General features: G+C 71.1%; 47 protein-coding genes (1 of these 47 only partly in view). 30 read left to right on the top strand and 17 right to left on the bottom strand.

The annotated features are described in order from the left end of the window. On the bottom strand, positions 1–755 hold the 5' portion of the coding sequence (locus tag ACIGQF_RS32965) for a PIG-L deacetylase family protein (RefSeq protein ID WP_399718006.1). Its footprint begins 1 nt before the window's first position; only the first 755 of its 756 coding nucleotides appear in the window; it begins with the start codon at positions 753–755; its stop codon straddles the left edge of the window (only 2 of its three bases are visible, at positions 1–2). Positions 756–1,201: 446 nt separating this feature from the next. On the opposite strand from ACIGQF_RS32965, the gene ACIGQF_RS32960 reads away from it, so the two are divergent. From ACIGQF_RS32960 to ACIGQF_RS32935, 6 genes are all read left to right on the top strand, one after another. Further along, on the top strand, positions 1,202–1,954 hold the full coding sequence (locus tag ACIGQF_RS32960) for a GntR family transcriptional regulator (protein WP_361563660.1): 753 nt from the start codon (positions 1,202–1,204) through the stop codon (positions 1,952–1,954). Between the two features lie 261 nt (positions 1,955–2,215). Beyond that, positions 2,216–3,913, top strand: coding sequence for an APC family permease (locus ACIGQF_RS32955; protein WP_399718002.1), 1,698 nt, complete (start codon positions 2,216–2,218; stop codon positions 3,911–3,913). A 269-nt stretch (positions 3,914–4,182) separates the two neighbouring features. Continuing rightward, on the top strand, positions 4,183–4,362 hold the full coding sequence (locus ACIGQF_RS32950; protein ID WP_361563665.1) for an SPOR domain-containing protein: 180 nt from the start codon (positions 4,183–4,185) through the stop codon (positions 4,360–4,362). Positions 4,363–4,413: 51 nt separating this feature from the next. Further along, the gene (locus ACIGQF_RS32945; RefSeq protein WP_399717998.1) at positions 4,414–4,824 is read left to right on the top strand and encodes a (deoxy)nucleoside triphosphate pyrophosphohydrolase; all 411 of its coding nucleotides are present in this window, start codon (positions 4,414–4,416) and stop codon (positions 4,822–4,824) included. A 224-nt stretch (positions 4,825–5,048) separates the two neighbouring features. Further along, entirely contained in the window at positions 5,049–5,420 is a 372-nt protein-coding gene (locus tag ACIGQF_RS32940; protein ID WP_361564074.1) for an ATP-binding protein, read from the top strand. Positions 5,421–5,710: 290 nt separating this feature from the next. Next, the gene (locus ACIGQF_RS32935) at positions 5,711–8,398 is read left to right on the top strand and encodes a SpoIIE family protein phosphatase (protein ID WP_399717996.1); all 2,688 of its coding nucleotides are present in this window, start codon (positions 5,711–5,713) and stop codon (positions 8,396–8,398) included. 24 nt (positions 8,399–8,422) lie between these two features. Here ACIGQF_RS32935 and ACIGQF_RS32930 read toward each other — a convergent pair whose 3' ends face one another. The 4 genes from ACIGQF_RS32930 to ACIGQF_RS32915 all read right to left on the bottom strand — a co-directional run bounded on the left by ACIGQF_RS32930 (position 8,423) and on the right by ACIGQF_RS32915 (position 12,370). Then, complete coding sequence (locus tag ACIGQF_RS32930) at positions 8,423–9,196, bottom strand: succinate dehydrogenase/fumarate reductase iron-sulfur subunit (protein ID WP_399717993.1); 774 nt, start codon at positions 9,194–9,196, stop codon at positions 8,423–8,425. Then, entirely contained in the window at positions 9,193–11,139 is a 1,947-nt protein-coding gene (locus ACIGQF_RS32925) for a fumarate reductase/succinate dehydrogenase flavoprotein subunit (RefSeq protein WP_399717990.1), read from the bottom strand. The genes ACIGQF_RS32930 and ACIGQF_RS32925 overlap by 4 nt, the downstream gene beginning before the upstream one ends. 27 nt (positions 11,140–11,166) lie before the next feature. Next, complete coding sequence (locus ACIGQF_RS32920) at positions 11,167–11,994, bottom strand: hypothetical protein (protein WP_399717988.1); 828 nt, start codon at positions 11,992–11,994, stop codon at positions 11,167–11,169. 64 nt (positions 11,995–12,058) lie between these two features. Beyond that, positions 12,059–12,370 carry a hypothetical protein gene (locus ACIGQF_RS32915; RefSeq protein WP_399717985.1) on the bottom strand — a complete coding sequence of 104 codons (312 nt, stop codon included), beginning with the start codon at positions 12,368–12,370 and terminating at the stop codon, positions 12,059–12,061. Positions 12,371–12,678: 308 nt separating this feature from the next. Between ACIGQF_RS32915 and ACIGQF_RS32910 the strand changes: the two genes are divergently transcribed. The 7 genes from ACIGQF_RS32910 (at position 12,679) to ACIGQF_RS32880 (ending at position 23,578) form a co-directional block, all read left to right on the top strand. Continuing rightward, positions 12,679–15,348 carry an ABC transporter substrate-binding protein gene (locus ACIGQF_RS32910; protein ID WP_399717983.1) on the top strand — a complete coding sequence of 890 codons (2,670 nt, stop codon included), beginning with the start codon at positions 12,679–12,681 and terminating at the stop codon, positions 15,346–15,348. A gap of 149 nt (positions 15,349–15,497) precedes the next feature. Then, positions 15,498–17,405: a translational GTPase TypA gene (gene typA / locus ACIGQF_RS32905; RefSeq protein WP_399717980.1), complete on the top strand. Its 1,908-nt coding sequence runs from the start codon at positions 15,498–15,500 to the stop codon at positions 17,403–17,405. 457 nt (positions 17,406–17,862) lie between these two features. Further along, positions 17,863–19,491, top strand: a complete 1,629-nt coding sequence (locus ACIGQF_RS32900; protein ID WP_399717977.1) for an ABC transporter substrate-binding protein — start codon at positions 17,863–17,865, stop codon at positions 19,489–19,491. 141 nt (positions 19,492–19,632) lie between these two features. Next, positions 19,633–20,556, top strand: coding sequence for an ABC transporter permease (locus ACIGQF_RS32895; RefSeq protein WP_399717973.1), 924 nt, complete (start codon positions 19,633–19,635; stop codon positions 20,554–20,556). Then, positions 20,549–21,475: an ABC transporter permease gene (locus ACIGQF_RS32890; RefSeq protein WP_399717970.1), complete on the top strand. Its 927-nt coding sequence runs from the start codon at positions 20,549–20,551 to the stop codon at positions 21,473–21,475. Before ACIGQF_RS32895 ends, ACIGQF_RS32890 begins: the two co-directional genes overlap by 8 nt. A gap of 11 nt (positions 21,476–21,486) precedes the next feature. Continuing rightward, positions 21,487–22,524: an ABC transporter ATP-binding protein gene (locus tag ACIGQF_RS32885; protein ID WP_399717968.1), complete on the top strand. Its 1,038-nt coding sequence runs from the start codon at positions 21,487–21,489 to the stop codon at positions 22,522–22,524. Next, a complete protein-coding gene (locus ACIGQF_RS32880; RefSeq protein WP_399717965.1) occupies positions 22,517–23,578 on the top strand; it encodes an ABC transporter ATP-binding protein in 1,062 nt (353 codons plus the stop codon). Before ACIGQF_RS32885 ends, ACIGQF_RS32880 begins: the two co-directional genes overlap by 8 nt. 57 nt (positions 23,579–23,635) lie before the next feature. Here the strand turns inward: ACIGQF_RS32880 and ACIGQF_RS32875 are convergent, their stop codons facing one another. After that, complete coding sequence (locus ACIGQF_RS32875; protein WP_399717962.1) at positions 23,636–25,840, bottom strand: hypothetical protein; 2,205 nt, start codon at positions 25,838–25,840, stop codon at positions 23,636–23,638. 514 nt (positions 25,841–26,354) lie between these two features. Here ACIGQF_RS32875 and ACIGQF_RS32870 point away from each other — a divergent pair. The 6 genes from ACIGQF_RS32870 (at position 26,355) to ACIGQF_RS32845 (ending at position 32,789) form a co-directional block, all read left to right on the top strand. Then, the gene (locus ACIGQF_RS32870; protein ID WP_399717960.1) at positions 26,355–26,909 is read left to right on the top strand and encodes a hypothetical protein; all 555 of its coding nucleotides are present in this window, start codon (positions 26,355–26,357) and stop codon (positions 26,907–26,909) included. A 212-nt stretch (positions 26,910–27,121) separates the two neighbouring features. After that, entirely contained in the window at positions 27,122–28,750 is a 1,629-nt protein-coding gene (locus ACIGQF_RS32865; protein ID WP_399717957.1) for an ABC transporter substrate-binding protein, read from the top strand. A 4-nt stretch (positions 28,751–28,754) separates the two neighbouring features. Next, positions 28,755–29,678, top strand: coding sequence for an ABC transporter permease (locus tag ACIGQF_RS32860; protein WP_399717954.1), 924 nt, complete (start codon positions 28,755–28,757; stop codon positions 29,676–29,678). Beyond that, entirely contained in the window at positions 29,671–30,645 is a 975-nt protein-coding gene (locus ACIGQF_RS32855) for an ABC transporter permease (RefSeq protein ID WP_399717952.1), read from the top strand. The genes ACIGQF_RS32860 and ACIGQF_RS32855 overlap by 8 nt, the downstream gene beginning before the upstream one ends. A gap of 49 nt (positions 30,646–30,694) precedes the next feature. After that, positions 30,695–31,744 (top strand): ABC transporter ATP-binding protein, encoded by a 1,050-nt coding sequence (locus tag ACIGQF_RS32850; protein WP_399717948.1) that lies wholly within the window; start codon positions 30,695–30,697, stop codon positions 31,742–31,744. Further along, the gene (locus ACIGQF_RS32845) at positions 31,734–32,789 is read left to right on the top strand and encodes an ABC transporter ATP-binding protein (protein ID WP_399717946.1); all 1,056 of its coding nucleotides are present in this window, start codon (positions 31,734–31,736) and stop codon (positions 32,787–32,789) included. Before ACIGQF_RS32850 ends, ACIGQF_RS32845 begins: the two co-directional genes overlap by 11 nt. Before the next feature lie 211 nt (positions 32,790–33,000). Here ACIGQF_RS32845 and ACIGQF_RS32840 read toward each other — a convergent pair whose 3' ends face one another. From ACIGQF_RS32840 to ACIGQF_RS32815, 6 genes are all read right to left on the bottom strand, one after another. Continuing rightward, positions 33,001–34,134 (bottom strand): ABC transporter ATP-binding protein, encoded by a 1,134-nt coding sequence (locus ACIGQF_RS32840; protein ID WP_399717943.1) that lies wholly within the window; start codon positions 34,132–34,134, stop codon positions 33,001–33,003. 15 nt (positions 34,135–34,149) lie between these two features. Beyond that, positions 34,150–35,211, bottom strand: a complete 1,062-nt coding sequence (locus tag ACIGQF_RS32835) for an ABC transporter ATP-binding protein (RefSeq protein WP_399717940.1) — start codon at positions 35,209–35,211, stop codon at positions 34,150–34,152. An 11-nt stretch (positions 35,212–35,222) separates the two neighbouring features. After that, positions 35,223–36,200, bottom strand: coding sequence for an ABC transporter permease (locus ACIGQF_RS32830; RefSeq protein WP_399717937.1), 978 nt, complete (start codon positions 36,198–36,200; stop codon positions 35,223–35,225). Positions 36,201–36,314: 114 nt separating this feature from the next. Beyond that, positions 36,315–38,114 (bottom strand): ABC transporter substrate-binding protein, encoded by a 1,800-nt coding sequence (locus ACIGQF_RS32825; RefSeq protein WP_399717935.1) that lies wholly within the window; start codon positions 38,112–38,114, stop codon positions 36,315–36,317. A gap of 89 nt (positions 38,115–38,203) precedes the next feature. Further along, positions 38,204–39,235, bottom strand: a complete 1,032-nt coding sequence (locus tag ACIGQF_RS32820; RefSeq protein WP_399717932.1) for an ABC transporter permease — start codon at positions 39,233–39,235, stop codon at positions 38,204–38,206. Between the two features lie 415 nt (positions 39,236–39,650). Further along, positions 39,651–41,822, bottom strand: coding sequence for a prolyl oligopeptidase family serine peptidase (locus ACIGQF_RS32815; RefSeq protein ID WP_399717930.1), 2,172 nt, complete (start codon positions 41,820–41,822; stop codon positions 39,651–39,653). A gap of 207 nt (positions 41,823–42,029) precedes the next feature. Between ACIGQF_RS32815 and ACIGQF_RS32810 the strand changes: the two genes are divergently transcribed. The 5 genes from ACIGQF_RS32810 (at position 42,030) to ACIGQF_RS32790 (ending at position 47,660) form a co-directional block, all read left to right on the top strand. Further along, positions 42,030–42,224: a hypothetical protein gene (locus tag ACIGQF_RS32810; RefSeq protein ID WP_052867828.1), complete on the top strand. Its 195-nt coding sequence runs from the start codon at positions 42,030–42,032 to the stop codon at positions 42,222–42,224. 147 nt (positions 42,225–42,371) lie between these two features. Continuing rightward, a complete protein-coding gene (gene mshB, locus ACIGQF_RS32805) occupies positions 42,372–43,307 on the top strand; it encodes an N-acetyl-1-D-myo-inositol-2-amino-2-deoxy-alpha-D-glucopyranoside deacetylase (RefSeq protein ID WP_399717927.1) in 936 nt (311 codons plus the stop codon). Beyond that, entirely contained in the window at positions 43,304–43,768 is a 465-nt protein-coding gene (locus tag ACIGQF_RS32800) for a DUF6113 family protein (protein WP_399717924.1), read from the top strand. Before mshB ends, ACIGQF_RS32800 begins: the two co-directional genes overlap by 4 nt. A 165-nt stretch (positions 43,769–43,933) precedes the next feature. After that, entirely contained in the window at positions 43,934–46,027 is a 2,094-nt protein-coding gene (locus ACIGQF_RS32795) for a hypothetical protein (protein WP_399717921.1), read from the top strand. A gap of 448 nt (positions 46,028–46,475) precedes the next feature. Next, positions 46,476–47,660 (top strand): PP2C family protein-serine/threonine phosphatase, encoded by a 1,185-nt coding sequence (locus tag ACIGQF_RS32790; RefSeq protein ID WP_399717919.1) that lies wholly within the window; start codon positions 46,476–46,478, stop codon positions 47,658–47,660. Here ACIGQF_RS32790 and ACIGQF_RS32785 read toward each other — a convergent pair. Then, positions 47,653–48,519 (bottom strand): transglutaminase-like domain-containing protein, encoded by an 867-nt coding sequence (locus ACIGQF_RS32785; protein WP_399717917.1) that lies wholly within the window; start codon positions 48,517–48,519, stop codon positions 47,653–47,655. The two genes, ACIGQF_RS32790 and ACIGQF_RS32785, sit on opposite strands and share 8 nt — an antisense overlap. Positions 48,520–48,536: 17 nt before the next feature. Then, complete coding sequence (locus ACIGQF_RS32780) at positions 48,537–49,592, bottom strand: GNAT family N-acetyltransferase (protein ID WP_399717915.1); 1,056 nt, start codon at positions 49,590–49,592, stop codon at positions 48,537–48,539. 143 nt (positions 49,593–49,735) lie between these two features. On the opposite strand from ACIGQF_RS32780, the gene fdxA reads away from it, so the two are divergent. Then, entirely contained in the window at positions 49,736–50,056 is a 321-nt protein-coding gene (fdxA, locus tag ACIGQF_RS32775; RefSeq protein WP_030264070.1) for a ferredoxin, read from the top strand. Between the two features lie 86 nt (positions 50,057–50,142). Continuing rightward, positions 50,143–51,240: a succinyldiaminopimelate transaminase gene (gene dapC / locus ACIGQF_RS32770; protein ID WP_399717911.1), complete on the top strand. Its 1,098-nt coding sequence runs from the start codon at positions 50,143–50,145 to the stop codon at positions 51,238–51,240. Positions 51,241–51,309: 69 nt separating this feature from the next. Here the strand turns inward: dapC and ACIGQF_RS32765 are convergent, their stop codons facing one another. Both ACIGQF_RS32765 and ACIGQF_RS32760 read right to left on the bottom strand, forming a co-directional pair. Next, positions 51,310–51,807 carry an ATP-binding protein gene (locus tag ACIGQF_RS32765; RefSeq protein WP_399717909.1) on the bottom strand — a complete coding sequence of 166 codons (498 nt, stop codon included), beginning with the start codon at positions 51,805–51,807 and terminating at the stop codon, positions 51,310–51,312. 324 nt (positions 51,808–52,131) lie between these two features. Then, positions 52,132–53,049 carry a heavy metal transporter gene (locus ACIGQF_RS32760; RefSeq protein ID WP_399717906.1) on the bottom strand — a complete coding sequence of 306 codons (918 nt, stop codon included), beginning with the start codon at positions 53,047–53,049 and terminating at the stop codon, positions 52,132–52,134. Positions 53,050–53,152: 103 nt separating this feature from the next. Here ACIGQF_RS32760 and dapE point away from each other — a divergent pair, with 103 nt between their 5' ends. After that, entirely contained in the window at positions 53,153–54,244 is a 1,092-nt protein-coding gene (gene dapE / locus ACIGQF_RS32755; protein WP_399717903.1) for a succinyl-diaminopimelate desuccinylase, read from the top strand. A gap of 209 nt (positions 54,245–54,453) precedes the next feature. Continuing rightward, a complete protein-coding gene (locus ACIGQF_RS32750) occupies positions 54,454–55,233 on the top strand; it encodes a TIGR00730 family Rossman fold protein (protein WP_399717899.1) in 780 nt (259 codons plus the stop codon). A gap of 44 nt (positions 55,234–55,277) precedes the next feature. On the opposite strand, the gene folP is transcribed toward ACIGQF_RS32750, so the two are convergent. Then, on the bottom strand, positions 55,278–56,138 hold the full coding sequence (gene folP, locus ACIGQF_RS32745; RefSeq protein WP_399717897.1) for a dihydropteroate synthase: 861 nt from the start codon (positions 56,136–56,138) through the stop codon (positions 55,278–55,280). 362 nt (positions 56,139–56,500) lie between these two features. On the opposite strand from folP, the gene ACIGQF_RS32740 reads away from it, so the two are divergent. Beyond that, the gene (locus ACIGQF_RS32740) at positions 56,501–56,953 is read left to right on the top strand and encodes a DivIVA domain-containing protein (RefSeq protein WP_399717894.1); all 453 of its coding nucleotides are present in this window, start codon (positions 56,501–56,503) and stop codon (positions 56,951–56,953) included. Continuing rightward, positions 56,950–57,558, top strand: a complete 609-nt coding sequence (locus ACIGQF_RS32735; protein ID WP_399717891.1) for a DNA-3-methyladenine glycosylase I — start codon at positions 56,950–56,952, stop codon at positions 57,556–57,558. The genes ACIGQF_RS32740 and ACIGQF_RS32735 overlap by 4 nt, the downstream gene beginning before the upstream one ends. The last annotated feature ends 113 nt before the right edge of the window (positions 57,559–57,671 follow it).

Here is a 57,671-nt window from a genome sequence, read left to right as displayed (position 1 = left end):
CAGCGGGGGAAGACCTCGAAGGTGACGGCCGGGCGGTCGCCCGCCGCCCCGAGCATCTGCTCGATGAAGTCACGGGCGTAGGACTCCGGGTCCTCGGCGCCGCTGCTGAGGCCTTCGATGTACGCGCGGTGCTCGGCGAGCGAGGCGATGGCGCGCTCGATGCCGGGGCCGACCTCGACGGCGTGCGTGGGGTGCGGCGAGCCCGCTACCGCCACCCGGCGCACGCCGTTCCAGGGCGCGAGCCCGTGCTCCTCGAACAGTTCGGGGAAGATCCAGCGGTTGCCCGCGTCGCCCGGCGCGTCCAGGACGGCACGCCCGACCACCCGGTGGTCGGGCGTGTTCCAGTGCACCCCGCCCCAGGTGTCGTGGTGGTTGATGGTGAGCAGCAGCTCCGGGCGGTGCCGGCGGATCGCCGCCGCCAGGTCGCGGCGGAGCGGCAGCCCGGCCTCGATGACGCCGTCGGGGTGGTGCAGGAACTCCACGTTCTGTACGCCGACCGCCGCCGCGCTCGCCCGCTGCTCGGCCTCGCGTACCACCGCGCACTCGTCCGGGCCGATCCCGTCGATGCCCGCCTCACCATGGGTGACCAGCAGGTACGTGACCTCGCGGCCGGCATCCGTCCACTCGGCGACCGCAGCGGCCGCGCCGTATTCGAGGTCGTCGGGGTGGGCGACGATCGCCAGGGCACGCTCCCAGTCGTCGGGCAGCGGGGTGAGGCCGACCGGTCCGGAGGAGGTGGGCTCGGGTGCGGGCACGGGGGGCTCCTTTCCCGGACGGCGCACGCGTGCGCCGACTCCCTGAACGGCGTGCCGACGGCGGCGTACGCCTCCGCCGATCCTCCCACGGGCCCCGGAGAGATGGCCGGAAACCGACCCGTGCGGCACGGCCGGTCCTCGCCGGTCGGGAGACGGGCACAGGAGGGCCGGATGGTGCGGATGCGGCTGCACTTGCGAGGGGATGTGCGGATGCATATGCCTATGTGAGGCGAGGGGCGACGTCGGTGACGCGAGGGACGCGCCGGTTTCGCGGGCTCATGAAGGGTTCGGCGCTCGGCAGAGGCGCGTGCCGGGGTGTGTGGGAGCCCGCTCGTATGCCTGCTGAGCTGCGTTTCATCACATCGGGTGAATAAGTGGCCCAGGCTTGCGGGTGGCAACGGTGGGTTGCCACGCTGTTGCTGACTGTCAAGCCCTTGGGAGGGCATGTGCCTTTCGGTGAGCAGCCCGCGTACCTTCGCGTCGCCGGTGACCTGCGTCAGAAGATCGTCGACGGCGTGCTGCCGCCGCACACCCGCCTCCCCTCACAGGCCCGCATCCGCGAGGAGTACGGCGTTTCGGACACCGTCGCGCTGGAAGCACGCAAGGTGCTGATGGCCGAAGGGCTGGTGGAGGGCCGCTCGGGATCGGGCACCTACGTCCGGGAGCGCCCCGCCCAGCGCCGCGTCGCCCGCGCCGGCTACCGCACCGGGGCCGGCGCGACGCCGTTCCGCCAGGAGCAGTCGGACGAGAAGGTCAAGGGCACCTGGGAGTCCAGCAGCGAGCAGGACGAGGCGAGCGAGGCCGTCGCTGACCGGCTGCGCATCAGGCCGGGCGAGCGGGTCATGCGCACCCACTACCTCTTCCGCACCGAGGGCGAGCCGGCGATGCTCTCCACCTCCTGGGAGCCGCTGGAGGTGACCGGGCGCACCCCCGTGATGCTGCCCGAGGAGGGGCCGCTGGCCGGGCGCGGCGTGGTCGAACGGATGGCCGCCATCGATCTGATCGTTGACAACGTCGTCGAGGAGGTCGGGGCGCGCCCGGGGCTGGCCGAGGAGGCCATGGCGCTGGGCGGGGTTCCCGGACACACGGTCCTGGTCGTCTCGCGGACGTACTACGCGGGCGGCCGCCCGGTGGAGACCGCCGACGTGGTCATGCTCGCCGACCGGCACCGGGTCGCGTACCACCTCCCGGTGAAGTGAGGGTGACGGCAGGCGTCGCAATGCGCCGCAATGCCCAACTTCCGCCGCCCACCGCCCGTACCGGCACGTAACCTCCCACTCCGACGGCCCTTTATGGGGTCATTTGTCCGTATTCGCCAGGTAGGGGGTGATGTTGAAAAACTCACACCCCCTCAGTGAGCAGGGGTATTTGACCCTTCCTTGGATTCCGATCTTCCGTTTCGCTTTTACGATGGCGAAGTTTGTGCACGGCCGTGGGGGAAGATCAGGAGACCAAGCACGTTGAGCACGCCGAAGACCTCGAGCGCGGAGCAGGGCTCCCACTCGAACTACCGCAGGTCCCTCGGGACCATCGCCCTGACGGCCACGGGACTTGGGTCGATCATCGGCTCCGGCTGGCTGTTCGGGGCCGAGCGGGCCGCCGCCATCGCCGGCCCCGCCGCCATCCTGGCCTGGGTCATCGGCGCGGTCGTCGCCCTCACCATCGCCCTCACCTACAGCGAGCTGGGCGCGATGTTCCCCAAGGCCGGCGGCATGGTCCGGTACGGCCAGTACTCGCACGGCTCGCTGGCCGGCTACCTGGCCGCCTGGGCCAACTGGATCGCGATCGTCTCCGTCATCCCCGGTGAGGCGACCGCTTCCGTCCAGTACATGAGCTCCTGGGACTTCGGCTGGGCGCAGGGCCTGTACGACGGCAAGGAGCTCACCGGCTCCGGCGTCGCGGTCGCCAGCGTGCTGCTGGTCTTCTACTTCTTCCTGAACTGGTTCGCGATCACGCTGTTTGCGAAGACCAACACCGCGATCACGGTCTTCAAGGTCGTCGTGCCGATCATGACCGCGGGCGCGCTCATGCTGGCGCACTTCGACACCAGCAACGTGAAGCAGTTCGGCGGCTTCGCCCCGAACGGCTGGAGCGCGGTCTTCACCGCCGTCGCCCTCTCCGGCATCGTCTGGGCCTACAACGGCTTCCAGTCCCCGCTGAACATGGCGGCCGAGGCGCGCAACCCGGGCAAGTCGCTGCCCAAGGCGGTCATCCTCTCCATCGTGATCGCGCTGGTCATCTACCTGGCGCTCCAGGTCGCCTTCCTGATGGGCGTACCGGCCCAGGATCTGACCAAGGCCGGCAGCTGGGCCGGGCTCGGCTTCAACTCCCCGCTCGCCGACCTCTCGCTCGCCTGGGGCCTGAACTGGCTGGCGATGCTGCTGTACGCGGACGCCTTCATCTCCCCGTCCGGCACCGGCATGATCTACGCCGCCACCACCTCGCGCATGATCCACGGCGTGCAGGAGAACGGCCACCTGCCCGGCATCTTCGGCAAGGTCGACAAGAAGACCGGTGTGCCGCGCCCGGCCCTTGTCCTCAACCTGGTCATCGCGTTCCTGTTCCTCGCGGTCTTCCGCGGCTGGGGCTCGCTCGCCGAGATCGTCTCCATCGCGACGGTCATCTCCTACGTCACCGGCCCCGTCGCCGTGATGTCGCTGCGCCGCCTCTCGCCCGGCCTGCGCCGCCCGGTGCAGCTGCGCGCCATGCCCGTCATCGCGCCGATCGCGATGGTCTTCGGCTCGCTGGTCCTGTACTGGGGCCGCTGGCCGCTCACCGGCAAGGTCATCCTGATCATGGCCGTCGGCCTGCCGGTCTGGGCCTGGTACGAGCTGCGCAAGCCGTGGGCCGAGCTGAAGCCGCACCTGAAGGCCGGCTCCTGGATGGTGGCGTACCTCCTGGTGATGGCCGCGGTGTCGTACTGCGGCGGCACGGAGTTCGGCGGCCGAGGCTTCCTCCCGCAGGGCGTGGACCTCGCTGTCGTCGTGGTGATCGCCCTGGCGTTCTACTACTGGGGCGTCCGCAGCTCCTGGCGCAACCCCTCGCTCGTCGCGGCCGAGGCCGAGGCCGAGGCGCTGGCCGCCGCCGAGCGGGAAGCGGACACCGACGGTGACGGCAAGGGCCGCGGCCCGGCCGAGAAGGTCGGCGCCGGCGCCTGATCCGCCGCCCGCACACCGCCCGGCCGCCCGGCACCTCCTCGGTGCCGGGCGGCCGTCGTTCGTGGGCCTTCCGGGCCGTCCATCCGTGGGGCGAGGGACGCCTGTTATCGCATGTGGACGGTGGCATGGCCGGTTCGGTGTCTCTTTGTGCAAAGGCGTATCCGTTGCGTGAAGGTCGGGCGTAGGCTCGGGCATATGCGGAATGGGTTTTCGGTGTTAGTGCAGGACGGGCGCGCTACCGCGCGCAGGACGGCGGACGGAGGAGCGCGATGACCGACAGTGGCGTCGTACTGCCGTGGCTGGTCATCCGCGAGGACGACAACGGCAACCGCTACCGCGTCGGCAGGTACGCCACTCGCGCGGAGGCGGAACAGGTCGCCGAGCGGCTCGACGACCGTGGACACCAGCGGCTCTACGTGGTCGAGCGGGTCGACCGCGCCACCGCCTGAGGCCGCCGGTACCGGGGAGGAAGGGGAGCGGGGCCGCATAAGCTGCGGCGCATGAGTGCGGTACGCGTAGTGGTGGGCGGAGCGGTGCTGGACCGGGGGCGGCTGCTGGCCGCGCGGCGGAGTGCGCCGACGGAGCTGGCCGGCCGCTGGGAGCTGCCCGGCGGCAAGGTCGAGGAGGGCGAGACGCCCGAGCAGGCGCTCGTGCGGGAGCTGCGCGAGGAGCTGGGCGTGGCGGTGGAGCCGCTGGCGCGCATTCCGGGGGAGTGGCCGCTGAAGCCCGGACTGGTGCTCCAGGTGTGGACCGTACGGCTGGTCTCCGGGACTCCGAGGCCCCTGCAGGACCACGATGTGCTGCGCTGGCTGGCGCCCGGTGAGGAGGGGGCGGTGGACTGGCTGGACCAGGACCGGCCGGCCGTGGCGGAGGCCGTGCGCAGGCTCACGAGCCAGGGGGCGCTCGACTGATCGGCTACGCCGTTCGCGCCACGATGCACCGCGATGACCCTCTTGGGGCGATAACCGAGCCCTGATATCGGGTATGTGCTGATTAACCCCCCTCAAAATGTACAAAACCGCCGGGGGAGCATCGGGCTGGGGAAGTGATCGGCGTGAGCGACAGCGCAGCGGCAGGGTCCCCGGGGTCGCCTGCGTCGCAGGCCCGCCGCCTCGGTACGGCCGCGGTCCCCCCGATCGCGGAGTGGAGCTTTCCCGCCGAGCCGGGCGTGGTCCGTACGGCCCGCGCCATGGTCCGCGAGACGCTGCACGACTGGGATCTGGAGCCGGCGGTGGACGTGGCCGTCCTCCTGGTCAGCGAGCTGGTGACGAACTCCCTGCGGTACGCCAGCGGGCCGATCGGCGTACGCATCGTCCGGCTGCGCGGGGGCGACCTCCTCGTGGAGGTGTCCGACCCGCTGCCCGACCCGCCCCGCGAGCGCACGGCGGCCCCCGACGACGAGGGTGGCCGGGGACTGCAGCTGGTGGCATGCAGCGCCCGTCGTTGGGGCACCCGACGGGGCAGGAGCGGTAAGACGGTGTGGTTCGAGCTCGCCGAGACCGGCTGAGGCACGCCGGACGGCCGCGCCCCCTGCGGACCGTGAGCAGAAATCACTGCTTCGTGCCTGGTGGGGAGGTTGGAGCGCACCGTGGCTGGTTATGAGTCAGGGTGGGTCACGATCGTTGCGAATTCATCGAGATCTTGTCGATGACCTGCGATCGAGACTGTGCTGTGATCGTGAAGACCGTGTTCCGGATAGCCGTGTTGCTGGATACTCGGCCTGTCCGGTCCGGGCACGATGAGCTGGAGGGGACGGGGCTCGTGAGCGAGATGTCAGCGGGTGAGGAACACCCTGCGATGAGGGATGGGTCGGGCCGTACGGCTGCACCGGACGGTCCGCCGGTCTGGCAGAGCAGCGCGCCCGGATCGATCTATGACTACATCCGTGTCGCCTCCTTCGCCCTCGGGCCCGACGGCCGCATCGAGCAGTGGAGCCGCCGCGCCGCCGACATGCTGGGTATCCCCGCCAAGGACGCCATCGGCCAGGACCCCGTGGAGGCCTTCGTCCCGCGCGAGCTGCGCGAGGCCGGCCACCGCACGGTCGGCGAGATCCTCGACGGCCGCGAGTGGACCGGCCTGGTGCCCTACCGCACGGGCCGGGACGCCCCCGTTGACGGCCTCGCCGAGATCTACGTCATGCCGTCCGAGACCGGCAGCGGCGAGCGGGCCGCGGTCTGTCTCGTCGTCGACGTGCGGGCGCTGCGCGGCATCGAGACCGACCTGGCCGCCGCGCAGGCGGTTTTCGGACAGTCCCCCATAGGCTTCATGCTCTTCGGCACGGACCTGCGGCTGCGCCGGGTCAACGAACGCTTCGCCACCGTCTTCGGCGGCACGCCGAACAGCTTCTGCGGCGCGGCGCCCGAGGACTATCTCCCCCGTCCCGAGGCCGACCGGCTCAATGCCGCGCTGCGCAGGGTCCTGGAGACCGGTGAGCCGGTCGCCGAGATGCAGCTGGTCGGCACCCCGCACGGCGAGGAGGAGCGCCGCCGCTGGTCGGTGTCGCTGTACCGGCTGCACAGCGCCAGCGGCCGCCCCATCGGCGTCGCCGCGCTCGCCTCCGACGTCACCGGGCGCCGCCGCGCCGAGCGGGAGGCCGCCAACGCCCGCCGGAACCTGGCGCTGCTGAACGAGGCCGGGGCGCGGATAGGCAACTCCCTGGACCTGGAGACCACCGCGCGCACGCTCCTGGACGTCGCGGTACCGCAGTTCTGCGACCTGGCCTCGGTCGACCTCTACCGAGGGCTGCTGGCCGGGGACGAGGCGCCGCCCGGCATGACCGACGGCAGCGCCGAGCTGCGCCGGGTCGCCTTCGCCAGCGCCGTGTCCGACGGGCCGCTGCCCCAGGGCGGCAGCGGCGGCGGCGTGCCCGGCGGGGACGCGGCGGACGACGACGGCACGGTCGCGGTCGGCGCGGTGCACCGCTTCCCCTTCAATTCCCCCTGCGCGGGCGCGCTCCGCACGGCCCAGGCACAGATCATCCCGGGCCGGGAGACCGACGAGCGGCCCGAACTGGGCAGCGCGGTCGTGCACTCCACGCTCGCCGTGCCCATGGTCGCCCGGGACACCGTCGTCGGCCTGGTGCAGTTCTCCCGCACGAAGGGCAGCGAGTCCTTCGGTGAGCGGGACACGGCCCTCGCCGTGGAGCTGGCCGCGCGCGCCGCCGTCTGCATCGACAACGCCCGGCTTTACCGGCGCGAGCACGAGCGCGCGCTGATCCTCCAGCGCAGCCTGCTGCCGCCCGGCGACCCCGAGGCGGCGGGCCTGGACATCGCCTGCCGGTATCTGCCCGGTACGACCGCCACCGAGGTCGGCGGCGACTGGTTCGACGTGATCGAGCTGCCCGGCCACCGCACGGCGCTGGTCGTCGGCGACGTCATGGGCCGCGGTCTGCGCGCCGCGGTCGCCATGGGCGAACTCCGTACGGCGGTACGTACGTTGGCCCTGCTGGACCTGGAGCCCGCCGAGGTGCTCTCGGCGCTCGACGAGATCGCGCGCGGGCTCGGCGCCACGGGCAGCGGGGCGCGCTCGGGCCCGCGGGGACGCGGAGCAGAGGGCGACGCCGGGCCGGACGCGGGCACGAAGGCCGGCGCAGGGGCCGGTGCGCAGGCGGGCGCGGGTGCCCATGTGGGCTCCCGGCGCACCGACCGCGCCGCCGACCTCTCCGAGGTCTATCTCGCCACATGCGTGTACGCCGTCTACGACCCGGTCACCCGGCGCTGTACGTTCGCCAACGCCGGCCATCTGCCGCCCGTGCTGGTGGAGGAGGGCGAGGACGCCCTGCTCCTCGACGTACCGCCCGGCATGCCGCTGGGCGTCGGCGGCGAGCCCTTCGAGGAGACCGAGGTCGAGCTGCCGGACGGGGCGCTGCTGGCCCTGTACACCGACGGCCTGGTCGAGTCCCGGGACCATCCGCTCGACGAGGGGCTGCAGGCCTTCCGCGCGGCCCTGTCGGCGGCGGGACGGCCGCTGGAGGACGCCTGCGACCACGTGCTCTCCGCGCTGGACACCCGGCACGGCGAGGACGACATCGCCCTGCTGATGGCCCGGGTGCACGGCCTGCCCAAGGACGCGGTGGGCGACTGGAGCCTCGCGCCCGAGGCCCGCTCGGTCGCCCGCGCCCGCGAACTGGCCCGCGACCAGCTCACCGACTGGGGCCTGGAAGCGCTGGTCGACACGACGGAGCTGCTGGTCAGCGAGCTGGTCACCAATGCGCTGCGGCACGGCCACGGCGACATCCGGCTCCGCCTGCTGCTGGACCGCACCCTGGTCTGCGAGGTCTGGGACGCCGATCTCGCCCAGCCGCGGCGGCGCCGCGCGCGGGACACCGACGAGGGCGGCCGCGGCCTCCAGCTGGTCGGCCTCCTCAGCCGGGGCTGGGGCAGCCGCCGCACACCCCGCGGGAAGACCGTCTGGTTCGAGCTGGACCTGCCCGACGGCGACGCGAAGCCGGTGGACCCGGCGGACGCGCTGCTCAGCCTGTTCTGAGCAGCGCGCCCCGCCCGGGGGGTGTCACCCCGAGCGGCGCCGGCGGATCGTCTTCCCCAGCCAGACCAGGGGGTCGTACTTGCGGTCCACGGCCCGCTCCTTGAGGGGGATCAGCGCGTTGTCGGTGATCCGGATGTGCTCGGGGCAGACCTCGGTGCAGCACTTGGTGATGTTGCAGTAGCCCAGGCCGTGGGTCTCCTGCGCGGCCCGTTTGCGGTCCAGGCCCTCGCCGGCCGCGGCGTCCAGCGGGTGCATGTCCAGCTCGGCGACGCGCATCAGGAAGCGGGGACCGGCGAACGCCTCCTTGTTCTCCTCGTGGTCACGGACGACATGGCAGGTGTCCTGGCAGAGGAAGCACTCGATGCACTTGCGGAACTCCTGCGCGCGTCCCACGTCCTCCTGCTGCATCCGGTACTCGCCGGGTTTGAGGTCGGCGGGCGGCACGAACGCCGGCACCTCGCGGGCCTTGGTGTAGTTGAAGGAGACGTCCGTGACCAGGTCGCGGACGACGGGGAAGGCCCGCATGGGGGTGACGGTGACGGTCTCCGCGCGGTCGAAGACCGACATCCGCGTCATGCACATCAGCCGCGGCCGGCCGTTGATCTCCGCGCTGCACGAACCGCACTTGCCGGCCTTGCAGTTCCAGCGCACCGCCAGGTCCGGGGCCTGGGTCGCCTGCAGCCGGTGGATGATGTCCAGCACCACCTCGCCCTCGTTCACCGTGACGGTGAAGTCGCCGAGGCTGCCGCCCGTGGCGTCCCCCCGCCACACCCTGAAGTGCGCGTCGTACGAACTCACGAGCTCAGCTCCTCGTCCGTCAGGTACTTCGCCAGTTCGTCCCTCTCGAACAGCTCCACGAGGTCGCCCCGGATCGCCGGCATCTCCCGCCGCTCCAGCCGGATGTGCGCGAGCGCCGGGTCCTCGGGCAGCCCGGGCCGGCCGTCGGTCGTGGCCAGCCGGCACAGCAGGTTGACCCGGCGCCAGCGGCGGTCCATCTCGGGATGGTCGTCCCGGGTGTGGCCGCCCCGGCTCTCCTTGCGCTCCAGCGCGGCCCGCGCCACGCACTCGCTGACCAGCAGCATGTTCCGCAGGTCCAGGGAGAGGTGCCAGCCCGGGTTGTACTGCCGGTGGCCCTCGACCCCGGCCCGCCGGGCCCGTACCCGCAGGTCCGCCAGCTTCTCCAGCGCCTGCTCCATCTCCGGCTCCCGCCGGATGATGCCGACCAGGTCGTTCATCGCCTGCTGGAGTTCCTGGTGCAGGGTGTACGGGTTCTCCGGCGGGCCGCCGGCGGAGGGCGTGCCCGCGCCCTCCGCGCTGAACGGCCGCAGCGCCTCGGCCTCGGCGGCCCCGGTCTCCAGCGGGTCCACGGCGGGCCGCTCGCCGGCTGCCAGCGCCGCGGCGTACTCCGCCGCGTACATCCCGGCCCGCCGCCCGAAGACGAGCAGGTCGGAGAGGGAGTTGCCGCCGAGCCGGTTGGAGCCGTGCATGCCGCCGGCCACCTCGCCCGCGGCGAAGAGGCCGGGAACGCCGGTCGCCGCCGCGGTGTCCGGGTCGACGTCCACGCCGCCCATGACGTAGTGGCAGGTCGGCCCGACCTCCATCGCCTCCGCCGTGATGTCCACGTCCGCCAGCTCCTTGAACTGGTGGTGCATGGACGGCAGCCGGCGCCGGATCACGTCGGCGGGCATGCGGGTGGAGACGTCCAGGAAGACGCCGCCGTGCGGGGAGCCGCGGCCCGCCTTGACCTCGGCGTTGATGGCTCGCGCCACCTCGTCGCGGGGCAGCAGCTCGGGCGGGCGGCGGTTGCTGTCCGGGTCCTCGTACCAGCGGTCGCCCTCGTCCTCGGACTGTGCGTACTTCTCCTTGAAGACGTCCGGTACGTAGTCGAACATGAAGCGCTTGCCGTCGCTGTTGCGCAGCACCCCGCCGTCGCCGCGGACCGACTCGGTGACGAGGATGCCCTTCACCGACGGGGGCCAGACCATGCCGGTGGGGTGGAACTGCACGAACTCCATGTTGACCAGCGGTGCCCCGGCGAGCAGCGCCAGCGCGTGCCCGTCGCCGGTGTACTCCCAGGAGTTGGAGGTCACCTTGAAGGACTTGCCGATGCCGCCGGTGGCCAGCACCACGGCGGGGGCCTCCAGGATGAAGAACCGCCCGGACTCGCGTTCGTAGCAGAACGTTCCGGCGACCCGGTCGCCGTCCTTGAGCACCCGGGTGACCGTGCACTCCTGGAAGACCTTCAGCCGGGCGTCGTACGCGCCGTGGTCCCGCTCGTCCTCCTGCTGCAGCGAGACGATCTTCTGCTGCAGGGTGCGGATCAGCTCCAGCCCCGTACGGTCGCCGACGTGGGCGAGGCGCGGATACTCGTGCCCGCCGAAGTTGCGCTGCGAGATACGGCCGTCCGGGGTGCGGTCGAAGAGCGCGCCCCAGGTCTCCAGCTCCCAGACCCGGTCCGGGGCCTCCCGCGCGTGCAGCTCGGCCATCCGCCAGTGGTTCAGGAACTTGCCGCCGCGCATGGTGTCGCGGAAGTGGACCTTCCAGTTGTCGCCCTCGTTGACGTTGCCCATGCTGGCCGCGATGCCGCCCTCGGCCATGACCGTGTGGGCCTTGCCGAACAGGGACTTGCAGATGACGGCCGTCCGCATGCCCTGCTCGCGGGCCTCGATGGCGGCCCGCAGGCCGGCGCCGCCGGCGCCCACCACGACCACGTCCCAGGCCTGCCGTTCGACTTGCGTCATGAAAATGCGCACCCTTCCCGGAAAGGTCTAGAAGAACCGCGGATCGTCGAAGGCCCCGACGGACAGCAGATAGACGTAGAAGTCGGCGGCGGCCACGCTGATCAGCGAGGCCCAGGCCAGCACCGCGTGCCGGGCGTTCAGCCGGCTCACCCAGCCCCACATCCGGTACCGCACCGGATGCTTGGAGAAGTGCTTCAGGCGCCCGCCGACGATGTGCCGGCAGGAGTGGCAGGAGAGGGTGTACGCCCAGATCAGGGCGATGTTCACGAGGAAGATCAGGGAGCCGAGGCCCATGTGGCCCCAGGCGTAGCTCTCGTCGCGGAAGGCGAGCGCGGTGTCGTACGTCAGCACGCCCGCGACCAGCAGCGCCGCGTAGAAGAAGTACCGGTGGATGTTCTGCAGGATCAGCGGGAGACGGGTCTCGCCGCTGTACTTCTTGTGCGGCTCGGCGACCGCGCACGCCGGGGGCGAGGCCCAGAAGCCGCGGTAGTAGGCCTTGCGGTAGTAGTAGCAGGTCAGCCGGAAGCCCAGCGGGAAGATCAGGATCAGCAGCGCGGGGGACAGGCCCCACCAGCCCCCGAACAGCTCCCAGTTGGGTCCGCCGCGCATGGTCTCGCAGTTCTCCGCGAGGCAGGGGGAGTAGAACGGCGAGACGTAGGGCGCGTGGTAGTAGTCGGCGTTCGCGAACGCCCGCCAGGTCGAGTACACGATGAACGCGAGCAGCCCGGCGGCGGTGCCCGCCGGATAGAGCCACCAGCGCTCGGTGCGCAGGTGGCGGGCGGGGATGGCGGCACGAGCGGGACCGTGCACCCCGCTCGTGCCGGTGGTGGATGTGGGTTCGGTGCCTGTGGCCAACGTCGGTCTCCGTGAGCGGGGGGTGAGAACGGGGCGGGGGCGTCCGGACGCGAGCGGGGTGTGCCTACGGGGCCCGGCGGTCGCGTGCGCCCAGCCCCTCGTCCTCGGCGTCGGTCCACAGGGAGGCGTCGTACGGCGCGTCGGGGATGGTGACCATGTCGGACACCGCGCGCCCCGCGGTCGGCGCCGGCCGGTCGGGGGAGTCGGGAGCGGTCTGGGCGCGCAGCAGTTCGAGGCTTTCGCGCAGGTGCTCGGTGTCGCTGCGGACCCGGCGGATCTCCAGCCCGCCGCCGACCCGCTGCTCCAGGCGCCCGACCGAGCGGACCAGGTCCTCCAGGCTGCGCTGCACAGCCGTCAGATCATCGTGCAAGGACATGACGAGCCCTCACTTCCGAGGGTGCGGTCGGCAATCTCATGCGCCTGAGAGTGTCGCGCGTCACAGTCGCGGTTGGGAAGGGATAGGGCCGTATTCCGGGTCACGATGGCGCATAGGGGAGCACCGCCGGTCGGCCCGCGCCCCATTGGGCCGACCGGGTGGCCTTGGGAAGTACGGCCGCCGTGTCGCCGCCCCACGCCCCACGCCGTCGTTTTCAGTGGACGGGCCATAGGTGTGATGAGCCGCAAAGTCGGCCGAATGTGATCAGCGGCGGCGGCGCCGCGCGGGCGAGCCCGGAGGTAACAGAGATGACCGACGACGTCGGACCGCGCGGCATCCAGGGCGGCCGGGCGGCGGGCCGCGGGCGCCGCCGGGTGGCACTCCTCACGGCGGGCGCGCTGCTCCCGCTGCCCCTGATGACCGGCTGCAGTGGGGACGACGAGCCGGCCGCGGCCGGGGCCGGCAGCCAGGACATCGCCTCCGCCGCCGCGGCCACGCTGCGTGACGGCGGGACGGTCCGCTGGGCCGTGGACGAGCTGCCCGGTACCTTCAACGCCTTCCAGGCCGACGCCGGGCAGAGCACCGACACCGTGGCGGGCGCCGTCCTCCCCGCGCTGTTCACCGTGGACGCCAACGGCGCACCGCAGCGCAACCCCGACTACCTCCGGGCCGCCGAGGTCACCCGGCGTGAGCCGAAGCAGATCGTGAAATACACGCTCAACCCCGAGGCGCGGTGGAGCGACGGGCGGCGGATCTCCGCGGCCGACTTCGCCGCCCAGTGGAAGGCGCTGCGCGGCAAGAACGCCGCCTACTGGACCGCACGCAACGCCGGCTACGACCGGATCGAGAAAGTCAGGCCCGGAAAGTCCGGCGAGGTGGAGGTGACGTTCGCCCGGCCGTACGCCGACTGGCCGTCGCTCTTCACCCCGCTGTACCCGAAGAGCGTGATGGGCAGCCCGGCGGCGTTCAACGACGGAGCGCGTGCCAAGCTCGCGCTCTCCGCCGGACCGTTCCGGGTACGGACGAAGGACGGCCGGAAGGACACCCTCTCCCTCGTACGGAACACGAAGTGGTGGGGCGGCCGGGCCCGGCTGAAGAAGATCGTGCTCACCGAGGTGCCCCCGGCGAAGCGGGCGAAGGCGCTGGCCGAGGGCCGGATCGACGTCGCGGACGTCGACCGCGGCACCGCCAAGGAGATCACCACGGCGCGCGGCACGAACCAGCAGGCCGCCGTCGGGGACGACGCCCCGCGCGGCGCCGTCTCCTCCGACGCGCTGCGCCACCAGGCACAGGCCCGCGGCAGCGAGTCCGAGCGCGCGGCGGAGCGGGAGCGCCGCAAGGAGGCGGCCGCCGCCGCTGCCCGCCGCGCTCACCTGCGCGACTACACCGTCCACCGCGCCCTCTCGCCCTCCTTCACCCAGCTCGCCCTCAACGGCAGCACGGGGCCGCTCACCGACGAGCGGGTCCGCCGCGCCGTGGCCCGCGCCATCGACCGCACGGCGCTGGCGAAGGAGGTGCTGGGCCCGCTCCGGCTGCCCGCCGCGCCGGTCGGCAGCCACCTGCTGCTCGCCGGGCAGCCCGGGTACCGCGACAACAGCGGCGCGCTGGGCGGTCAGGACACCGACGCGGCCCAGGCCCTGCTGGCCGAAGCGGGCTGGCGGATGCCGGAGGCGGGCGGCGAGGAGAAGACCGACGCGCAGCCCGGCGAGCGGGAGGCGGGCCGGGGCCGGGCCGACGCGGACACCGGCCGGTCCGACGGCGAGAACGGGCAGCCGGGCCCGCAGAACGGGGCCGGCCGGCCGCACGGCGGCCCCGGCCGCGGCCCCGACCGGTCCGCAGCGACGGCCCCCGTCACGCTCACCACGCTGACCGGCGCCGGCTCGGCGGGCGTCCAGCGGGCCGCCCTGCTGCGGCAGAGCGCGGCGCTGTACGACAAAGCGGCGCGCGCGGAGCGGCGGCGGGCCCTGGGCGACCGCGGTTCGGCCGCGTACGCCGCGTACGAGCGGGCGAGCGGCCGCGCCGCGGACGCCTGGGACGAGGCCGACGTCCTGGCGGAGGCCGCCCGGCAGCAGACCACCGCGCTCGCGGCGGGCTGGGACGACACCAAGCCCGGGGCCGGCGGGGACGTCGCCGGCACCGGCCCGGCCGGTCCCCTCAGCGCCGTCCAGGCCCGCGAGGCCGCGGCCGCCGCCGAGCGGAACCGGCTCGCGGCGGACGCGGCGCGTACGGACCGTGAGCACGCCCAGGCCGCCGAGGACGAGAAGGCGCCCGCCGAGGAGCGGGCCGTCCGGGCCGGGATGGACGTCCCCGGCGCCGCGGACGCGCCCGCAGGGGACGCCGGGGACAAGGACGGCAAGGGGGCCGGGGACAAGGACGGCAAGGCCGCCGAGCACGGCCGGCAGGCGCGCGGCCACGACGACGCGGCGGCCGGCCGGAGCAGCGTTTTCGTGAAGAAGGACGGCCGGCCGCTGATGCTGCGCTTCGTCCTGCCCGACGGCCCCGGCACGGCCCAGCTGCGGACGGTCGCCGACCGGATCTCGGAAATGCTGCTGAAGATCGGCGTACGGACGACCGTCCAGAAGGTGGCCGACAAGAGCTACTTCCAGGACCACATCGCGTCCGGCGACTACGACCTGGCGCTCTACTCCTGGCCGGGCAGCGCCTACCCGGCCACCGACGCCCGGCCCATCTACGCCAAGCCCCGGCCCGCGGCGGACGGCTCGCTGACCGTCGAGCAGAACTACACCCGGGTCGGCACCGACCGGATCGACCAGCTCTTCGACCAGGCTTCCGCCGAGCTGGACCCCGAGGCGGCGCGGGATCTCGTCGCCCAGGCGGACCAGCGGATCTGGGCCGCCGCCGGGTCGGTCCCGCTGTACCGGCAGCCGCAGCTCGTCGCGGCCAGGTCCGATCTGGCCAATGTGGGCGCCTTTGGCTTCGCGACGCCCAGATACCAGGACATCGGCTACAAGAAGTAGCAGGTCAGCGCGGGTGCGAACGGGCTGGGGCGGCTGTTGCCGCGCCAGCCCCGTACCATGGGGTGAGGCCGTGGCGTGATGATGCCCGGCGGGCGCGCGTGCCGGACCGTACGCGCCGTCATCCACAATCCGGGAGAAGCGCCGCAAGTATGCCCACGCGCCACGACATTCGTAACGTCGCCATCGTCGCCCACGTCGACCACGGCAAGACCACCCTTGTCGACGCCATGCTCAAGCAGGCGGGAGCCTTCGCCGCGCACGCCGCCGAGAACCTCGACGAGCGCATGATGGACTCCAACGACCTGGAGCGTGAGAAGGGCATCACGATCCTCGCCAAGAACACGGCGGTGAAGTATCACCCCAAGAGCGGCGGGGACCCGATCACGATCAACATCATCGACACCCCCGGCCACGCCGACTTCGGCGGCGAGGTCGAGCGCGGTCTGTCGATGGTCGACGCGGTCGTCCTCCTCGTGGACGCCTCCGAGGGCCCGCTGCCGCAGACCCGCTTCGTGCTGCGCAAGGCGCTGGCCGCGAAGATGCCGGTCATCCTGTGCATCAACAAGACCGACCGGCCCGACTCCCGGATCGCCGAGGTCGTCGACGAGACCTACGACCTCTTCCTGGACCTGGACGCGGACGAGGACCAGATCGAGTTCCCGATCGTCTACGCCTGCGCCCGTGACGGCGTCGCGTCGCTGACCAAGCCGGAGGACGGCACCGTTCCGTCCGACAGCACCAACCTGGAGCCGTTCTTCACCACGCTCCTGGACACCGTTCCGGCCCCCGAGTACGACGAGGCCGCGCCGCTGCAGGCCCACGTCACCAACCTCGACGCGGACAACTTCCTCGGCCGTATCGCGCTGCTCCGCGTCGAGCAGGGCGAGCTGCGCAAGGGCCAGACCGTCGCGTGGATGAAGCGCGACGGGTCGGTCCAGAACGTCCGCATCACCGAGCTGATGATGACCGAGGCGCTCACCCGCAAGCCGGCCGAGGTGGCGGGCCCCGGTGACATCTGCGCCGTCGCCGGTATCCCCGACATCATGATCGGCGAGACGCTGGCCGACCCGGAGAACCCGGTCGCGCTGCCGCTGATCACGGTCGACGAGCCCGCGATCTCGATGACCATCGGTACGAACACCTCGCCGCTGGTCGGCCGCGGCGGCACCGGCAAGGGCGCGGACGCCAAGGCCGCGGTCAAGGACCGCAAGGTCACCGCGCGTCAGGTGAAGGACCGGCTGGAGCGCGAGCTGATCGGTAACGTCTCGCTGCGCGTGCTGGACACCGAGCGTCCCGACGCCTGGGAGGTGCAGGGCCGCGGTGAGCTGGCGCTGGCCATCCTGGTCGAGCAGATGCGCCGCGAGGGCTTCGAGATGACCATCGGCAAGCCGCAGGTGGTCACCAAGGAGGTCGACGGCAAGACCTACGAGCCGACCGAGCGCATGACCATCGACGTGCCCGAGGAGCACATGGGCGCGGTCACGCAGCTCATGGGTGTCCGCAAGGGCCGGATGGACAACATGTCCAACCACGGCTCCGGCTGGGTCCGCATGGAGTTCATCGTGCCGTCCCGCGGTCTGATCGGCTTCCGTACGGAGTTCCTGACCAACACCCGCGGCACCGGCATCGCGCACTCCATCCACGAGGGCCACGAGCCCTGGTTCGGCCAGCTGACGACCCGTAACAACGGTTCGCTCGTCGCCGACCGCGCCGGCACGGTCACCGCGTTCGCGATGACCAACCTCCAGGAGCGCGGCGTGCTCTTCACCGAGCCCGGCACCGAGGTGTACGAGGGCATGATCGTCGGCGAGAACTCGCGCTCCGACGACATGGACGTGAACATCACCAAGGAGAAGAAGCTCACCAACATGCGCTCCTCCTCCGCCGACACCTTCGAGGCGATCGTCCCGCCGCGCAAGCTCTCCCTGGAGCAGTCGCTGGAGTTCTGCCGCGACGACGAGTGCGTCGAGGTCACCCCGGAGGCCGTGCGCATCCGCAAGGTGAACCTGGATGCCCGTGAGCGCGCCCGCGCCGCCTCGCGCGCCAAGCACAACTGACGCAACTGACGCCCGCAGGGCCCCAGTAGAGCGACGGAGCGCCCCGCCGGACTTCCTGTCCGGCGGGGCGCTTCCGTGTGCGGAGAGTGTCACTTACCGCACATGTTTGGTGACGTCAAGACGCCGCGGGTCGTCCACCACCCCGCCGAGCGTCCGGAAAATGGACACAAGGCAGCCGCCGGTCGGTGGGAGGTCCGATTTTTGCCCGTCTGGATGGATTGTTTTGTCCGGATTCCGAACGAGGGTCACCGCGATGTGACCAAAAAGTAACCAGCAACTCGTGGCTTATGGGGCGAACGTGACTGAGGATGGGGGCTATTGAGCTCGGGTCAATGGGTCACGCGCTGTGAAAGGCGCCGACTCACGAGCATCGGGGGCTGGTCGCGCGCTGTCAGGGGTGTCAGCGGACGACCGGCTCCTTTCCATGTCAAGAATGGACTCATGAGGAGGCAGTCCCATGCGCGGTGCCAGAAGCGCCACTTGGGTCGCAGGAGCGATAGCCGTGGCCCTGGGGGTTTCGGCGTGCGGCGGCAGCAGCGACAGCGCGGGCTCGGAAGCCGGCGTCGTACGGGCCGCGTGGGGCGACCCGCAGAACCCGCTGGAGCCGGCCAACACCACTGAGGTGCAGGGCGGCAAGGTCCTCGACATGATCTTCGCCAACCTGAAGAGCTACGACCCGAAGACCGGCGAGGCCAAGAACGACGCCGCCGAGTCCATCGACACCAAGGACCAGCAGACCTTCACCATCAAGGTGAAGAAGGGCCTGAAGTTCTCCAACGGCGAGGCCGTCACCGCCAAGTCCTTCGTGAACGCCTGGAATTACGGCGCGCTCGCCACCAACCAGCAGAAGAACAGCTACTTCTTCTCCGACATCGAGGGCTACGACAAGGTCGCGCCGGCCGAGGGCAAGCCGACCGCCAAGACCCTCTCCGGGCTGAAGGTCGTCGACGACCACACCTTCACCGTCAAGCTCACCCAGAAGATGTCGACCTGGCCGACGCGCCTGGGCTACAAGGCCTTCGCGCCGCTGCCCGAGAAGTTCTTCACCGACCACAAGGGCTACCTCGACAAGCCCGTCGGCAACGGCCCGTACAAGGTCGACTCGTACTCCAAGGGCTCGCAGATGAAGCTCGTGCCGAACCCGGAGTACAAGGGCGACGACAAGCCGGTGAACAAGGGCGTCCTGCTGAAGGTCTACACGGACTCCAACACCGCGTACTCCGACCTCCAGGCCGGCAACCTCGACGTGCTCGACAGCCTGCCCGCCGAGCAGATCAAGAACGCCAAGACCGACCTGCAGGGCAACTACGTCTCGCAGCCGGCCGGCATCGTGCAGACCGTCAGCTTCCCGCTCGACAAGGGCGCCTGGAGCAAGAAGGGGATGGAGAAGGTCCGCAAGGGCATCTCCATGGCGATCGACCGCAAGACGATCACCGAGAAGATCTACCACGGCACCCGCACCCCGGCGACCGACCTCACTTCCCCGGTGCTCGGCGACGCCAACGGCTACTCCAAGGACATCTGCGGCGACGCCTGCGAGTACAACCCGGCCGAGGCCAAGAAGCTCATCAAGGAGGGCGGCGGCCTCCCCGGCGGGAAGATGACCGTCAGCTACAACGCGGACAAGGACTCCCACAAGGAGTGGGTGGACGCGGTCTGCAACAGCGTCAACAAGGTGCTGGGCGACGACAAGGCGTGCGTGGGCAACCCCGTGGGCACCTTCGCCGACTTCCGTACCCAGATCACCAAGGGTGAGATGACCAGCGGCTTCCGCGCCGGCTGGCAGATGGACTACCCGCAGATCGAGAACTTCCTGACGCCGCTGTACGGCACCGGTGCCTCCTCCAACGACTCGCACTGGAGCAACAAGGAGTTCGACGGCCTCCTGAAGAAGGCCGCGGCCGAGCCCGACACCAAGAAGGCCACCAAGACCTACCAGGACGCCGAGAAGCTGGTCCTGGACGACATGGTCGCCATCCCGCTCTGGTACCAGAACGGCGTCGCCGGCTGGTCCCAGAACGTCTCCGACGTGACGCTCGACCCCTTCAGCGTGCCGGTCTTCTCCGACATCAAGGTCAAGGGCTGACCCGTCCGACGCATGAGCCCCTGAGCGGGGCCCAGTAATTCCGACCGCTCACGGCGGCAGGGGACAGCCGGCCACCCGCGGCCTCTCACACGAGGCCGCGGGCCCGGCCGTGCCCGCGTCGGCGCATATCTGGAGGACCACATGGGGCGCTACGTCGTGCGACGACTGCTCCAGATGGTGCCCGTCTTCATCGGCACCACTTTCCTGATCTTCGTCATGGTCTACGCGCTCGGCGACCCCGTCGCGGCCATGTTCGGAGACCGGACCCCCGACCCGGCCACCGCCGCCCAGATCCGGGAGTCCCTGCACCTGAACGACCCGCTGTGGAGCCAGTACCTGCAGTACATGGCGGGCATCTTCCAGGGTGACTTCGGCACCGCCTTCAACGGCCGGCCCGTCATCGAGCTGATGGGGGACGCCTTCCCCAACACCATCCAGCTCACCCTGGTCGCCTTCGCCATCGAGCTGGTGGTGGGCGTCACGCTCGGCGTCATCGCCGGCATGCGCCGCGGCCGCCTGATCGACACCGGCGTGCTGGTGCTCACGCTGATCGTGATCTCCATTCCGACCTTCGTCACCGGCTACCTGCTGCAGTACTTCGTCGGCGTGAAGTGGGGCCTCGCCTCCCCGTCGGTCTCCGCCGACGTGCGGTTCGACGAGCTGATCCTGCCCGGCATCGTCCTCGCGGGCGTCTCGCTGGCGTACGTGGCCCGGCTCACCCGTACGTCCATCGCGGAGAACATCCGCTCCGACTACATCCGCACCGCCACCGCCAAGGGCCTGCCGCGCCGCCGCGTGATCAGCGTGCACCTGCTGCGCAACTCCCTGATCCCGGTCGTCACCTTCCTCGGCACCGACATCGGCGGCCTGATGGCCGGCGCCATCGTCACCGAGCGGATCTTCAACCTCCAGGGCGTCGGCTACCAGCTCTACCAGGGCATCCTGCGGCAGAACGCGCCGACCGTGGTCGGCTTCGTGACCGTGCTCGTGGTCGTCTTCCTCGCCGCCAACCTGCTCGTCGACCTGCTCTACGCGGTCCTGGACCCGAGGATCCGGTATGCCTGACGTGATCGACCCCACCGCCCACGCCCAGGCCGCCGTCGCGGCCTCCGAGGTCGTGCGGGACCAGCAACAGGACAAGGCCCGCTCCCTCTGGGGCGACGCCTGGCGGGACCTGCGGCGCAACCCGATCTTCTACATCTCCGCCGTACTGATCCTCTTCCTGGTCGTCGTCTCGATCTGGCCGAGCATCATGACGAGCACCAGCCCGTACGCCTGCGACGTGTCCAAGTCGGCGCAGGGCGCGGCCCCCGGTCATCCCTTCGGCTTCGACAAGCAGGGCTGCGACGTCTACGCGCGTACCGTCTACGGCGCCCGCGCCTCCGTCACCGTCGGCATCTGCACCACCCTGCTCGCCGCCGTCATCGGCTGTGTCATGGGCGGCCTCGCCGGCTTCTTCGGCGGCTGGTGGGACGCGCTGCTCTCCCGGATCGGCGACATCTTCTTCGGCATCCCGATCCTGCTCGGCGGCATCGTCTTCCTGTCCGTCGTCAAGGGCGGCTCGATCTTCACCGTCGTGCTGCTGATGGCGGTGCTCGGCTGGCCGCAGATCGCCCGTATCGCGCGCGGCGCGGTGATCACCGCCAAGCAGCAGGACTACGTGCAGGCGGCCCGCGCGCTCGGCGCTTCCACCCCGCGCATGCTGCTCCGGCACATCGCCCCGAACGCCCTCGCGCCCGTCATCGTCGTGGCGACCATCGCGCTCGGTACGTACATCTCGCTGGAGGCCACCCTGTCGTTCCTCGGTGTCGGCCTGAAGCCGCCGACGGTCTCCTGGGGCATCGACATCTCCCAGGCCGCCACCCAGATCCGCAACGCACCGCACACCCTGCTGTACCCGGCAGGTGCGCTGTCGCTTACGGTGCTGGCGTTCATCATGCTCGGCGACGCGGTGCGCGACGCCCTCGACCCCAAGCTGCGCTGAGGGAGGCGTACGTGACCACCACCGAGAAGACCGCGGCCGTTCCCGAGCCGCGGACGCCGGAAGCGGCCGGAACGCCGCTGCTCCAGGTCCGTGACCTGCACGTCGAGTTCCACACCCGGGACGGCGTCGTGAAGGCCGTCAACGGCGTGAACTACAGCGTCAGCGCCGGCGAGACGCTCGCCGTGCTGGGCGAGTCCGGCTCCGGCAAGTCCGTGACCGCGCAGGCGATCATGGGCATCCTCGACATGCCGCCGGCGAAGATCCCGCAGGGCGAGATCCTCTTCCGCGGCCAGGACATGCTGACCATGTCCGGCGAGCAGCGCCGCAAGATCCGCGGCGCGAAGATCGCCATGATCTTCCAGGACGCGCTGTCGTCCCTGAACCCGGTGCTCTCCGTCGGCTACCAGCTCGGCGAGATGTTCCGCGTCCACCAGGGCCTGTCCAAGAAGGACGCGAAGGCCAAGGCCATCGAGCTGATGGACAAGGTGAAGATCCCGGCGGCGAAGAACCGCGTCGGGGACTACCCGCACCAGTTCTCCGGCGGTATGCGCCAGCGCATCATGATCGCGATGGCGCTGGCCCTGGAGCCGGACCTGATCATCGCCGACGAGCCCACCACGGCGCTCGACGTGACGGTCCAGGCCCAGGTCATGGACCTGCTCGCGGAGCTCCAGCGCGAGTACAACATGGGCCTGATCCTGATCACCCACGACCTCGGCGTGGTCGCCGACGTCGCCGACAAGATCGCGGTGATGTACGCCGGCCGGATCGTCGAGAACGCTCCCGTGCGCGAGCTGTACAAGAACCCCGCGCACCCCTACACCCGCGGTCTGCTGGACTCCATCCCGCGCCTGGACCAGAAGGGCCAGGAGCTGTACGCGATCAAGGGTCTGCCGCCCAACCTGCTGAACATCCCCGGCGGCTGCGCCTTCCACCCGCGCTGCCCGAAGGCCCAGGACGTCTGCCGTACGGAGATCCCGGCCCTGGCCACGGTCGCCGACGAGCGCGGCAGCGCGTGCCACTTCTGGAAGGAGACGCTCCATGGCTGAGCAGTCCGCCGAGCAGGCCGCGGGCGACCGCGAGCCCATCCTCCAGGTCCGCAACCTGGTCAAGCACTTCCCCCTCACGCAGGGCGTGCTGTTCAAGAAGCAGGTCGGCGCGGTCAAGGCGGTCGACGGGATCTCCTTCGACCTGTACCGGGGCGAGACGCTGGGCATCGTCGGCGAGTCCGGCTGCGGCAAGTCCACCGTCGCCAAGCTGCTGATGAACCTGGAGCGGGCCACCGCGGGCGAGGTCTTCTACAAGGGCGAGGACATCACCAAGCTGTCCGGGCGCGCCCTGAAGGCCGTCCGCCGCAACATCCAGATGGTCTTCCAGGACCCCTACACCTCGCTGAACCCTCGCATGACGGTCGGCGACATCATCGGCGAGCCCTTCGACATCCACCCCGAGGTGGCCCCGAAGGGCGACCGGCGGCGCAAGGTCCAGGAGCTGCTGGACGTGGTCGGCCTCAACCCCGAGTACGTCAACCGCTACCCGCACCAGTTCTCCGGCGGCCAGCGCCAGCGCATCGGCATCGCCCGCGGCCTCGCGCTCAACCCGGAGATCATCATCTGCGACGAGCCGGTCTCGGCCCTCGATGTCTCGGTCCAGGCCCAGGTGATCAACCTGATGGAGCGACTGCAGAACGAGTTCGACCTCTCGTACCTCTTCATCGCCCACGACCTCTCCATCGTCCGGCACATCTCCGACCGCGTCGGCGTGATGTACCTGGGACGGATGGCCGAGATCGGCACCGACGAGGAGATCTACGAGCACCCGACGCACCCCTACACCCAGGCGCTCCTCTCGGCGGTCCCGGTCCCCGACCCGGAGGTCAGCGGCGCCCGCGAGCGCATTATCCTCAGCGGCGACGTGCCCTCCCCGGCCAACCCGCCCTCCGGCTGCCGCTTCCGCACCCGCTGCTGGAAAGCCCAGGACAAGTGCGCCGAGGAAACCCCCCTCCTCGCCATCCCCACCCCCTTCAAGAACACCGACTCCCCGGCGGCCCACGACTCGGCCTGCCACTTCGCCGAAGAAAAGGACGTGGTCGGAGCGGCCTGACCGCCCTACCCCGCCCTTCGAAGGCGCCCGGAGCAGCCACGCTCCGGGCGCCTTCGCCTACCGTCGCCGACCGCCGCCCTGCTCGGGCCCGCCCGGCCGCTGCGGGGGGACCTGTGGCTGAGGGGCCCCGGGCTTGGGAGAGTTACGGGGCTGCGTGGTGAACGACCGGCCGCCACCGCCGGACCGGCTCTTGGCGGCCTCGGCGACCGAACGGTTCGGCTGCTGAGCCGGGGTGCTGCCGGCGGAGTGCTCGGCAGCGGGGGCCGGACTTTCGGCGGTCGGGGCCGGGCCCACCCAGCGTTCGGGGACCTGGGACAGCTCTGTCACCGTTCCCGCCGCCCGGGCACGGGCGTATGCCGCGCTCTGGTGAGCGACGGGCGCGAACCCGGGAGCGGCGTTCGCACTCTCGGAAGGGACCTGCCGCACCCCCATGGCGCCCAGCTTGAGCACGGTCTGCTGGTCGAAGACCTCTCGGGGCAGCTGCCAGGACGCCGCGCCGGTCACGTTCACCCGGTGTTCCCTGCCGTCCACCGGGAAGGTCAGTCCGTACCCCAGGTACTGCTGGTGTTCGTCGAAGAGCAGCGTCCCCCGGACCTCGGCACCCGCGTCCCGCACGCGCTCCGCGAGCTCGCGGGTGACCGGCGGTAACGGATTCGTACGGCCGAGGCTGGCGACGTACCCGTCGGCGACCACCGCCGTCATATTGCCGTTCTCGTCCTTGAACGGCACCCGGAAGAGCGGCTTCCCGTCGGCCCCCGGCACGGTCTCGACCGGGCCCAGCCGGGTCTGCTGGATGTCGAGCCGGCCACTCGTCAGGTACGGAGAATCCGCGTGCGTCATCTCCAGGTACTGCACCTGGTGGTGGAGCGCGGGCGGGGCCTCGCCGCCCATGATGGTGACGCGCGCGTCCGGGTTCTCACGCAGGATGATCTCGGCGTTGGCGACGCCGGTACCGCCGGAACCGGCGACGATCCAGTGCTGGGCCGCCCGCGGATCGAAGCGGTTGTCGGCGACCTCGTCACCCAGCAGGGCGCGGCCCGGGGCCGCGGCACGCGCCTCTTCCCACTTCTGCGTCGCCTCCAGCGTCTGGAAGCAGTCGCGGATGGCCCTGTCGTCCCCCAACTGCTGCCGGATACCGGCCGAGTCCAGCACCCCGAGCACATCCGCCGCCCGGCCGCCCGAACGCTCCGCGTGGAGCAGCTGTTGCCGGACGGCCGCCGCTCTCTCCGGAGCCAGTCCGCCCAGCCCCTGTATGCGCTCGTCCAGGACACGAACGGCCTCGCCGAGACTCTCCACCCCGCGCAGGCCCTCACTGGGACTGTCCCGCGCGACGCCCGGCACCACCTCGCGCGTCAGGCCGGTGGCGATGATCGGTGCCCCGTCCACCTCGACACCGATGTGCCCGCCGCCGCTCTCCGGCTGGATCCGGACCACGAGCCTGCCGTCCGCGTCCACGCTCAACCGGCCGTACCCGTCCACCACCGGGCCCCGCACGGCCAGCTCGTCCTCCCAGGCGCGGGCCGCCTCGATCGGCACCCGTCCCGTGGGAGCGGTGTACGTATGAGGGTCCTCCAGCCCCGCCCGCGCCATGTCCCGTGTCTGGTCGGCGGACTGCACGATGCCGGCGCCGGGGTCCAGATGCCACCGGCCGCGCGCGTCGATGAGCAGTGCGTCGGGATCCCGTCCCGTCAGGCTGGCCCCGCCACCGATGATCACCTTCTGCGGCGGCGCCCAGCCGCCCTGCCGCAGCGCCGCCTCCCGCAACTGTTCCTCGGTGACGGCGGCCCTCTCGGTACGCGCTGCCGCCCAGGTGGCGGCCTTCTCGTTCAACCGGCTCTGCGGCAACGGCAGCCCGTTCCCGTCGAGCCCGGGCAGCGGTACCGTCACGGACTGCCCGCCGACGAACGCCGCCACCCGCGTGGCACCCCGCGCCTCGGCCTCCGCCCGACGGTACGCGCTGAGAGCGGCGGCGTCGGCGGGGGAGAGGTGTTCGATGGGGCGGGCGAGTTCGCGCAGTAGCCGTTCAGAGTTCTCGGACAGGTACGGAGCCACGTAGTCGGCGCGAATGTCCACTGCGTCGGCATTGTTCGCGAACAGTTCCGAGTCGGTGAGGGGGACGGTGGGGCGAAGTCCGCATCGATCGACGAGGCCGGAGAGTTCCTCTCGTACGCGCGCTTGCTGATCCGCCGTGAGCGAAGAGTCGGAGAGCTGCTCCGCCAGCCAGTTCAGCTGCCCGACCTGTCCCCGGTCAGTGGCTGACAAGGCGTGCTCAAGCGGTAGCTCCGGACCACGCTGCAGCATGTCATTCATGACGGGGGCGAGCCCTGCAGCGGAGCGCTCACGGCAAGCGAGAATTTCACCGGTGCCGTGGGAGAGCACCCGTCCCAGCTCGTTGAGGGGTACGCGGTCCGACACCTGGATCATGTATTGGTCGGACGTCGTGTTGACCAGTGTGCGTGCGACCATGCCGCCCGGGAGCGGTACTGCGTCCACCCACACGGAGATCTCTTTGCCGGCTTCGTTCTGTGCGAGGAAGTACTTGCGGGGGTTCCGCTCATCGGTCGACTTGAAGTCGCCCTGATAGCCGCCGACATGCTGCAGTACCTGCGGTAACAGCTGCTCGGCGGCCGTGAGTAGCTCTCGCTGACGTTCCCATGACCCTGGCTGTTCCGGCATGCTCAACAACAGCCGGGGATCGTTCGCCCCGTCCACGCGTCTCCCCCTGGTGAACTCAAGTCCCCTACAGCCGTGTGCTGCAGCGTATAGGGTCGTGATCATGCTGATAGCGCGTTCGTCACTGGAAGCTCACTTGTACATGGATCTGCACCCGTGCGAGTGCGGTGTGGCGGATTTCGCGCGGCAGCACAGTCTTCAGCAGCAGGACGGTGCGATGGTGTCGGTGTACGAGGGTGTTTGCGCCGGGTGCGGTCGTCAGCGCCGTTTCGTCTTCAAGATGGCCGACGAGCTGCCGCCGCCCCCGCCGGCCTTCGGTGGGCCGGAACCTTCCCGGATCATCGACCCGGGCGAGTTCATGGACGTGGCCAATGGAATTGCGACTCGTGTGGGTCCGCTCCTGCTGGCGACGCCGGAGGAGGATCGCAGAAAGCACCGGCCGGCCGTGGTGTATTCGCTGGCCGCGATGGAGGAAGTGCTGAAATTCTTCCCGGTGGGCCAGGACAGGATCCCGGCGGACGTATTCACCTCGGAGCGGGGCAGGGCCCTCTACGACCGGGAGCCGGGCAAGTTCTCACGGGATCTGATCGAGTCCAATATCGCGCGCAAGCGCAGGATGGTCGCCGGCATCGACCGAGTCAGCCCGCCCCAGCCCTGACCTTTCCTCCCCCTTGGTCCATCCGGGTGCAGCGCCCGGGAGAGTGTCTGCTCTCCCGGGCGCTGTGTCGTTCTGTCGCGGCGGGTGCCGCTCTCGTGCGTTCGGGGGGAATGTGCGGCGTGGCGTGCTCGTACGGGGGAGGTACGGGTGCGAGGAGGCCTCCTATGGGCTGTTATGTGGCCTACGTACCTATTGGTCGGAGGAGGCACCGGATGCGTGGAGCCACCCGTGCGAAGTGGGCGGTGGGAACGGTGGCGGTCGCTCTCGTGGCGACGGCGTGTGGTGGCGGGGGCGGCGGTGGTGGTGACGGGAAGGGGGTGCTCAGTTCGTCGTGGGGGGATCCGCAGAATCCGCTGGAGCCGGCCAATACCAATGAGGTGCAGGGCGGCAAGGTCCTGGACATGGTTTTCCGGGGGCTGAAGAGGTACGACCCGAAGACCGGCGAGGCCAAGGACATGCTCGCCCGGAAGATCGAGACCGATGACCAGCAGAACTACACGGTCACGATCAAGAAGGGGTGGAAGTTCAGCAACGGGGAGCCGGTCACGGCGCAGTCGTTCGTGGATGCGTGGAATTACGGGGCGAATCTCGACAACAATCAGAAGAATGCTTATTTCTTCGGATATATCGAGGGGTATGAGAAGGTTCATCCCGAGAGCGGGAAGCCGAGTGCTAAGAAGCTCTCCGGGCTGAAGGTCAAGAATGACACCACGTTTACCGTGGCGCTCAATCAGAAGTTCTCCACGTGGCCGCAGACGCTGGGGTATCCGGCGTTCGCTCCGCTGCCGCGGGCGTTTTTCAAGGACCATGACGGGTGGCTGAAGAAGCCGGTCGGGAACGGGCCGTACGAGATCGAGTCGTACGACAAGGGCTCGGCCATGAAGCTCCGGAAGTGGAGCAAGTACAAGGGGCCCGACAAGGCCAGAAACGGTGGTGTGGATCTTCGGGTCTACACCGACAACAACACTGCCTATACCGATCTGCAGGCCGGCAATCTCGATCTGACGGATGACATCCCGGCCGCGCAGCTGAAGAACGCCGAGGCGGATCTCGGCGACCGGTACATCAATCAGCCCGCGGGGATCATCCAGACCCTGACCTTCCCCATGTACGACCCGAAATGGGGGACGCGGAAGATGGCCAAGGTGCGGCAGGGGCTGTCCATGGCGATCGACCGCAAGACGATCACCAAGCAGATCTTCCAGAACACCCGCACCCCGGCCACCGACTGGACCTCGCCGGTGCTCAAGGCGGACGGCGGCTACAAGGCCGGCCTGTGCGGGGAGGCGTGCCAGTACAAGCCGGCCGAGGCGCGCAAGCTCATCAAGGAGGGCGGCGGGCTGCCCGGCGGCAAGGTCACTGTCACGTACAACGCCGACACCGGCTCGCACAAGGACTGGGTCGACGCGCTCTGCAACAGCGTCAACAAGGTGCTGAAGGACGACAAGGCGTGTGTGGGCAATCCGGTGGGGACGTTCGCGGATTACCGGAATCAGATCTCGGCGAAGAAGATGAAGGGGCCGTTCCGGGCCGGGTGGCAGATGGACTATCCGCTCATCCAGAACTTCCTCCAGCCGATGTACTACACCGATGCCTCCTCCAATGACGGCAAGTACAGCAACAAGCAGTTCGACAAGCTGGTCGACGAGGCGAATGCCGAGCCCGACCAGCAGGCGGCGGTGAAGAAGTTCCAGGACGCGCAGCGGGTCCTGGTCAAGGACATGCCGGTGATCCCGCTCTGGTACCAGAACGGCAGCGGGGGATATACGGACCGGCTGAGCAACGTCCGGCTGAACCAGTTCAGCGTGCCCGTCTACGAGCAGATCAAGGTCGGCAGCTGACCCCATGGGACGCTATGTCATCCGGCGGCTGCTCCAGATGATCCCGGTGTTCATCGGCAGCACGTTCCTGATCTTCTTCATGGTGTACGCGCTCGGGGACCCGGTCGCCGCGATGTTCGGCGACCGCGCCCCCGACCCCGCCACCGCCGCGAGGATCCGCGAGGAACTCCTTCTCGACCAGCCGCTGTGGAAGCAGTACCTGCACTACATGGGCCAGATCTTCCGCGGGGACTTCGGCACCGCCTTCAACGGGCAGCCGGTCACCGAGCTGATGGGCACCGCCTTCCCCGTCACCCTGCGGCTGACCCTGGTCGCCATCGTCATCGAGATCGTCGTCGGCATCACGCTGGGGGTGCTGAGCGGGCTGCGCCGAGGGCGCGCGCTGGACACCTCGGTGCTCGTCTTCACGCTCGTCGTGGTGTCCATTCCGACGTTCGTCAGCGGCTACGTGCTGCAGTTCCTGCTCGGAGTGAAGTGGGGGTGGGTGACGCCGACCGTCTCCACCGACGCGTACCTGACCGAGCTGCTGCTGCCCGGCGTGGTGCTCGCGCTGGTCTCGCTCGCGTACGTCACCCGGCTGACCCGCACCTCGCTGGCCGAGAACGCCCGCGCCGACTACGTACGGACGGCCGTGGCCAAGGGCCTGCCGCGCCGCCGGGTCGTCACCCGCCACCTGCTGCGCAACTCCCTCATCCCGGTGATCACCTTCATCGGCACCGACATCGGCCAGCTCATGGGCGGCGCCATCGTCACCGAGCGGATCTTCAACATCCACGGCGTCGGCTTCCAGCTCTACCAGGGCATCCTGCGGCAGAACTCGCCCACCGTCGTCGGTTTCGTCACCGTCCTCGTACTGGTCTTCCTCTTCGCCAACCTCGTCGTCGACCTGCTGTACGCCGTACTCGACCCGAGGATCCGCTATGCCTGAGAGCTACGTGCCCAAGGAGGCGGTCACCCACGGGGACGGCGCCACCACCGCCCTGGCGATGGCCGAGGCCGAGACCCTGGAGGGCGGCCGGAACGGGCGGGGCGGCGGGCGCCCCGACGACAGGCCCCGCAGCCTGTGGGGCGACGCCTGGCGCGACCTGCGGCGCAACCCCGTCTTCCTGATCTCCGCACTGATCATCCTCTTTCTGATCGTCATCGCGATCTGGCCGTCGCTGATCACCGACGGGAACCCGTACCGCGCGGACCTCGCCAAGGCTCAGGAGGGCTCGGCCCCCGGCCACCCCTTCGGCTTCGACACCCAGGGCCGGGACGTCTACACCCGTACCGTCTACGGGGCGCGCGCCTCCATCACCGTCGGCGTCTGCGCCACCGCCGGTGCCGCGCTCCTCGGCAGCCTCCTCGGCGGCCTCGCGGGCTTCTTCGGCGGCTGGTGGGACGCGCTGCTCTCCCGGCTCGCCGACATCTTCTTCGGCATCCCCGTACTCCTGGGCGGCCTGGTCTTCCTCTCGGTCGTCACCAGCAAGACGGTCTGGCCGGTGGTCGGCTTCATCGTGCTGCTCGGCTGGCCGCAGATCGCCCGGATCGCCCGCGGCTCCGTCGTCACCGCCAAGCAGAACGACTACGTCCAGGCCGCGCGAGCGCTCGGCGCCTCCAACGGCCGGATGCTGCTGCGGCACATCGCGCCGAACGCGGTGGCCCCCGTCATCGTCGTCGCCACCATCGCGCTGGGCACCTACATCTCCCTGGAGGCCACGCTGTCCTACCTTGGCGCGGGCCTGAAGCCGCCCAACGTCTCCTGGGGCATCGACATCTCCACCGCCTCCACCTACATCCGCAACGCGCCGCACATGCTGCTGTATCCGGCGGGCGCGCTGTCGATCACGGTGCTGGCGTTCATCATGCTCGGCGACGCGGTGCGCGACGCCCTCGACCCCAAGCTGCGCTGACCCCGAGCTGCGCCGACCACAAACTGCGCCGAGGAGACGGAGAGAGCCGATGGCCACCGCGACGAACCCCGACGCCGCGCCCGATCCCGGCGCGGCGTCGCCCGCGCTGCTCGACGTGCGCGACCTGTACGTGGAGTTCCGTACCCGGGACGGCGTCGCCAGGGCCGTCGACGGCGTCAGTTACCGCGTCGACGCGGGCGAGACGCTGGCCGTGCTGGGCGAGTCGGGCTCCGGCAAGTCCGTCACCGCGCAGGCCGTCATGGGCATCCTCGACTCGCCGCCCGGCTTCGTCACCGGCGGCGAGATCCTCTTCCGGGGGCGGGACCTGCTCAAGGCCCCGCCCGAGGAGCGGCGCAAGGTACGCGGCGCCCGGATGGCGATGATCTTCCAGGACGCGCTGTCCGCGCTGAATCCGGTGCTCTCCGTCGGTGCCCAGCTCGGCGAGATGTACGAGGTCCACCAGGGCATGAAGCGGAAGGACGCGCGCGCCAAGGCGGTGGAGCTGATGGACCGGGTGAAGATCCCGGCGGCGCGCAGCCGCGTCGGGGACTACCCGCACCAGTTCTCCGGCGGTATGCGCCAGCGCATCATGATCGCGATGGCGCTGGCCCTGGAGCCGGACCTGATCATCGCGGACGAGCCGACGACCGCGCTGGACGTGACGGTGCAGGCGCAGGTCATGGACCTGCTGGCCGATCTCCAGCGGGAGTACGACATGGGCCTGATCCTGATCACCCATGACCTGGGGGTGGTCGCGGACGTCGCCGACCGGATCGCGGTGATGTACGCGGGCAGGATCGTGGAGCACGCGCCCGTACACGACCTCTACCGCGCGCCGGCCCACCCCTACACCCGCGGCCTGCTGGACTCCATCCCGCGCCTGGACCAGAAGGGCCAGGAGCTGTACGCGATCAAGGGCCTGCCGCCGAGCCTGACCGCGATCCCGCCCGGCTGCCCCTTCCACCCGCGCTGCCCGCGGGCCCGCGACAGGTGCACCACGGACCGGCCGCCGCAGTACGACGTGGCGGCGGGCCGGACCAGCGCCTGCCACTTCTGGGAGGAGACCCTGCGAGGCGAGGAGCCCCCGCATGACCGCTGAGGCCATTCTCGAAGTGCGCGACCTGGTCAAGCACTACCCGCTGACCCAGGGCATCGTCCTGAAGCGGCAGGTCGGCGCGGTCAAGGCGGTCGACGGGGTCTCCTTCGACCTGCGCAAGGGCGAGACGCTCGGCATCGTGGGGGAGTCCGGCTGCGGGAAGTCGACCGTGGCCAAGATGCTGGTCGGCCTGGAGCGGCCGACCGCGGGAGCCATCCGGTATCACGGGGAGGACATCACCAGGCTGTCCGGGCGGGCCCTGAAGGCGGTCCGCCGCAACATCCAGATGGTGTTCCAGGACCCGTACACCTCGCTCAACCCGCGGATGACGGTCGGCGACATCATCGGGGAGCCGTACGACATCCACCCGGAGGTGGCGCCGAAGGGCGACCGGCGGCGCCGGGTGCAGGAGCTGCTGGACGTGGTCGGGCTGAACCCGGAGTACGTCAACCGGTACCCGCACCAGTTCTCCGGCGGCCAGCGGCAGCGCATCGGCATCGCGCGGGGGCTGGCGCTGCGGCCCGAGATCATCGTCGCGGACGAGCCGGTCTCCGCGCTGGACGTCTCGGTCCAGGCGCAGGTGGTGAACCTGCTGGAGCGGCTCCAGGACGAGTTCGACCTCAGCTACGTCTTCATCGCGCACGACCTGTCGGTGGTGCGGCACATCTCGGACCGGGTGGCGGTGATGTACCTGGGCCGGATCGTGGAGACCGGCACCGAGGACGAGATCTACGGGCACCCCACGCACCCGTACACGCAGGCGCTGCTGTCCGCCGTGCCCGTACCGGATCCCGAGGCGCGGGAGCACCGGGTGGGGGCACCTCCCGGCGGTAGCCGGGGGAGGATCCTGCTCGTCGGGGACGTGCCGTCGCCGGCCGATCCGCCGTCGGGGTGCCGGTTCCGCACGCGGTGCTGGAAGGCGCAGCCGGTGTGTGCGGACGTCGTCCCTCCGCTGGCCGTACCCGAACGGTTCGCGGGGGCCGCGGGGCCGGCGCACCCCTCCGCGTGTCACTTCGCGGAGGAGCGCCAAGTCGTGCCGAGCGAGTAACCGACTGCCGACGGGGCAGGGGGTGCCCCTGCGCACCGGTGGCCGACTGCCGGGCCGTCGTGGCCGGTCGCGCAGTTCCCCGCGCCCCTGAAGGGGTGCGGGGAACTGCGCGGGCAACCGGCGCGGCGGGAAAGGCCGCCACGGCCCGGACCGCCGCGGTGGTGGGAACAGGTCTCTTCGGGAACAGGCCTCCCGAGGAACCGCGGTGGCGTCAGGCCTCCTTGGACGGACCGCCCGCGTCCTCGATGGCGGCCAGTGCCGGGTCGAGGACGATGTCCTCGCCGCGCGCGGCGAGCGTCGGCTCCTCGGGGAAGTGGCAGGCCGTCAGGTGGCCCGCGGCGTTCCCGGCGATCTGGAGCAGCGGCGGCTCCTCCGTCGCGCACTTCTCCTGCGCCTTCCAGCACCGGGTGCGGAAGCGGCAGCCGGAGGGCGGGTTGACCGGTGAGGGCACGTCGCCCGCGAGCCGGATGCGCTCGCGCTGCTCCTCGTCGTCCTCGGTGAACTTCGCCTCCGGGACGGCGGAGAGCAGCGCGTGCGTGTACGGGTGGCGCGGGCGGGTGTAGATCGATTCGCGGTCGCCGACCTCGACGATCTTGCCCAGGTACATCACCGCCACCCGCTGGCTGAAGTGCCGGACGATCGCCAGGTCGTGGGCGATGAAGAGGAACGCGATGCCCAGCTCGCGCTGGAGCTCCTGGAGGAGGTTGACGACCTGGGCCTGGATGGAGACGTCCAGCGCGGAGACCGGCTCGTCGGCGACGATCAGCTTCGGTTCCAGGGCGAGGGCGCGCGCCACGCCGATGCGCTGCCGCTGGCCGCCGGAGAACTCGTGCGGGAAGCGGTTGTAGTGCTCCGGGTTGAGGCCGACCGTCTCCAGCAGCTCGCGGACCTTCTTCTCGCGGCCGCCGGGCGGGTTGATCCCGTTGATCTCCATCGGGCCGCCGATGATGGTGCCGACGGTCTGCCGCGGGTTCAGCGAGGAGTACGGGTCCTGGAAGATCATCTGGATCTCGGACCGGACCGGCGCGAGCTCCTTGCGGTTCGCGTGGCTGATGTCGCGGCCGCGGTAGGAGATCTTGCCGCTGGTGGGCTCCAGCAGGCGGGTCAGCAGCCGGCCCGTGGTGGACTTGCCGCAGCCCGACTCGCCGACCAGGCCGAAGCTCTCGCCGGCGTGCACGGTCAGGTCGACCCCGTCGACCGCCTGCACCGCGCCGATCGTCCGCCGGATCGGGAAGCCGCCCTTGATCGGGAAGTGCTTGGTCAGGCCCTCGGTGACCAGCAGCGGTTCGCCCGCGGGGGCGGCGTCGCGGGGAGCGGGGAGGGTGACGTCTTTCGTTTCACTCATGATGGTCGTCGCTCCCTAGCCCAGCCGGGGCTTGATCTGCTCGGTGAAGAAGGTGTGTTTCTGCTCGGCCGTGAGGTGGCAGGCCGAGGCGCGCCCCGGTGCCAGCGGCGGCCGCTCGTCCGCGCAGCGGGTGCCGCCCACCTCGGAGGTGAACGCGCAGCGCGGGTGGAAGGGGCAGCCGGTCGGCGGGGTGAGCAGGCTCGGCGGGGCGCCGGGGATCGGGTGCAGCGGCTCGTCGACGCTGGCCGACAGGCGGGGCATCGAGCCGAGCAGGCCCCAGGTGTACGGGTGCTGCGGCTCGGTGAGGATGTCCCGTACCGTGCCGCGCTCGATGGCCCGGCCCGCGTACATCACCAGCAGCTCGTCGGCCATGTCGGCGACGACGCCCAGGTCGTGGGTGATCAGGATGATCGCCGACCCGAACTCCTGCTGGAGGTCCTTCAGGAGGTCCAGGATCTGCGCCTGGACGGTCACGTCCAGCGCGGTGGTCGGCTCGTCGGCGATGAGCAGGGCCGGGTTGCAGACCAGCGACATGGCGATCATGGCGCGCTGGCGCATGCCGCCGGAGAACTGGTGCGGGTAGTCGTCCACCCGCAGGTTCGGCTGCGGGATGCCGACCTTGGTCAGCATCTCGATGGCGCGCTGCCGGCCCTCGCGCTTGCTCGCGCCGGTGTGCTTGATGAACGGCTCGGCGATCTGCCGGCCCACCGTGTAGTACGGGGACAGCGCCGTCAGCGGGTCCTGGAAGATCATCGCCATCTTGTTGCCGCGGAGCTTCTGCAGCGTGCGCTCGCCGGCGCCGGTCAGCTCCTGGCCGTCCAGCGTGATCTCACCGGCGATCTCGGTGGAGGCGGGGTTGTGCAGGCCCAGCACGGCGAGGTTGGTCACCGACTTGCCGGAGCCGGACTCGCCGACGATGCCGAGCGTGCTGCCCTTCTCCAGGTCGAAGGAGAGCCCGTCGACGGCCTTGACGATGCCGTCCTCGGTGGAGAACCGCACGTACAGGTCGCGCACGGACAGGAAGGGGTCCGACCCGGTCGGGACCGGTGCGCCCTCGGTCTTGGTGAGTGTGGTCACTGGTGGTTCTCCTAGGACAGGCGCACGCGCGGGTCGATGAACGCGTAGGCCGCGTCGACGATGATGTTGAAGAGGACGATGAACGTCGCCGCGAACAGCATCACGCCCATGACCATGGGAAGGTCGGTCCTCTGCACGGACTGCACCGCGAGGGTGCCGAGGCCCGGGAGGGCGAAGGTCTGTTCCGTGATCATCGCGCCGCCGAAGAGCGAGCCGAGGTCGATGCCGAAGATGGTGACGATGGGGATGAGCGAGCCGCGCCAGGCGTACCGGAAGAAGACCGTGCCGCGCGTCATGCCCTTGGCGCGTGCGGTACGGACGTGTTCCTCGGCCAACTGCTCGATCATGGAGGAGCGCGCCATACGGGTGTACTGCGCGGTGAAGATGACCGACAGCACGCACCAGGGGATCAGCAGGCCCATGAACCAGGCCCCTGGACTGTCCGTGAAGTTCACGTACTTGGGCTGCCCCAGGATCTCCAGGTTGTACACCAGCAGAGCCAGCACGATCGGGCCGATGAAGTAGATCTGCATCGAGCTCAGCACCAGTGAGGCGGAGCTGAAGAACTTGTCGAGCAGCTTGCCCTGCTTCCAGGCGGCGAGCATGCCGGTGCCCAGGCCGACCGTCAGGAAGACCGCGGCGGCGCCGATGGTCAGCGAGATCGTGGTCGGGAAGCGGTCGATGATGGTGTTCCAGACGGGGTCGCCGTTGGCGAACGAGTAGCCGAAGCAGGGGGCCGGGCAGGGTCCCTGGGCGAAGTCGCGCCCGGTCACGATGCCGGACATGAAGTCCCAATACTGAACCGGGATCGGCTTGTCCAGACCGAGGTTCTTGTGAATCAGGGCGACGGCGTCCGGCGTGCAGTTCTTTCCGCAGGCCAGCAGCGCGGGATCCCGTGGCGCTGCGAAGAACAGGAAGAAGGTGAACGCGCTGATCAGCAGCAGGATCACGATCGCGCCGAGGGACCGGCGGAAGAGGAAACGAAGCATGGCAGATCGCAGCTCTCGTGGGGCAGCGGAAGGAGGTGGGTGGGGACCGCGCGGTGTGCCCGTCCGGTCCGGACGGGCACACCGGGCGCCAGGGTTACCGGCGCGAGGGCACGGTTACTTCTTGAGGAACAGCTTCGTCGGGTCGACACCGCTGATGATGTCGTTGTTCACGACGCCGCCGACCTTGGAACCGTGCAGCTGGATCTGCTTGTAGTAGAAGGTCGGGATCGCCGGCAAGTCCTCCTTGAGGATCTTCTCGTTGAGCTTGAACCACTCCTCGGACGCCTTCTCCTGGTCCGACATCTTGGAGATGCGGTCCATCTCCTTGCTGACGGCCGGGTTGTTGTAGTGCGAGTAGTTCGGCGAGCCGTCCTGGATCTGCCGGCCGTCCATGGTGGGCGGCAGCACGGTCGAGGCACTCGGCCAGTCGGCGCCCCACGCGGAGGCGTAGATGTCGAACTTGTTGTCGACCTTGCCGATCACGTCGTAGTAGGTGTCGGAGGGCAGGTCCTTCGGCTGGACGTCGAAGCCGGCCTTCTTGAGGTTGTCGACGATGGAGACCGAGTACTTCTGCGGCTCCGGCGCGTTCATGTAGGCGAAGGTGATCTTCATGCCGGTCTTGCCGGCTTCCTTCAGGAGCTTCTTCGCCTTCTCGATGTCGCCCAGCGGCTTCTTCAGCTTGCCGTAGGGGTCGATGTCCTTGTAGCCGGTGACCGTCGGGCTGATGTAGCTGCCCGCCAGCTCGCCGCCGCCCGGCGTGCCGTACGCGTCCAGGACGGCCTGCGTCGGCATCGCGTAGGCGAGGGCCTCGCGCACCTTCTTGTCCTTGATCCGCTTCATGTTGAAGTTGATGACGCCGACGTAGGGCTGGTAACCCGAGATCGAGCGCTTCTTGACCTTGGGGTCGTTGGTCACGGTCTGCATGCTGGCCGCGTCGACCTGGTTGCTGAAGCTGACCGCGTTCTGGTTGTCGGCGTTGTCCGCGATCAGACGCTGGGTCGAGTCCGGGAAGGACACACCGAACTGGATGTCGAACTTGTCGACGTACTGGTGGCGCGAGTTGTCGGTGTTCGCGTCCCACTCGGTGTTCTTGACCAGCGTCATGCCCTTGCCGGACTTGAAGGACCCCGGCTTGATCTTGTACGGGCCCGAGGACTGCGGGGCCTTGTCGTACTTCTCCTTGGTGTCCTTCTTCTCCTGCACCGCGGCGTAGCCGGCCATCGCCAGGGCGTACGGCAGGTCGGGGTGCGGGGTCTTGAAGTGGAAGACGATGGTCTTGTCGTCCGGCGTCTCGAGGACGCTGTCCGGGAGGTGCTTGCCCTTGTACGGGCCGTCCTTGAGGAGCTTGCGGTAGTCGGTGGAGTCCGCCAGCCACTGCTGGACGAAGTACGGGCCGTCCGTGATGAACGGAGCGAACTGCCGCTCGAAGGTGTGCCGGATGTCCTTGGCCGTGATCGGGGAGCCGTCCTCCCACTTCACGTTGTCCTTGAGCGTGTACTTCCAGGTCTTGCCGCCGTCGGAGGACTGGCCGCTGTCCGTGGCGAGGTCACCGACGATGGTGTACTTGCCCTTGTTGTCCATGTGGTACGACGTCAGCTTGCGGAAGAGCAGCGTGGCGAGCGCGCCCTCGTCGCTGACGTAGATCTGCGCCGGGTCCAGGTGCGAGAAGGTGTCGCGCTGGTAGACCTTGAGGGTGCCGCCCTTCTGCGCGCCCGGCACCTCCTCGGCCTTGCCCTTGGACGCCGCGGCGTCGCCGAACGCGATCTGGGAGCGCTGCGCCTCGGCGCCGGTACGGTCGTTGGCGTTGTCCCCGCCGCCGGCGCCCGCGCCGCTGCTGCACGCGGTGAGGACCAGGGCGCCGGCTGCCAGCGCGACCAGGGTGGCGTGAGTTCTGCGCGTACGGTTGCTGCTCATGACGGTAAATGCACCTGCCTGTCGTTGATCCGATGCTGCTGCCTGACTCATGCGATGCCGGGGTGGCAGCACCCCCCATGGAACGGATCTCATCGAGCCCGCTTCGGGTCGAAAGCGTCCCGGACCGAATCCCCGAGCAGGTTGAAGGCGACGATGAAGAGGACCATCGCCACACCCGGGAAGAACAAGTACGTGATGTCGTTGCGGTAGTAGTCGGCGGCGTTCGCGAACATCCGGCCCCAGTCCGGGGTGGGCTCGACGTAGCCGACGCCCAGGAAGGACAGGCCCGCGATGGACGTCACGAAGTTCGGGAGCATGTACGTCGTCTGGACCAGGATCGGCGTCACGACGTTCGGCAGCAGCTCGCGGCGGATGATGCGGGCCGGTGAGGCGCCGGAGACCTTCGCGGCCTCGATGAACTCCCGTTCCCTCAGCGAGAGCACCTGTCCGCGGAGCAGGCGGGCCAGGCTCATCCAGCCCAGGAACCACATCACCAGGATCAGGATGGTCGCGCGCAGCCAGGTCGGCATGGCGTCCTCGGGGGCCACGAAGATGGCGGCCACGACGGGGACGAAGGCGACGAAGAACAGCTGGTTCGGGAAGGCCATCAGCAGGTCGGTGGCCCGGCCGATGAAGTAGTCGATCTTGCCGCCGAAGTAGCCGGCCGCCACGCCCAGCACGATGGCGGTGAGCACCGAGGCGATGGTGATCGCGACCGCGGTGAAGAGCGTGGTGCGGATGCCGTAGACGAGCTGCATGAACACGTCGCGGCCCAGGGTCGGTTCGATGCCGAACCAGAAGTCGCCCGAGATGCCGCCGTTGGGCTGGGTCGGGTAGCCGTTGGTCAGCAGGCCCGGCGTGAGCATGCCGTACCGCGTGTAGGGGTCCTTGCCGTACAGCGCGGAGATGACCGGGGCCAGCAGGCCGACGGCGAAGAAGAAGATCACGACATAGGCGCTGATCACTCCGGTGCGGTCCCGCTTGAACCTGGCCCACATCAATTGGCCCGGCGAACGGCCGACCAATTCGCCGACCTTGCGGTCCTTTCCCTTGCTCAGCCCGTCGGGTCCAAGTCCTGGGGTGTCGGTCTTGGAAACCGCGGTCTGGGATGGACTAGTCATCGCGAAGTGCCCCCGCGCCGAGTTCTCTTGGAACATGAAGCGGCACAGAGTCGCACCGCTGGTTGAGCGGACTTTCGCAAGTGATTTACGGCGGAGTCAAGAGTCTGCGGACCGACCGTAGCCAGCTTGTTCGCTTCTTGAGCGAAGATTGCGCAGATTGACGCCCGGGCGTGCTTGACAGGTGTGGAAGGTGTACGGCATGGGCGACATATCGTCCCCAACATCCTTAACATGAAGGACACTTGGCCGTCGCAGTACCGATATACGAACGCGCCATCCTGGACAGCGTACGGCCGTGCGGGTGCCGTGGACCGGCCGGGGAGACCGAACGTCTCCCCGGCCGGTCGTTTTTCGTCCGGCCGCGCCGCACGTCCGCGTGCACATATCCACGCGGGACTGCCGGGGATTCCCGGTACTAGGAGAGACCCAGGCTCCGCTTGAGGAATGCGACTTGCAGAAGAAGCAGGTTTTCGGCCACCTGTTCCTGCGGCGTCATATGGGTCACGCCGGACAGCGGCAGTACTTCGTGCGGGCGGCCGGCGGCCAGCAGCGCGGAGGAGAACCGCAGAGAATGCGCCACCACCACGTTGTCGTCCGCCAGCCCGTGCACGATCATCATCGGCCGGTGCTGCTCGGCGGCGCCCGACAGACCCTCGTCGGTGACCAGTGAATTCCGCACGTAGGACGCGGGGTCCTCGGCCGGGTGGCCCAGGTACCGCTCCGTGTAGTGCGTGTCGTACAGCCGCTGGTCGGTGACGGGCGCGCCCACCACCGCCGCGTGGAAGACGTCCGGGCGGCGCAGCGCGGCCAGCCCGGCGAGGAAGCCGCCGAACGACCAGCCCCTGATGGCCACCCGCTCCAGGTCCAGCGGGAACCGTTCCGCCAGCGCGTGCAGCGCGTCGACCTGGTCCGCCAGCACCACGTCGGCGAGCTGCCCCGAAATGGCCTTCTCCCAGGCGGGGGAGCGGCCCGGGGTGCCCCGGCCGTCCGCCACCACCACGGCGAAGCCCTGGTCGGCGAACCACTGCGAGGTGAGGAAGACGTTGTGGGCCGCGAGCACCCGCTGGGCGTGCGGACCGCCGTACGGGTCCATCAGGACCGGCAGCGGCCCGTCCTCCTCCTGGTAACCGGTCGGCAGCAGTACGGCACAGGGGATGTCCCGCTCGCCCGCCGTCACGAACCGCGGCCGGGCGGTGAGCACCGGCGTCTCGGCGTACGAGGGGATCTCGGCGAGCCGGGTCTCCTTGCCGTCTGCGGCCAGCCGCAGCACCTCCACCCGCGCCCCGGGCCGCTCGGCGCTCATGTGCGACACGACCGCGGTCTCGCCCACCCGCACCGCGGAGGAGTACGAGGCGTAGGGGCGCTCCGTCACCCGCTCCCAGCCGCCCTGGTCGCCGCTGCCCCGGTACCAGGCCCGGTAGATCCCGACATCGTGCAGCTCCTCGGCGCTTGCCGAGAACAGGACATCTTCCTGGCCGATATCGAGCACCGCGCGCACGTGCAGCGGCGCGGACGTCAGCGGCCGGTCCCCGACGAAGAGCTTGCGCGCACCGCCCTCGTCGGCGATCCGCACCAGCCGCCGGTCCGGCGTCCAGGCCGGCACGCCCGGGTACGGCTCGACCCACACCGGGTCCTCGTCGGCGTGCACCAGGCGGGTGGCGCCGGTCTCGGTGTCGACGGCCAGATAGCGCTGCGACCGCTGGTCACGGGACTGGACCAGGAGCAGCGGCGGGCCGGCCGCCGACCAGTGCACCCGGGCCAGGTAGGGGTAGCGCTCGCGGTCCCATACGACGTCCGTGCGCTCCCCGCTCAGGTCCAGCAGGGCGAGGCCGACCTCGGCGTTGGGGGTGCCGGCGGCCGGGTAGGCCACCTCGGCGGGTGCCTTGTCCGGGTGCGCCGGATCGGCGATCCACCAGCGGCGTACGGGGGAGTCGTCGACCCGCGCGGCCAGCAGCCGCTCGCTGTCGGGGGACCACCAGAAGCCGCGGTACCGGCTCATCTCCTCGGCCGCGATGAACTCCGCGAGGCCCCAGGTGACGTTCGGCCCGTCCGGTGCCGCCAGCGCGCGGTCGCCGTGCGCCGCGCCGTCGCCGTCCGCCGTGCCGTCACCCGCCACGGGCACGACCCGCAGCGCGCCCTCCGCGACATACGCCACGTACCGGCCGTCCGGGGACGGGCGGGGGTCCACCACCGGCCCCGGCACGGGCAGTTCACGGCAGGTGCCGGCCCGCAGCTCGGAGACGAACAGCCGGCCGGAGAGCGGGAAGGCGGCCAGCTCCACGGCCGCGTCGGTGGCGTACCCGACCACGCCACCCGAGCCCTCCCGGGTCCGCTCGCGGCGCGCCTTCTCCTCCGGGGACAGTTCCTCGTCGGCGCCGCCCAGCAGTTCCGCCGGGTCGGCGGCGGCGTACTCGCGCCCGGCGTCAAGGTCAAGGACCCACAACAGATTCGCCCGATCGGTGCCTGATCGGGAGCGGAGGAAGGCGACGCGCGTACCATCCGGCGAGACGCTGAAGCCGCGCGGTACGCCCAGGCTGAAGCGCTGGGTGCGCGCGTGCTGCCGGGGAAATGAGAGCTGTCCGGTCATGCGGTCGAGCGTAAGGGCCCCGGGGCTCACGGCAGCCGCACTCGTCAAGATCGTGTGCGCCCCCACTCTGCACCCGTGCACCGGCATATGCGCGCGGATCGATAGTTATGATCGCTGAGGCGTGTGGGTATGGAGCCATTGGCCAAAGCGGCCCGGGCCCTGCCCGCCCAATCCCGTTCCGTCCGTGCGTACTTGGAGGTGACCGCCGTGGCACTCTCGATTTCGGCGGTGGTGCTGCTGGCGATCATCGTCTTCCTGCTGGTGAAGAAGTCAGGCTTGAAGGCGGGCCATGCAGTCGTCTGCATACTGCTGGGGTTCTACATCGCCAGCTCGTCGATCGCGCCGACCATCAGAGAGTTCACCACCAACGTCGCGGGGATGATCGGCGGCATCAAGTTCTGACCTCGACTCCACGGGCCCGCGCGGTACGGCCGCCCGCGCCCGTGGCTCCACCACCCGCCCGGCCGTGACGGGCGGACGAAGCGCCCGACCGGGTGGATCACCCGGTCGGGTTCTCCGTGCCCCGAGCAGGACTCGTACGCTGTCCTCATGTCCGAGCTTCCCGCCCGCCGTCTGCTCCTGGTGCACGCGCACCCCGACGACGAGTCGATCAACAACGGCGCCACCATGGCCAGATACGCGGCCGAGGGTGCCCTCGTCACCCTGGTGACCTGCACGCTGGGTGAGGAGGGCGAGGTGATCCCCGCCGATCTCGCCCATCTGGCCGCCGACAAGGACGACGTGCTCGGCCCGTACCGCAGCGGCGAACTGGCCGCGGCCATGGCGGAGCTGGGCGTCACCGACCACCGCCGGCTCGGCGCCCCGGGCCGCTACCGCGACTCCGGGATGATGGGCGCGCCGCAGAACGATCGCCCGGACGCCTTCTGGCAGGCCGACCTGGAAGCGGCCGCCGGTGACCTGGTCGAGGTCGTCCGCGAGGTCCGCCCGCAGGTCCTGGTCACCTACGACCCGGACGGCGGGTACGGCCACCCCGACCACATCCAGGCCCACCGGGTCGCGATGCGCGCGGCCGATCTGTCCGCCGACCCCGCCTTCCGGCCGGAGCTGGGCGCGCCCCACACGATCGAGAAGATCTACTGGAACTGCAACCCGCGCTCTGTGGTCGAGGAGGGCTTCGAGCGGTTGCGCGCCGCCGGAATGTCCTTCCCCGGCGTGGCCGACGTGGACGACGTGCCGGGCGTGGTGGAGGACGCGGAGGTCACGGCCTCGATCCCGGCCACGCCGGAGTACAGCGCGGCCAAGGCCGCAGCGATGCGCGCGCACGTCACCCAGATCTCGGTCGACGGCCCGTTCTTCGCGCTCTCCAACGACCTCGGGCAGCCGCTGATCAGCGGTGAGCACTACCGTCTCGTGCGCGGCACGTCCGGCGCGAAGGACGGCGAGCGGGAGGACGACCTGTTCGCCGGCGTGCGGACGCAGGACGGGCCGGAGACGGCGGCGGAGCGGTCGGAGGCACGGCGATGAGCGGCAACGACGACGCGAGCAAGCGCAGCCGGGCGGCCGGCGGAGGCGCCGGGAAGGCCGCCGAGGCGGCGCCGCGGCCGGAGACCGCGCCCGCCGGCGCGCTGAGGGCCGGGCTGTACGTCCTGCTGTTCGTCCTGGGTGCGCTGACCGCGGTGGCCGGCGCGCTGGTGCAGGGGGCGTGGTTCCCCGGCGGGCTGCTGCTCGCGCTGGCGGGCGCCGCCGCGCTGTTCACCGGCGGCGCGCGGGCGGCCGTCTCGGTCGTCGGGGCGCTGGTCCCGGCCGCCGGCTGGCTGATCACGGTGATCGGCCTCAGTACGACGCGCGCGGAAGGCGACTTCGTCTTCGGCGCGGGCCTCGGCGCGTACGCCTTCCTGCTGGGCGGTATCGCCGTCGCTGTGATCTGCACCACGGCGTCGATGGGCCGCTCTGCGAACCTGGGTGCGGCCCGTCGTGGCATGTGACGGGCCGTCCGAGGCCGTTGTTCCGCGGTGCGTGCGGACGTCCGTACGGGGAGCGTTCTCACACACCCCGATACCCCGCACGCGCCGGACAGTATGGTGGTGCGCGCCGCCGAGCCGCCCAAGCACGTCGATGACGAGCGGCGGAGCCAACCGGGAGATCCTGCTTTGAGTCGTGAATCTGAGAGTTCGTCCTCCGGGCCCCAGGGGCGCGGCGCTGCCGCCTACCCCTCGGGTACCCCGCCGTACGGGCCCCGCCAGGGCGACGCCGACGAGGCGGTAGCAGCGCGGTCGGAGGAGCCCAAGACCGAGACCACGCTGACCACGCGCATCAAGATCAATATTCCGGGATCGCGGCCGATCCCGCCGGTCGTGGTGCGCAAGCCGGTCGGCGAGGACACCGCCGCGAACGGCGCCGACGGGGCGCCGGGCAGCCGTGCCGGTGCCGAGCGCACCGGCAGCACGCCGCGGCCCCGGCCGCAGGCGGCGCCCGCCGCGCCCGCCGAGAGCGCGCCCGAGGAGAAGAAGGAGTCCGCGGGCTCCTCCGCCACGAGCGACTGGTTCGCGCCGCGCAGGCCCAAGCGGTCCGCGGGCGGCCAGGCCGCGCCTCAGGGCGGCACCCCGGCCGGCGGCGTTCCGGCCGGTGGCGGCCAGGGCCAGGGCCCCGGCGTCGGTCAGGGCCCCGGTGCCGGGCAGCGTCCGGGTCCCGGCGGCCGGCCGGCACAGCAGGGTCCGGGCCAGGACTCCGTCCTGCCCTACTTCTCCGACGGACCCGCGGCGCCCGGTGGCGGCGGTCCGGCTGGCCCCGGCGGCGCCACCCCCGGCGCGCCCGGACCCTCGGGTCCGACGACCGGCCCGGCCACCGGTGACCTGTCCTTCCCGCCGGCCGGCCCCGGCGGCGACCGGCAGCGCTCCGGCCTGGAGGCGCTGGCGGCGGGCGAGACGCTGCCGCCGGCCAGCCTCACCGGCGAGCGGCCGGGCGGCGAGCAGACCGGTGGCGCGCCGCACGGCGGTCCGTTCGCCGGTGGTGCGCTGACCGGTGGTGCCACCCCGCCGCCGAGGAGCGACGACACCGCCGAACTGACCCCGCAGCCGCCGGCCGGCGCGGTGGGCCCGGTCGCCGGTACGGACGGCCGCACCTCCAGCGACACCCTCGTCAGCGGCATCCCCACGGTCTCCGCCGACGGCCCGGCGCCGTGGCAGGCCGCCCCGCAGAACGCGGCAGGGCCGGCGGAGTCCGACGCGCCGGACGCGCCCGCCGCGCCGAAGCCCAAGCCGCGCGCGAAGATCCCCGAGCCGATCAACCCGCCCAAGAAGGGCCGGAACAAGCTCGTCCTCCTGCTCGGCGGCGTCGTCGTGCTCGCGGGCGTGGCCTACGGCGCGGGCCTGCTGCTGGACCACTCCGACGTACCGGGCGGCACCACGGCGCTCGGCGTGGACATCGGCGGCACGACCAAGGAACAGGCCACCGAGAAGCTCGACGCGGCGCTGAAGGACACCAGGACCGCGCCGCTGAAGCTGACCGTCGACGGGCAGCCGCAGACCCTGCTTCCCGGCAAGGCGGGCCTGGACATCGACACCCAGGCCACCGTCCGGGGCGCGGCGGGGCGCGACTACAACCCGGTCTCCGTGATCGGCTCGCTGTTCGGCGGTGCCCGTACGGCCGAGCCCTCGATGATCGTCGACGACGAGAAGCTGGACATCGCGCTGAAGTCGGTGGCCGGCGAGCAGGGCGCGGCCAAGGACGGCGGCATAGACTTCGTCGCCGGCAAGGCCGTCCCGCACTACGGCAAGCCGTACAAGTCGATCGACGTCGACGCGGCCAAGCAGAAGGTCACGCAGGCGTACAAGGACCGGCTCGCCGGCGGCGCCGGGCAGCCGGTGGCGCTCAAGACCAGCATGCAGCAGCCGACGGTCCCGGACTCCGAGGTGAACCGGGCGCTGAAGACGTTCGCCAAACCGGCGATGTCCGGACTGATCACGGTACGGACGGACGCGGAGCACACGGTGTCCTTCAGCCCCGAGAAGTCCATCCCGAAGTTCGTCTCGATGCGGCCCGTCGACGGCAAGCTGGTCGAGTACTACGACCGGTCGGCGCTGAAGGCCCTGTACGGCGAGACGTTCGAGGGCGTCATGGTCACCAAGGGCGACGGCTCCAAGAAGCCGGTCAGCGTGGAGGAGGTCGCGGGCGCGGTCGGCCAGGCGCTCCGCGGCACCACCCCGGCGCAGCGGGTCGTCACCATCCCGACGAACCCGAACTGACCCGCGGCGTACGAAGCGATGGGAAGCCCCGGCGGCACCGGCCGCCGGGGCTTCCCATGTCCGTCCGTACGTCTCCCATGACATCTGTCATCCCCTTCCCACGACGCACGGCACTGCCGCCGCGGGGCCCGAGCGGCGACGCTTGATGCCGTGACGACCACGGCAACCACCGCAGCCGACACCGGTCACCGGGCCGGCCGGCGGCCCGTGGTCGGTTTCACGGGGTCAGCAAGAGCTACGGCAAGGTACGCGCCGTCTCCGCCCTCTCCCTGGAGCTGCACTCGGGCGAGACCGTCGCCCTTCTCGGCGCCGAGGCCGCCCGCACCGCCCGCGACAAGGGCGGGCTGTAGCGGGCCGGAGGTACCGCCGCCGTACCGGACCCCGGCCGGCGCGTACGGGACCTTCGCCCCTGCAGGACCGCCGCACCTGTGCGCATGCTGGAAGTGCCATGCCTTTCACGCGACTGCAGGATTCGGGCCGCCGGCGCGCGCTGCTGCTGAGCGCCCTTGTCGTGCTGATCGCGTTGGCCGATGTGGTCACCGGCCCCCAGGTGCGCCTCATCTCCTTCGCCGGGGTCGCGCCGATGTTCGCCGCGCTGCGCTGCTCGGCGCGCTGGACCGGGGTGGTGACGGCCTCCTTCGTCGTGGCCAGCGCCGTCACCTACTCCGTGAACTTCTCCGACTGGACGGTGTCGGGCTCACTGGTGGGGCTCCTCGGCACCCTCGTGGTCGCCGCCTTCGCCCAGCTGCTGTGTCACAACCGGCGGCGGCGCGACGACGCGTTCGACCGCACCCGGCTCGTCGCCGACGAGGTCCAGCGGGCCATGCTGCACGAGCTGCCGCTGCGCGCCGGTGCGTACGCCGTGGCCGGCTTCTACGTCTCGGCGCTGGAAGGCGCCCGGGTCGGCGGCGACATCTACGAAGCGGTCGAGACGCCGTACGGCACCCGCCTGGTGATCGGCGACGTCCAGGGCAAGGGCATGCCCGCGATCGGCGCCGGCCACGAGGCGCTGGCGTCCTTCAGGGAGGCCGCGCACTACGAGGCGACGCTGGAGGGCGTGGCGATGCGCATGGAGGCCTCCCTCAAGCGCCACAACGCGCGCGCCGTCGCGCAGGGCGGCACGGAGCGCTTCGTGACCGCGCTGCTCATCGAGATCGGCCCCGACGGCCACGGCCGCTCGCTGTCCTGCGGCCACATTCCCTACTACGTCGTCCGCGGCGACCGGGTCACCGAGCGGGACGAGGGGCAGTGGCTGCCGCTGGGCCTGGGCGAGCTGACCGGCGAGCGGCGCCGGGCCTTCGATGCGTGGCCGCTGGACGAGGACTGGGCCGTGCTGTGCACGGACGGCGTGACCGAGGCCCGGCGCCGGGACGGCACGTTCTACCCGCTCGGCGCGCGGCTGAAGGGCTGGACCGGGCTGGCGCCGGCCGAGCTGGCCGCGGCCCTCCGCGCCGACCTCACGGAGTTCACCGGCGGCCGGCTGAAGGACGACGCGACCGTACTGATCGTCCGCCGCAGCCCGGACAGCGCCCCGCTGCGGCCCGCCGCCGGGCTGTCCGCCGGCAGTCACGCCGGGGACCGCGCGCCGGCGGCGCCGGACGCCTCCCCGAGCCGGCCCCGTACCGTCAGTTGAGCATCGCGCGGGCCGCAGCGGCCTGCCGGCGGACCGTTTCCGCGGCCTCCGGGTCCACCGCCTCCAGCACCGTCGCGTACTCCTCCAGCTCCGCGGCGCCGCGCAGGAAGTCGCCCCGCTCCACCAGCACCTCGGCGTGCTCGTGCCGCAGCCGCGCCGGGTGGCTGGGCAGCAGCAGCGACAGCTCCACCGCCCACAGCCGTACGTCGCTGCGCTCGGGGCGGGCCGTCGCCCAGGCCCGGATGTTGTTCAGGATGCGCAGCACGGTCTCCAGGGGGTCGGCGGGCGCCAGCATCTGCGGCGTCAGCGGCTCCCCGGTCGCGCCCGCCACCAGCAGCCCGGCGTCCTCGTCGGACAGGATCCGGCCGCCGTCGAACGGGTCCACCAGGACGTGCGCGCCGTACGGGTCGCCGAATCCGACGACGTAGTGCCCGGGCAGCGCCACGCCGTACACCGGGGCGCCGGCCCGCCGCGCGACCTCCGTCCACACCACCGACAGCAGGATCGGCAGCCCGCGGCGGCGCCGCAGCACCTCGTGGAGCAGCGAGGACTCCAGCCGCCGGTAGTCGGCGGGGAGGCCGTGGAAGCCGCAACGGGCGCCGAGCAGCCCGGAGACGCTGCGGGCCCAGGCGTGCGCGTCGTCGGTGCCGCCGTGGGCGCGCGCCGGGCGGAACGGCAGCAGGCCGGCCAGCCGGTCCAGCTCGATCTGCGCGGCGTCGATGCCGTGTTCGGTCAGCTCCGGGTCGGCCTCGGCGGCCAGCAGCAGGCACAGCAGCGTGAGGTCGGGCCGCTCCTCGCGGGCGGCCTCGGAGAACTGCCGCCGCCGGGCGGCGCGGCCGGAATCGTGCTCGGGATGCATGTCTGGTCCGTACCCGTTCAGCGGGGGCCGTCCTGCGGGGCGCGTCGGTAGTGGTAGTGGTGGTGATCGGTGAAGCCGAGGCCGTCGTAGAGCGCGCGGGCGGCGTCGTTGTCCGTCTCGACCTGCAGGTACGCCGCCGAGGCGCCCTCCTCCAGCGCCCGCTGGGCGAGCGCGGCCATCACCAGCGTCGCCAGGCCCTGCCGGCGGTGCGCCGGAGCCACCTCCAGCGCCGCGAACCCCGCCCAGCGGCCGTCGATCACCACCCGCCCGATGGCGGCGGGCCCGCCCTCGCCCGGCACGGTCGCGAACCACACGGACGGCCCACCGGCCAGGACCTTCACCGCCTCGGGCGGCGCCTCGGCGCTCCGGTGGTACAGCGCCGTCCAGCCGTCGTCCGGCTCCCGGGACAGCCGCACCCGGCCGGTGTCCGCGTCGGTGTCGGCGAGCGGGGCCAGGGCTCCGACCCGTACGACGGCGTGCCCCTCGGCCGTCCAGCCGCGCCGCTCCAGCTCGGCGGCCAGCACCTCGTCGCTGCCGGCCGCGCCGGTGGAGACGACGACGTACGGGGGCAGACCGCGCGCTGCGTACCAGTCACGGACGCGGTCCAGCGCGGCGTCCAGGGGAGCCCCGGGATCGCCGACCGGCAGCGCCGAATTGGCCCGCCGGCTGAATCCTGCGCTTGCCCGCAGTGTCCACTCCCCGAGCCGCTCCGTCTCGACGGCCGGCCAGCCGCGCGCGGCCACCTCCGTGAGCTCCCGGACGCTCGTCGCCGGGCCTCTCCTGCGGGCCGGTGCCATCCGGAGGGGGCGCGAAGCTCCATCAGGGGCGGTGGTCGGGCGACGGGTGGGCACGACCTTGCCCGCGACCAGCGAGCTTGCCATGATCCGTACCTCTTCACCGGTCCGCCGTGTGATGCTCAGCACACCATCGTCCCACGATGTGAGAACACCGACCGTGTCAGTGAATCGCTCCGTGGACTCACCCGGCCTGGTCAGCCTGCGGACCGATACCCTTTTCCCCACGTCAGCAGGGGTGATGGCGACCTCCAGTCGTCCGCCCGTGGTGAATTCCACAGCTGTGCCCGCCCCTCTTGTTCGTCTCGTGCCCGGGACCGGAGATACTAGGTGCGGGCATCGACGACGCCGCGCTCCCGCGCGCCCTGAGGCGGCCGCCCGAACGAGACGGTCCGCCGGCCCTAACGAGGAGGAACGACAGCGTGACCTACGTCATCGCGCAGCCTTGTGTCGACGTCAAGGACAAGGCGTGCATCGAGGAGTGCCCGGTCGACTGCATCTACGAGGGCTCCCGGTCCTTGTACATCCACCCGGACGAATGCGTCGACTGTGGTGCCTGTGAGCCGGTCTGCCCGGTCGAGGCCATCTTCTACGAAGATGACACCCCTGAGGAGTGGAAGGACTACTACAAGGCGAACGTCGAGTTCTTCGACGAGCTCGGTTCGCCCGGTGGTGCGTCGAAGCTGGGCCTGATCGAGAAGGACCACCCCTTCATCGCCGCCCTGCCGCCGCAGAACCAGTAACGGCAGGCCGCAGCCTCCGGTCCCGTACGGCCGTCACCGCCGTACGGGACCGCGGCGTTTCCCGACACGCACGAAAGAAGAGCAACGTGGGCGCAGTATCCGCACGCCTCCCCGTCTTTCCCTGGGACCGGCTGGAGCCCTACAAGGCGACGGCCGCCGCGCATGCCGACGGCATCGTGGACCTGTCCGTGGGGACCCCGGTCGACCCGGTGCCGGCGCTGATCCAGAAGGCGCTCGCCGACGCGTCGGACAGCCCGGGCTATCCGACCGTGTGGGGCACGCCCGCGCTGCGCGACGCGCTCACCGGCTGGGCGGGCCACCGCCTCGGCGCCACGGACCTCGCGCACGAGAACGTGCTGCCGGTCGTCGGCTCCAAGGAACTGGTCGCCTGGCTGCCGACCCAGCTCGGCCTCGGCGCGGGCGACAAGGTGGCCCACCCGCGCCTGGCGTACCCGACCTACGAGGTCGGCGCGCGGCTCGCGGGCGCCGAACCGGTCGTCTACGACACCCCGTGGGAGCTGGACCCGGCAGGCCTGAAGCTGCTGTGGCTCAACTCGCCGTCCAACCCCACCGGCCGCGTGCTGAGCGCCGAGGACCTGCGCCGTACGGTCGCCTGGGCCCGTGAGCACGGCATCCTCGTGTTCAGCGACGAGTGCTACCTGGAGCTGGGCTGGGAGGCCGACCCGGTCTCCGTCCTGCACCCGGAGGTCAACGGCGGTTCGTACGACGGGATCGTCGCCGTCCACTCGCTCTCCAAGCGCTCCAACCTGGCCGGCTACCGCGCGGCCTTCATCGCGGGCGACGCCGCGGTGCTCGGCGAGCTGCTCCAGATCCGCAAGCACGGCGGCATGATGATCCCCGCGCCCGTCCAGGCCGCCACCGTCGCGGCGCTGGGCGACGACGCGCACGTGGCCGAGCAGCGGGAGCGCTACGCCCGCCGGCGCACGGCCCTGCGCACCGCCTTCGAGGCGGCGGGCTTCCGCATCGAGCACAGCGAGGCGTCGCTGTACCTCTGGGCGACCCGCGACGAGCCCTGCTGGGACACCGTCGGCGATCTCTCCAAGCGCGGCATCCTCGTCGCGCCGGGCGACTTCTACGGCACGGCGGGGGAGCGGTTCGTACGGATCGCCTTCACGGCCACCGACGAGCGGGTGGACGCGGCGGTCCGCCGGCTCGCCGACTGAGCGCCGGACACGGCCGAAGGGCCCCGGGAGCCGATGCTCCCGGGGCCCTTCGTGTGTCCGGTGGTGGCGTCAGCCGCCCAGAGCGCCGAGCACGCCGGCGACCGGCAGGCCGTCCGTCGGCAGGCCCTTGGTCACGGGCAGACCCGCGAGCAGCTGGCCGGCGGGGAGCTCCTTGGCCAGCGGCAGGTCCTTGGTGAGTCCCTCGGTGGGCAGCGCACGGGTGGTGTCGCCGACGGCGTCCTTGGTGTCACCCGTGACGTGACCGGTGGTCTTCTTGGCGGTGGGGGCGAGCTTCTGCAGCGTCTCGTTGCCGGTGCGGCCGGCCTCCGGGACGGCCTCCTTCACGGCCTCACCGGCGACCGGGCCGGCCACCGCGCTGGTGTTCTCCAGGGCGTTGCCGGCGGTCTCGGTGACGCTCGACGGGTCCACCTTGGTCAGTCCACCCAGGTCGGCGGCCTTGGGCAGGTCAATGGCGCTCGCGGAGCCGGCGGCACCGACCACGGGAGCCGCGCCCGCTGCGACCAGCAGCGCGGCCCGGGCGATCCGACGCGTAAGGGGGAGGGACATGGTGCTCCTTTGACGGAGAGGGACTTGTTTCTTCTGTGCAGACGTACGGTGCCCGCCGGGCGGCGGCAGTCGACTGCCGGGCGGACGCAGTGAATACCGCGCCAGAGCCCCGAAGGTTGCGGTGCGCCCCGGTAAAGAATTGGTAACGCGTCGCATTATCTGCTTCGGATGAAAGTGGGTGAAATTCGTACGTCCGGAGGAAGTGAAAGAACGTCACGCCCCATATGCGCCAAGGAAGTTAAGGAGGTGCGGCAGGGGTGAGGAAAGCGCCGTGAATTGTCGACGTGGATTGACGCCATTCCCACTGCCGAGGGAATGCCCGGACTAACGCGCGGTCGTGATCCGAACATCCGTCGGGCGCGTGCGGCCGGAATCGCCGGTCACCTTCTGCCAGCCATTCCCGGAATCCTCGGCGGTCCACCGGCGATCGCCGTAAGAGATGCGTTCGATGCGCAACTCCGACGCGTGTGCCACCGCCCAGGTCGCCAGCTGCCAGCCCCGCTGGTCCGCCGCCATGCCCGCGACGGCCGTCACCGGCACCGTGAGCGTCCGCGCGGCCGTACGCGTGGCCGCCGTGGTCCGCGGCAGCACCCCGGGCCCGAACTCCCGCACCAGCTTCTCGCGCACCTGCGCGGTGCCGCCCGGCGCGTTCTCCGCCGGCCGGCTCTCCACACAGCTGAGCGCAGCCGGCGCCCGCCCGGTCAGCGCGCCGGTCAGCACCGCCGCGTTCGTCTCGTGCTTGGCGTACGCCTGCGGATAGGCGCTGCGCTGCACCTTCTGGGCCGCGACGGTCAACGGCAGCCGGGAGTACCCGGGAACCTGCACCAGGTGCTTGTAGAACTCCCCGGACGCGTAGACCGGGTCCATGATCTCCTCGGCCGTGCCCCAGTCCTGGGAGGGCCGCTGCTGGAAGAGGCCCACCGAGTCCCGGTCGCCGTAATCGATGTTGCGCAGCCCGGACTCCTGCATGGCGGTCGCCAGCGCGATGGTCACCGCCCGCTCGGGCAGCTCGCGCGAGGCACCCACCGCGGAGATCGTCGCGGCGTTCGCCGCCTGCTCCGGGGAGAGCTCGTACGGCTCGCCGCCGCCCTCGGGCTGCACCGTGCAGCGCGGGGCCCCGGGGCCACCGGTCACGTACTGCACGACGAGGTAGCCCGCGAGTCCGAGCAGCACGACGAGGGCCGCGAACACGCGTATGAGGCGCTTGCGGCGGACGGAGGCACGCTGGGGACGGCGAAGCACGCGCCATACGGTACTGGAGTGCGGTGACGCGCCCCGCCGGACCTCGGTGAACGGACAGCGTCGGGCAGGAGAGGGGCATCCGGCGACCGGTAGGGTCGGGACCATGGAACGCCCCGCGCAGACTCCCGCACTCGACCTGTCGCTCGACGCCGCACAGCTGACCGCGGCGCTGGTGGACATCCCGTCCGTCAGCCGGGACGAGAAAGTCCTCGCGGACGCCGTCGAGACGGCCCTGCGCGCGCTCCCGCACCTGACCGTGGACCGCGACGGCGACACCATCGTGGCGCGCACCGACTTCGGGCACGCCGAGCGGGTCGTCCTCGCCGGCCACCTCGACACCGTGCCCATCGCGGACAACGTGCCCTCCCGGCTCGACGAGAACGGCGTCCTGTGGGGCTGCGGCACCTCCGACATGAAGTCCGGCGTCGCCGTGCAGCTGCGCATCGCCGCCACCGTGCCCGAGCCCAACCGCGACCTCACCTTCGTCTTCTACGAGGCCGAGGAGATCGCCGCCGAGTACAACGGCCTGAAGCGGATCGCGGAGGAGCACCCCGACTGGCTGGCCGGCGACTTCGCCGTTCTCCTGGAGCCGTCCGGCAATCAGGTCGAGGGCGGCTGCCAGGGCACCCTGCGCGTCCTGCTGCGCACCACGGGTGAGCGGGCGCACTCCGCACGCAGCTGGATGGGGTCCAACGCCATCCACACCGCGGCCCCGATCCTGGAGCGGCTGGCCGCGTACGAGCCGCGCCGCGTCGTCATCGACGGGCTGGAGTACCGCGAGGGCCTGAACGCCGTACGCATCGAGGGCGGCGTCGCGGGCAACGTGATCCCCGACGAGTGCACGGTCACCGTGAACTTCCGGTACGCGCCCGACCGCAGCGGCGAGGAGGCGCTCGCCCACGTGCGCGAGGTCTTCGCCGGCTGCGAGATCGACGCGTGGACGATCGACGACCACTCCACCGCGGCGCTGCCCGGCCTCTCGCACCCCGCTGCCAAGGCGTTCATCGAGGCGGTCGGCGGCACGCCGATGCCCAAGTTCGGCTGGACCGACGTCTCGCGCTTCTCCGCGCTCGGCGTCCCGGCGGTCAACTACGGTCCGGGGAACGCACTGTTGGCCCACAAGCGGGACGAGAACGTCGTCGCCGCCGACGTCGTCCGCTGCGAGGAGCGGTTGCGGGCCTGGCTGGACGCCTGAAACGACGCCCTGCGGGCAGCGGAAATGTGGTGACCGGGGTTCCGGTGATCTCGGGTGGTCTGCGCGGGTAGAGGTTCACCGGAGCGCTGCGCGGCGGCCGGGGCCGCCGTCAGACCGAATTCCGTTGCTCGTCACCTTTGTGCACATACGCTTTACCGGCAACGATCTGTCTCCCGCCCCGGCGGGGGACCCTGCGGAGGGAGCACACCATGGCCGATCCTGAGGCAGCCGAGCGCGAGACCATGGCAGCCGAGCGCGATCAGCAGCGACTCGGCCCGGTACTGCGCCGCCGCGACCAGGTGCGAGCAGGCACCACCGACCAGCGACTGCTGGACTCCGAGGGCCCCTCCGAGTGGGTGCACACCGACCCCTGGCGCGTGATGCGCATCCAGTCGGAGTTCGTCGAGGGCTTCGGCGCGCTGGCCGAGCTGGGTCCGGCGATCAGTGTCTTCGGCTCGGCCCGTACGCCCCGCGACTCGTCCGAGTACCAGGCGGGCGTCGGCCTGGGCCGGGCGCTCGTGGAAGCGGGCTTCTCGGTCATCACCGGCGGCGGGCCCGGCGCCATGGAGGCGGCGAACAAGGGCGCCCACGAAGCGGGCGGCACGTCCGTCGGGCTCGGCATCGAGCTGCCTTTCGAACAGGGCATGAACGAGTACGTCAACCTCGGCGTGGACTTCCGGTACTTCTTCGTCCGCAAGACGTGTTTTGTGAAGTACGCCCGCGGCTTCGTGGTGCTGCCCGGCGGCCTCGGCACGCTCGACGAGCTCTTCGAGGCGCTCACCCTCGTGCAGACCCGCAAGGTCACCCGCTTCCCCATCGTGCTCTTCGGCACGGAGTACTGGGGCGGCCTGGTGGACTGGCTGCGCCACACCCTCATCGCCCAGGGCAAGGCCTCGACCCGCGACCTGGACCTCTTCCACCTCAGCGACGACGTGGACGAGGCGGTCGCGCTGGTCACGAAGGAAGTGGGCCCCGGGCCCTCCCGGTGAGGCACCTCGCGGCCCCCGGAGGAACGGGGGCCGCCCGGCCCGGCTCAGGCCAGGCCGCGGCGGGTCGCCGCCGGGGGCCGGTGCCCGGCGATCGAGGCGACCATGTCCAGCACCTGCCGGGTCTCGGCGACCTCGTGGACGCGGTAGACCCGGGCGCCCAGCCACGCCGAGACCGCGGTCGTGGCGAGAGTGCCCAGCACCCGCTCCTTGACCGGCTTGTCCAGCGTCTCGCCCACGAAGTCCTTGTTGGACAGCGACACCAGCACCGGCCACCCGGTGGCCGTCATCTCGCCGAGCCGGCGGGTGGCCTCCAGGCTGTGCCGGGTGTTCTTCCCGAAGTCGTGCCCCGGGTCGATCATGATCCCGTCCCGCCGTACGCCCAGCTCCACGGCGCGCTCCGCGAGCCCGAGCGTGACGTCCAGGATGTCGGCCATCACGCCCTCGTACGTGGTCCGGTGCGGCCGGGTGCGCGGCTCGACGCCGCCCGCGTGCGTGCACACCAGACCCGCGCCGTACTGGGCCGCGACCTCGGCGAGCTTCGGGTCCACGCCGCCCCAGGCGTCGTTGAGCACGTCGGCACCGGCCTCGCAGACCGCCTCGCCGACCTCGTGCCGCCAGGTGTCCACGCTGATCACCACGTCCGGGTGGCGCCTGCGGACCTCGGCCACGAAGCCGACCGTGCGCCGCGCCTCCTCCTCGGCGGTGACCTCCTCGCCCGGGCCGGCCTTGACCCCGCCGATGTCGATGATCGCCGCGCCCTCCGCGACCGCCTGCTCCACGCGGGCGAGCGCCGGCTCGTCCCGGAAGGTGGCGCCCTGGTCGTAGAAGGAGTCCGGCGTCCGGTTCACGATCGCCATGATCACCGGCTCGTGCGCGCCGAACTCGCGATTCCCCAGCCGCAGCATTACCTACTCCCTCTTCGTGGTTCCGGGCCGGGGGGGGGGGGGGGGGGGGGGGGGGGGGGGCGGCGGCGGGCCCCGCCCCCCCCCCCCCCCCCCCCCCCCCCCCCCCCCCAAAAAACCCCCCCCCCCCCCCCCCCCCCCCCCCCCCCCCCCCCCCCCCCCCCCCCCCCCCGCCGCCCCCCCAACCCCCCCCCCCCCCCCCACACCCCCCCCCCCCGGGGGGGGGGGGGGGGGGGGCCGGGGGGGCCCCCCCCCCCCCCCCCCGGCGGGGGGGGCCCCCCCCCCCCACGACAGGACCAAGCGACCTTAACTGTCAGCGGCACATGGCACGATCAATGGACGACGGAGAGCGTGGGGAGATGGTCGTGTTCTGGTTCTTGCTCATCGCGTTGGTCGCGGTGGTCGCCGTGGTCACGCTCGCCGTGGTCGGCGGCGGTGACGGCGGCGCGCTGCGGGAGGCGGAGCCCGAGCGGCTGTACGATCCGCTGCCCGCCGACCGCCCGTGCACCCGGGCGGACGTGGAGGAGGTACGGCTGCCGCCGGCGCTCCGCGGCTACCGCATGAACGACGTGGACGACGTCCTGGACCGCCTCGGCGCCGAGCTGGCCGAGCGGGACGCCCGGATCGCCGAGCTGGAGGCCGCCCTGGCGGGGGCGAACGCCGCGGCCATGGGCGGCGGCCGGGGAATGGTGACGGACGCGCGCCCCGGGACCCCGGACGCGCACCCCGCGGCGCCGGGCCCGGCGCCGGACGAGACCCCCGGCCTGCGGAAGGCCGCGGGCCCGAACGAGACCCCCGAGGACGGTGAGACCGCATGAGCGGCGTCGAGACCGCGCAGGACGGCCTGCCGCGCTGCCCCTGGGGCATGACGGCCGAGTCGATGGCGGACTACCGCGCGTACCACGACACCGAGTGGGGCCGCCCCGTGCACGGGGACGACGCCCTCTTCGAGCGGATGTCCCTGGAGGCGTTCCAGTCGGGGCTGTCGTGGATCACCATCCTGCGCCGCCGCGAGGGGTTCCGCGCCGCCTTCGCGAATTTCAGAATCGCCGAGGTCGCGCGGTTCACCGACGAGGACGCGGCCCGGCTCCTGGCCGACCCCGGCATCATCCGCAACCGCCTGAAGATCTCCGCCACGCTTGCCAACGCCCGGCTCGCGGCGCAGCTCGCGCCGGGCGAGCTGGATGCCCTGATCTGGTCCTACGCCCCGGACCGCGCGGACCGCCCGGCGCCCCGCAGCGGCGCCGACGTCCCGGCGGTCACCCCGGAGTCGACCGCGCTCGCCAAGGACCTCAAGAAGCGCGGTTTCCGGTTCGTCGGCCCGACGACGGCGTACGCCATGATGCAGGCCTGCGGGCTGGTCAACGACCACCTCGCCGGCTGCCACGCCCGTGCGGCCACGGAGGCGGCAGCGGCGGCGTGAGCCCCCGTGGGGGGGGCGCCCCGGGCCCCCCCCCCCCCCCCCCCCCCCCCCCCCCCCCCCCCGCCGCGCGCAGGAAAAACGTGCTCTGAGCTGGGGTTTTCCGTAGAAAAATG

Origin of the sequence: Streptomyces sp. NPDC053560 (assembly GCF_044544605.1) — a bacterium.
Classification (GTDB): Bacteria; Actinomycetota; Actinomycetes; order Streptomycetales; family Streptomycetaceae; genus Streptomyces.
This window is presented reverse-complemented; position numbering and strand designations above follow the sequence as displayed.

Excerpts from the sequence above, each read along its gene's own strand:
- ACIGQF_RS32950 (WP_361563665.1), top strand. The coding sequence starts at position 4,183 with ATGACCGACAGTGGCGTCGTACTGCCGTGGCTGGTCATCCGCGAGGAC.
- ACIGQF_RS32945 (WP_399717998.1), top strand. The coding sequence starts at position 4,414 with ATGAGTGCGGTACGCGTAGTGGTGGGCGGAGCGGTGCTGGACCGGGGG.
- ACIGQF_RS32935 (WP_399717996.1), top strand. The coding sequence starts at position 5,711 with ATGAGGGATGGGTCGGGCCGTACGGCTGCACCGGACGGTCCGCCGGTC.
- ACIGQF_RS32925 (WP_399717990.1), bottom strand. The coding sequence starts at position 11,139 with ATGACGCAAGTCGAACGGCAGGCCTGGGACGTGGTCGTGGTGGGCGCC.
- ACIGQF_RS32915 (WP_399717985.1), bottom strand. The coding sequence starts at position 12,370 with ATGTCCTTGCACGATGATCTGACGGCTGTGCAGCGCAGCCTGGAGGAC.
- ACIGQF_RS32910 (WP_399717983.1), top strand. The coding sequence starts at position 12,679 with ATGACCGACGACGTCGGACCGCGCGGCATCCAGGGCGGCCGGGCGGCG.
- typA (WP_399717980.1), top strand. The coding sequence starts at position 15,498 with ATGCCCACGCGCCACGACATTCGTAACGTCGCCATCGTCGCCCACGTC.
- ACIGQF_RS32900 (WP_399717977.1), top strand. The coding sequence starts at position 17,863 with ATGCGCGGTGCCAGAAGCGCCACTTGGGTCGCAGGAGCGATAGCCGTG.
- ACIGQF_RS32895 (WP_399717973.1), top strand. The coding sequence starts at position 19,633 with ATGGGGCGCTACGTCGTGCGACGACTGCTCCAGATGGTGCCCGTCTTC.
- ACIGQF_RS32890 (WP_399717970.1), top strand. The coding sequence starts at position 20,549 with ATGCCTGACGTGATCGACCCCACCGCCCACGCCCAGGCCGCCGTCGCG.
- ACIGQF_RS32880 (WP_399717965.1), top strand. The coding sequence starts at position 22,517 with ATGGCTGAGCAGTCCGCCGAGCAGGCCGCGGGCGACCGCGAGCCCATC.
- ACIGQF_RS32870 (WP_399717960.1), top strand. The coding sequence starts at position 26,355 with ATGCTGATAGCGCGTTCGTCACTGGAAGCTCACTTGTACATGGATCTG.
- ACIGQF_RS32865 (WP_399717957.1), top strand. The coding sequence starts at position 27,122 with ATGCGTGGAGCCACCCGTGCGAAGTGGGCGGTGGGAACGGTGGCGGTC.
- ACIGQF_RS32860 (WP_399717954.1), top strand. The coding sequence starts at position 28,755 with ATGGGACGCTATGTCATCCGGCGGCTGCTCCAGATGATCCCGGTGTTC.
- ACIGQF_RS32855 (WP_399717952.1), top strand. The coding sequence starts at position 29,671 with ATGCCTGAGAGCTACGTGCCCAAGGAGGCGGTCACCCACGGGGACGGC.
- ACIGQF_RS32850 (WP_399717948.1), top strand. The coding sequence starts at position 30,695 with ATGGCCACCGCGACGAACCCCGACGCCGCGCCCGATCCCGGCGCGGCG.
- ACIGQF_RS32845 (WP_399717946.1), top strand. The coding sequence starts at position 31,734 with ATGACCGCTGAGGCCATTCTCGAAGTGCGCGACCTGGTCAAGCACTAC.
- ACIGQF_RS32840 (WP_399717943.1), bottom strand. The coding sequence starts at position 34,134 with ATGAGTGAAACGAAAGACGTCACCCTCCCCGCTCCCCGCGACGCCGCC.
- ACIGQF_RS32830 (WP_399717937.1), bottom strand. The coding sequence starts at position 36,200 with ATGCTTCGTTTCCTCTTCCGCCGGTCCCTCGGCGCGATCGTGATCCTG.
- ACIGQF_RS32825 (WP_399717935.1), bottom strand. The coding sequence starts at position 38,114 with ATGAGCAGCAACCGTACGCGCAGAACTCACGCCACCCTGGTCGCGCTG.
- ACIGQF_RS32820 (WP_399717932.1), bottom strand. The coding sequence starts at position 39,235 with ATGACTAGTCCATCCCAGACCGCGGTTTCCAAGACCGACACCCCAGGA.
- ACIGQF_RS32815 (WP_399717930.1), bottom strand. The coding sequence starts at position 41,822 with ATGACCGGACAGCTCTCATTTCCCCGGCAGCACGCGCGCACCCAGCGC.
- mshB (WP_399717927.1), top strand. The coding sequence starts at position 42,372 with ATGTCCGAGCTTCCCGCCCGCCGTCTGCTCCTGGTGCACGCGCACCCC.
- ACIGQF_RS32800 (WP_399717924.1), top strand. The coding sequence starts at position 43,304 with ATGAGCGGCAACGACGACGCGAGCAAGCGCAGCCGGGCGGCCGGCGGA.
- ACIGQF_RS32790 (WP_399717919.1), top strand. The coding sequence starts at position 46,476 with ATGCCTTTCACGCGACTGCAGGATTCGGGCCGCCGGCGCGCGCTGCTG.
- ACIGQF_RS32785 (WP_399717917.1), bottom strand. The coding sequence starts at position 48,519 with ATGCATCCCGAGCACGATTCCGGCCGCGCCGCCCGGCGGCGGCAGTTC.
- ACIGQF_RS32765 (WP_399717909.1), bottom strand. The coding sequence starts at position 51,807 with ATGTCCCTCCCCCTTACGCGTCGGATCGCCCGGGCCGCGCTGCTGGTC.
- dapE (WP_399717903.1), top strand. The coding sequence starts at position 53,153 with ATGGAACGCCCCGCGCAGACTCCCGCACTCGACCTGTCGCTCGACGCC.
- ACIGQF_RS32750 (WP_399717899.1), top strand. The coding sequence starts at position 54,454 with ATGGCCGATCCTGAGGCAGCCGAGCGCGAGACCATGGCAGCCGAGCGC.
- folP (WP_399717897.1), bottom strand. The coding sequence starts at position 56,138 with ATGCTGCGGCTGGGGAATCGCGAGTTCGGCGCGCACGAGCCGGTGATC.
- ACIGQF_RS32735 (WP_399717891.1), top strand. The coding sequence starts at position 56,950 with ATGAGCGGCGTCGAGACCGCGCAGGACGGCCTGCCGCGCTGCCCCTGG.